The sequence below is a fragment of the Brucella rhizosphaerae genome (assembly GCF_002252475.1).
In the GTDB taxonomy this organism is placed as follows: Bacteria; Pseudomonadota; Alphaproteobacteria; order Rhizobiales; family Rhizobiaceae; genus Brucella; species Brucella rhizosphaerae.
Genome location: NZ_NNRK01000033.1, coordinates 1 through 55,975, shown reverse-complemented (window position 1 = coordinate 55,975; position 55,975 = coordinate 1). Strand labels below are relative to the sequence as shown.

Genomic DNA, 55,975 nt, shown 5'->3' with positions numbered 1-55,975 from the left:
CGGATAACGAAGACGCCTTAATCGACGGAATTTACAGCCAAAAATATACTTTATGGGTTTCCGATAATGCCGCTTGCGTAACGCAAGTATTGGAGATCGACGGCCAGAAAGTTTGCTTCCTCTATCTCGTGGGCGGCAAGCATGGTTCGGCAATGAAAGAGATACTTTGCGATGGTCAGAACTTAGTCGAGGAGTGGGCTAAGTCTATGGGCTGCAAAGGTTTTTATACAAGCGCACGTCCCGAATGGGAGCGAGTTTTGAAGCGCTTCGATTTTTCAGTGCAATCAGTAAATTACTATAAGGAATTTTGAGAATGGCAAGCACTCCAAAAGAAACTACTACAAAAACGGAGCCGTGGGACGGCGCGAAACCCTATCTGAATAAGTATTACGCACAGGCTGATCAGGCTATGTCCAACGGACAGCCGATGCCTTGGCAGGGCGACTTGATTGCCAAGCAGAGCGACGAGACTAAACGCGCGCAGGAAATGATCTCGCAAACAGCAATGCAGGGATCGCAAGGGATCAAGAACGCACAGAACGCCGTAAACAATATTACGAGCGGCGCAGCATTTCAGAATAATCCTGCCGCTAACACTCTCGCGCAATCGCAGAATTGGACAAATCCGGGCGTTCAGGCAACGCAGGATGCGATGAAGAACATCAATACCAACTACAGCAATCCGGCGCTCGGTCAGGCTGCTAACGCTGGCAACTTCAGTAATGCGGCCTTCGGATTGCAGCAGGAACAGGCGCGCAATCTAGCCGGTGCGAACAACCCCGCAAACTCCATGCTAGCGAAGACCGCGAATGGCGAGTTCCTTGGTGCTAACGAATATCTGATGAACGATATTGCAAACGCCAACAAGTCCATGATGGATCAGTTTAAAAACATTACATCACCGCAGTTGGACTCACAGGCAATGATGGCCGGTCGTTCAGGTTCTGGTGCTGCTGCATCGATCCGCAATGACGCAGAAAGCACAGTCGCAAATGCGATGGCAAAGAACGCGACCACTATGCTCGGCGATAATTATGCTCGTGAACGTCAGAACATGTTGGGCGCACAAAACAGCATGGGCAATTTCTACAATACAGATGTTGCGAACCAGTTGGGCGCTAATGCGAACCTCGCGAACACGTCGAATAGTCAGCAAGACATGCGCAATCAGGGAACTAACATGTATGGTAACCTTGCTAACGCGACGGAGCAAATTCGTCAGGGCGCTGTCGGCCAACAGTTGTCAGGTGCAGGTCAGTTAGGGCAGCAGGCACAGGCTCAGCAGGGAATGCGAAACGATGCTGCGACTAACTACTGGCAGCAGATGCTACAGCAGTCAGGTCAGCAACTTGCGGGTGCTGGTATGGCCGGTGACATGCGCGACCTCGATTATAAGGATGCAGACCGCCTTGCAGGTGTAGGTGCGCAGAAAGACGCTTATTCCGATGCATCCCTAGAAGCGCAAATCCGTAAGTGGGATCTAGAGCAGAACAAGGACATTATGAACGCGGCAAACATGATCAACATGGTCACGACCGGCGGTTACAACAACCAGACTAAGCCGGTTCAATCCAGCGGTCTCGGTGGCGGATTAGGCATCCTCACAGCATTGCTCGGATTGCTTTAAGAACAAAAGGTGAACTATGGCTAACAATCTTATTGAAGAACTTTTGAAAAAACTCGGTATCGGTGGGGCAGCGCAGGTTGACCCCACTGCTTTGCCAGCGGGAAGCCAACGTCCGATTGAACAGGTGATGAGTGGCGACCAGCAAGCGAAGCCTGCACATCGCAAAACTATTCTTAATGCGTTTTTGCCGGAGCAGACAGAAGACGAGACAAGCGCTCGTCGTCGCGGTCTTTTCCGCATGGGTGCACAGATGCTTGCAGACTCCGGTGCTTCGTATGAACCGAAGGACGTTATGGGAATTGCTGGTCGTGGCCTGATGGCAGGCTTAGACGGCTACGATAACGAAATGGACGGAGCGCAGAAGCGTTTGCTTACCGGCGCAAAGGTTGCCGCTAACGATGCGGCACTGAAGCAGCAGAAGGAAAATGCTGCTTTCGCCGGAACACTTGGCGGTTCTAGTGGCAGTGGGGCAGCAGTAGGCTCTACAGCAGGCGGAATGGGGTACAGCGAAGACCAACTCATGCAGATTTACAAGCATCTCATGGCGAACGGCGAATTCGCGGAGGCGAGCAAAGTCCTCGCTATGGTACAAGAATTACGCAAAACCGCTGCTGGTAAGGGAATGGTGGTCGGCGAAGACGGCACGCTAGTTTCTGCTCCCGGATATACAGATGGTCTTGAGCGAAATTCGCGCGCTGAGGACGAGGGCAAATACACGGCTGACCGTAAGAATTACGATTTGTATGTCGAGCAAACAACGGCAAAGGGCGAAACGCCTGTAGATTTCAACACTTGGCAGAAAGATCAGAAGGCAGCAGGTTCCACAAAGGTCAATGTGAACACCGGCGAGAACAGCAGTAAGTATGCCGAAAAGAGCGACGAAGAAGCAGCCAAGCGTCATAACCAAATCATTGAAGAAGCAAACAATGCTCCGCAGATGATCGGCGACATGGACATGTTGCTGGAGTTAGGTCGCAATATCGGCACTGGCAAGTTCGCAGAATTCACGCTGCTAGTTGGTCCATACGCAGAGGCAATGGGTATTGATATTGACGGACTTGCACCTGCGCAGGCTTTTGATGCGGTAGTTAATCGTCTTGTTCCGAACATGCGTCCGGCAGGTTCAGGTGCAATGTCGGACTTTGATGCGAAGATGTTCCTCAAATCGTTGCCTAACATCGGTAACACGCCAGAGGGTAACGAAGTTATCGCAATTACGATGCGAGCAGTTCAGGAAAACAAACTTGCTGCTGCGGCCATTGCTCGTCGCGCACAGAAGGGTGAAATTAAATGGACCGAGGCAGACGAAGAGATTTCCAAACTGCCAAATCCGTATCAGCGATTTAAGGCTTATCAGGAAGAGAAGCGTCAGGCGGGTATCGATATCACCACCCGCATTAAGCAAGCCCAAGCAGCCCCTAAAGCGGCAGATGATAACTCGCTACCGCGAATAAGTACGCCGGAGGAGGCTGATGCTCTCCCATCCGGTACGTGGTTTATCGCTCCAAACGGTTCGAAGATACTTAAGAAATAATACAAAAAAATAACAAGAAGCCCGATCAACGGGACGAGGTGAAAAAGTGGCAGTTAATTCTAATGCGCGATACGCGTATGACTATTTGCAGCGTCGTTACAATTTAACTCCGGTGCAAGCAGCAGGTGTTGTCGGCAACCTGATGCAAGAAAGCAGCATGAATACCGGCGCTCGCAATCGTGGTGACGGTAGCGACGGCTCTGACAGTGTCGGTATTGGTCAATGGAATGGCGGACGTGCAAAGGCTCTCCGCGCTTTCGCTGCTGATAGGGGTAAACCAGTTACGGACTTGGATACTCAGTTGGACTTCGTGCATCACGAACTCAACACGACCGAAGGCGCTGCTTTCAATCGTCTAAAGCAAGCAGACGATGTTCATTCAGCAACAGCAGCAATGATCGGATTTGAGCGCCCTCAAGGCTGGCGTGCAGATAATCCTACAGCGGGACACGGCTGGAACAACCGTCTGAAATACGCGGGCATGGTTCACGGAACGCCCGCTGATCAGTTGCAAAGTTTAGCACCGCGTAGTGCTGATCCGAGAACCTTCACTCAGAGTGAAGCAACAGCATCACAGCCAGCAACGAACCAGCCAATTCCTGCCGAAACGACCGAGGCAGAACCAGAGAAGAAAAAGCGTTTATTCGATCTGGATATTCTCCCTGACGAAATCGCAGGCGTGAAAACCGATGATGCGATAGGCGGCTTAGGTGATGTTGCAAAGATATTTTCGGAGCAGGATCAGGAGTTTAACCGTCAGGCTGCGCAAACAGGTGGACTCATAGGCGGCGGCGGTCAGGTGCAGTTGAATCTCTTAAATAGTCTGGGAGCACCCGACGAAAAGAAGAAGATGAAACCGTGGGAACTACAACTCGCAATGCTCGCGAGACAGGGTGGCTTAGGTGGTCTCGGTGGCATGAGAGGGCTTGGTTAATGGCTAGCGCAAAGAAGAAAGAAAATTGGTGGGAAGATACGGAGCGCTTCGAAGGCGAAGTTGTTGAGGCTGCTCCTGTCGCTTCGGACAATTGGTGGGATAACGACCAAGTTTACGAGAGTGGTCCTCAAATGCCTCGTCCAGATGAAAGTCGGCTAAATCCCAATCTAGAAGCACCGCACGGTATTCGTATGCAAGTGGGTGCGTTAAAGAAGCCGGAAGACCGCCTGACCGCCTTGCGCAAGACTTATCCGAATGCCGAACCATATGGTGAAGACAACTTCATCATGACGGACACGGAAACAGGCGACACCATTTATTACAATAAACCGGGTCTTACTATGCGCGACGTAACCAGCGTCACCCCGGAAATTGTCGAGGTTCTTGGTGCATTAGGAGGCGGGGCCATCGGTGCGCTGACCGGAAACCCGTTAGGCGTTATTGCCGGTGCTGGCTCAGGTGGTGCCGCTGCAAAAGACGGCACCGAACGTCTTATCAATTGGGCATATGAGAACGAAGACACACGAGACAACGCCGAATACGCAACTGATAAAGCAATCGATTTCGGACTTAATGCGGGTGGTGAGGCCGCTGGTATGGCTGCGGCAAAACTCGCCGGTGCTGGCTATCGTGGTGCGAAGAATAAGATTGCAAAATACCTGACACGCGATGGCGACGATGCGGCGAAGGTTTCACAGACCGCTAAAGACTTCACCGAAGCCGGTATTCCAACGACAGCAGGAACAGTAACAGGCAGCGCGAAACAGGCCGCTCGTGAAAAGAGGCTTGTCGATGCTTACAATCCAAAGGTTTCTAAGACGGTCAAGGAACTCGATGAAGGACTGAAAGGCGAATTCGGTCGTATTACGGATTTCATCAATCCTAATCCGGGATCTCGTCAGAGTGTCGGTGAAGCAATTCAGGACGCTGCAAAGGACTCTCAGGACTTCATCAATCGACGTGTTGGCGATCTTTATAAGCAGACCGATGATTTGGCCGGTGGTGCAGCGGCGACAGGCCCGAATACCAAGGCGCTCGCGGCTGATTTGAAAGTTGAGAAGAAAACGCTCAACGAAAGTGCGAAACTGAACAAAGGCCCGTATTTGGATCAGGCCATTAAACAGTCTGATGCACTGGCTAAAGACTTGCGCAGGGGCATGACGTTCCGTGAGATGCAGGATGCGCGTGAAGAATTAGGGCGACTTGCATTTGCTCCTGACGTCAATCCGACGCTCAAGAACTACTTGGTGCGCACGCACGATGCCGTGACGAAAGATATGGAAGAAGCGGCAAAAGGGGCTGGCGGTGCTGCGTTCGATACTTGGAAGCGGGCCGACGAAGCATACAAGGCTCGTTTTGGTCGCGAGGGTTCGGACCGTGTTTTGAACCCGCTTGCTAATTCTGAAAGCGGTGAACGGGCATATAGCATGTTGACCGCCAATCTCCAGCATGGCGGGACGCGCATTGGTAAGGTTCGTGAAGTTATCGAAAAGGCTAACGGCCCTGATATGTGGGGAAGCGTAGTCCGCCATCACATTACTGAAATAGGCACACACACTACCGCTGACGGCGCAGCCGAGTTTACTGGCAACAAGTTTCTCCAGAATTGGACGAAAATGTCGCCGGAAGCGAAGGAGGCAATGTTCAAGGGAACGCCTTATTCAACAGCACGCGCTGACCTTGATCGTCTTGCCCGACTTACTGATGCTCGCAAGAAAGCAGCAGCAGCGAGCGGTGGGAAGCCCGATGTCGGCACAAACATGCTTCTGGCATGGGGAACCCTTGGTGTTTATTCCGGTGTTAAGGGCATTAGCAATGACATGAAGGCTCGTTTGGCAACCGATCCACGCATCGTGAAGTGGTTTGCAGACATTCCGATTGCGCAGAAAAACGGCGCGCTCATGGATCATAGCGCGGTCTTGAGAAACATTGGCCGTGAACTAAGCAAGGAATATGGGAACGATTGGGTTGAGCAGGAAATCGACGCTTACTTAAATAATTTCAAACGCTGACGCGAACAGCGCGGAAAGCGCTTAAATACGAAGAACACCGCATAACAATAACAATAAGGTGGTTAAATGGCTGATATTAATAGTTCTAAATGGATGGAAGAAGACGTTCTTAATGTCGCCCCTCCACCAGATGGTTTACCTGCTGGTACGCCTCCAACAAGTCTTTATGACATTATTCGCGCAGATAAGGGCGCGATCAAGCGCAAAGATACTCGCGAGAACCCTCGCAAAATCTCATCTGGTACTGGAGCGGCATACGTTCTCACATTCGACGTAGGACCTACTGAGTTTGTTCGTGGCGACCGCTATTCATTCATCGCGCATATTGCGAACACTGGTCCTGCTTCACTCAAAGTGAACGGACAGGTGGCGCGTGCCATCGTCAACAATGACGGTAGCCCGATTTCTCCAAACCAGATTAATAAGGATCAGATCGTAGAACTTGCTTTCGACGGCACAAGTTTCCGTTTGCTATCCACTAGCACTGCAAACCCTGCTTTCACGGGACTGACTACGCTGGAGAACTTAAACGTAACCGGCGCAACAACAACGAAAACTATTACGACAACGGGTACGATAAGCATCAAGTCGGAAGCCAATCGCATTCTATGGTTCAGGGACGGTGACGGTAAAGAAACCGGCCTCATTTATAATAACAGCGGGAATAACAACACCCACCTACGCGCCTACACGCCGGGAGAGACGACTTATAAGGAAGCAATTCTCCAACCGGATGGCCAGTTGATTCTCAGTGCATCTCCGACAAGTGCAAATGCAGCAGCAACCAAAACCTATGTTGATAACGCGTTCAACAAAACGGTGACAGCAGGCAACGGTCTAACAGGCGGCGGTACTATCAGCGGCGGGGTAACGATCACGCTTGGCGCACCAACAACTGTTACGAATTCAACGACAAACTCAGTCACAGCAACCGGACATACTCACGCACTCTCGCTCGTAGCAGGAGATATTACGGGCGCTCTCGGATATACGCCACAAACACCTGCTCAGGTCAGCAGTGCTATTACTGCTGCTACCAACGGCAACATGAATGGATATGCATATCCTCGTCGTGTCGGTGGTGTGAATATGCAGTTCAACTGGTCGGGGCAGGGCGGACAGCCGACATGGGTTTGGGGCGGATCAGACGGCGTTAACATGTACGTATATAACCCTGCGAACTTCAACGTGAACTCCGTTGGCGGTTGGACACAGGCAACAATCTCGAATCAGATTGAAGGTCGTGCCAATGCGTGGGCGGTACAGGAAGCGCGTAATCGATCTGTTTTCAACGCCATCACTGGTCAGGCATCCCTCAACAGCCACGGCCAGGAATGGCAGAACACCACTGGTTACGACTTAATGGTTCAGGGTCAAGTCACGACAACGAATACCATCTCGTTGAGAGTTTGGAACACGACTACCGGCGTGACCTGCACTAGCAACCAATTCTGTCGTGTCCGTCAGGGTGAGTCCATTCGCATCGAGCGTAGCGGTAGCGGTTCGTATTCATGGACAGGGTATTATTTCGGAGTGACACGATAATGGATACTGAAAATCATTTTTATTGGAATACCGCCAAAGGCTCAATTGTAGTCATCACCGCCCTTACAGGCGAATTAGTAGCGTCAGAGTTCCTCACGGACCTCATTTCGGTTCCTGTTCCGCCAGCGGGCAATGACTGGGTGTGGGATGCGGACACTAAAACGTGGTCGCAGCACATCACTTGAAGGGCTAGCCGCCGTCACATTATTTTCAGTATTGTAGCGCGACGGGCGTCCAACTCGTCGCGATCCATTAAATGTTTGCATGAATCTACAAAATGTTCGACCGTCAACGGGGACACTCCTTCGCGCATCGGCGAAGTCTTCAAGTCGAATTTGTTGGTCAGTCGGCCTTGCTTGTCGAATTCGTAAGCCACAATGCCAGAGCCGATAATCACACGGAAACGGCGTGTATCCATATCGAAGGATATGAAGTCGATGATCTGCGTGAGTGCTTGCGCGATCTTTGAACGGCTCTCGTAGACTTTCTCGTCCGATCCGGTTTCCCACATCTTGCGTTCGCTGGCGATCCGTTCGGCAAGCGAGTTAGCGTTACGTTCTGCACTGTCCAGCGTCATTAAATCGGCGCGCAATATTTCGAGTTCGGCTTTCGTACTGTCCTCGCGAGCCCGACGTTCAGTCAGTGCCCGCATCACGTCCGCACGAGTTGCGTCATCGTCGGCCATCGCTGCAACGCTCATGAGGTTCTTGCGCTGCTTCTCCAACTCAGCGAGCGTGGTTTCGTGGCTCGCAATCTTCTCCTGCAACTGCTGCTTCCCAGCGCTGTTGTTTTCACGAGCAAACGCGGAGAAGGAATGAAACTCCTTCACATGGTCGAGAATGGCACTCTCAATCTTATCATATCGGAATTGTCCGCTTGGTCCGGTGCATGTACCGCCGCGATAGTTGTTGTCGCAACGAATGTACTTCTGAGGGTTTTTCGCAGCACCGCCCGTTTTAATGAGCATTCGGCCCTGACAATGTGCACAAGTGGCGAGTGGCCCGATTAGGTTCGTAAGCCTTTCGCCTTTTCGTCCTGCTGAATTGCGAACACGCTTGTTCTTTTGCACTCGCCAGAAAAGTTCCTCGCTAATCACAGCAGGCAGATAACCGCGCAGTGCTTCGCCGTATGGTTGTGACTTTCCGTTAACACGATGAACGGGCTGATACGTTCCAATCACCGCTTCGTTCCGTAAAATTAACCCTACCGTTGGCTGTTGCCATTCACCTTTGCCGGTCAGAGTAGGGGTCTTTGCCTCATTGAGACGGCGAGTAATTACGATCTGGCCTATGCCTGCATCAGCCCACTCGTATATCTGTCGCACAGTGTCGGCATGTTTGTTCAGCCGGTACTCGTATTTGTCTGGCGCAATCTCGATTTGATCGTACCAACGGAACATGTGATGCGAAAAGCGCGTCTCACCGGCAAGCGCCCGTTTGCGTCTGCCTTCTGCTGCTCGTTGTAGTCGGTCACTCTTCGTCTGGCTCTCTTCATGTGCGCGAGACATGATTGCCAGCGACATCATTAATTGCGTCCAGTTCTCGTCAACTGTCGCATCAGAGTAAACCTGCTTATCTGCAAGCGTTACAATGGTTATTCCGGCGTTGATTAGTTCGATGAACGGGCCGAGCGCATTGCGAACTTGCAGTCGTGAAAGACGATCCAAAGACTCAACGAGCAGGTAACTACCGCGTTTGATTTGTCCGTTCTGCACGAGTTGCAAAAACTGTCCAAGCGCACCGGATCGCACGTTTGCACCAGTGTAAGCGCTGATACCGATATCGTGCAGTGTCTCGTCCAAACGGAGATTGTTTTCGGCTGCATATTCGCGGCTACGTTCAAACTGACGACGAAGCGAATCACCCTTCAACTGCTGTTGGGTACTCATGCGCACATAAGAATATGCAGTGGGGCGAATGTCGGTTTCGGTCATCGGTACAGCCTTCTTTAACCATTAACGGCTATGGTTAAGAAACTCCCTTCCTTTAGCAGTTGCTAACCAAGTTCCTTAACGTAATAGCATAATACAAATCTTAACGTTAAGTTGTATTTAACTTTTTCTGAATACTCTGCCCTTGAATACTCGGTTCCGACGCGGTTGCGGCGTGACAAATCGATGGGGCAGATAAATGAATGGTCTTATTAGAAATTTGTGTGCTGGTTTAGCCGCATCGGCAGCTTTGATGGCTTCTGGTTCTCTCGGCATGGCAGCGGATTACATTGAACCCGTGCCGGAAGTGATTGTCGCTCCTCCAGCAGTCGGAGGCTGGTATCTGCGCGGCGACGTGGGCTATTCAGCTGCGAAGTTTCGTGGTGCAAGCTACACGCTGCCGGGTGGCGGTGGGTGCAACACCTGCGGTGAGGGTGATCCACAAATTCATGGCGGCAAGCTGAAGGGCTCGTTCCTGCTTGGCGGTGGTGTTGGTTATCAAGTGACCGATTACTTCCGTACCGATTTGACGCTCGACTATATGACAAGTGCGAAATTCACCAGTGACCGTGACGAAAGCAAAATGTCTGCCTTGTCACTTCTGGCCAACGCTTACGTTGATCTCGGCAATTTTGGTGGCGTGACACCTTATGTCGGCGCCGGTATCGGTGGCACCCGCGTGAAGTGGGATGATCTCGTTGATACGACGAATGGTGGTGCACTGCCTGGTGATGCAAACTGGCGTTTCACCTATGCTCTCATGGCTGGTGCGTCGGTTGATCTGACCCATAACCTCAAGCTCGACGCTGGTTATCGTTATCGTCATATCAATGGCGGCAAGATGTTCAACGGTGCCTATGGTGTTGGCGATGGTTATGACAAAGGCATGAATGTTCACGATGTCCGCGTAGGCCTTCGTTATATGTTCGGCGGTTGATAGCCACTCATTTGCTGAATCAAAGGCTCGGGCAACCGGGCCTTTTTCTTTTTGTTTCCAGGAATCCTGTCCAAACTGCACATAAGTTAGTTTTGCGATGATTTTTCGTTTTTAAAATTTCAAATTGCGCATACAAGGCCGCATGAAATTAGTGTTGCCTCAAAAATAAAAGTTAGACTGCGCGCAGTCTGAAGGGAGAGAAATGAAAGCCATTGTCGCTTTGTCTGATTTTGTCGGACGCTCTTTTGCCGTTTGGATTATCGTCTTCGCCGTACTTGGTTTCCTGCTGCCATCGACATTCAGTGTATTTGCGCCGTGGATCGTTGTGTTGCTCGGTATCATCATGTTTGGCATGGGACTGACGATTTCGACCAAGGATTTTGCCGAAGTTGCCCGACGTCCGTTTGAAGTGCTTATCGGTGTTGTCGCTCAATTCGTGATCATGCCGCTCCTCGCAGTTCTGCTGACCCGCATTATCCCGATGTCACCGGAAGTTGCTGCGGGTGTAATTCTCGTTGGCTGTTGTCCGGGTGGCACAGCAAGCAACGTGATGACCTATCTCAGCAAAGGGGACGTCGCGCTTAGTGTTGCTTGCACGAGTGTGACGACCTTGCTTGCACCGCTTGTTACGCCATTCCTCGTGTGGTTCTTTGCGAGCCAGTATCTTCCCGTCGATGCAATGAGCATGTTCATCAGCATTCTCAAGGTTATTCTTCTGCCTCTCGCACTCGGCTTTGTTCTGCAAAAGCTGATGCCGGGCCTTGTCCGGGCAGCAGTTCCAATGCTGCCACTGGTATCCGTCATTGGTATCGTTCTGATTGTCTCTGCTGTTGTTGCAGTCAATAAGGTCGCCATCGCTCAGTCCGGTGCGCTGATCTTCGCAGTCGTGGTGCTGCATAACGGCTTTGGATTGATGTTTGGCTATTTCGCGGCAAGAGCTGCGGGACTTTCCCTTGCCAAGCGCAAAGCAATCAGCATTGAGGTCGGCATGCAGAACAGTGGTCTGGGTGCAGCTCTTGCGAATGCGCATTTCTCGCCATTGGCAGCTGTGCCAAGCGCTGTTTTCAGCGTGTGGCACAATGTATCGGGCGCACTCATCGCAAGCTACTACGCGCGTATGCAAGATAAGCCATCAAAGAAGTAATTATTGAGACATTTGAACCCGCCGGGGTGCTCTGGCGGGTTCTGTAAAAATAACTCGCACGCCATATTGTGTAAATTTTGCTTTCCGGTATTTTCATCAGCGGGCCACGCCTCCCCAACGAGGCGCGTGCTATCTGTGAGGATAGGAAACAAAATGACGACGATTGCGAAGCCGGCAGTTCGCCCGGCTAACCCTAATTTTTCATCTGGTCCCTGTGCAAAACGCCCCGGTTGGTCGCTTCAAGCGCTTGCCGACGCGCCGCTTGGCCGTTCGCACCGCGCGAAAATCGGCAAGAACAAGCTGAAAGAAGCCATCGACCTTACCCGCGAAATTCTCGGCGTTCCGGCCGATTACCGTATCGGCATCGTGCCTGCATCTGACACGGGTGCAGTTGAAATGGCACTGTGGTCGCTGCTCGGTGAGCGCGGCGTGGATATGGTTGCCTGGGAAAGCTTCGGCTCGGGCTGGGTCACAGATGTGATCAAGCAGCTTAAGCTCGAAGACACCCGCACCTTCGTTGCACCTTACGGTGAGCTGGTCGATTTCGCTGAAGTCGACTTCGACCGCGACGTTGTCTTTACCTGGAACGGCACCACCTCAGGTGTGCGTGTACCAAACGCCGATTTCATCCCGGCAACGCGCAAGGGTCTGACGATTTGCGATGCAACGTCGGCCGCTTTTGCGCAGCGTCTTGATTTCGCTAAGCTCGATGTTGTTACCTTCTCCTGGCAGAAAGTGCTGGGCGGTGAGGGTGCGCATGGCATTCTCATTCTGTCCCCACGTGCTGTTGAGCGTCTGGAAAGCTACAAGCCAGCATGGCCTTTGCCGAAGATTTTCCGTCTCACTTCGGGCGGCAAGCTGATCGAAGGCATTTTCGTTGGCGAAACCATCAACACGCCGTCCATGCTTTGCGTTGAAGATTATCTCGACGCACTGAGCTGGGCGCGTTCGGTTGGCGGTCTCGATGGTCTGGTCGGACGTGCTGATGCGAATTTTGCAGTTCTCGATGCATTCGTTGAGAAGACGCCTTGGATTGCCAATCTGGCAGAGAAGCCTGAAACGCGCTCCAATACGTCTGTTTGTCTGACCATCGTTGACCCGGAAGTGACTGCACTTTCGGCGGATCAGCAGGCGGCTTTTGCCAAGGGTATTGTTTCGGCACTGGAAAAAGAAGGCGTAGCTTTCGATATCGGTGCGTATCGCGATGCACCATCGGGCTTGCGTATCTGGGCTGGTGCAACAGTTGAAGCTTCCGATTTGGAAGCGCTGACAGCATGGCTTGATTGGGCTTTTGCTGCGCAGAAAGCCGCGCTGAAAGCTGCTGCCTAATCCGGGGAAATGCATGAATTCGGGGTCGTGTTGGGGCGATCACGGTCAGCATTCCATTTGTCTCGATACATTGTCCAAGCTCAAAACCGGTTCATAGCTTTTGCTGCGTTTTTGTTGGTAATGCTCGATTAAAGATTACCTGAAGGAGGCCTTTCATGGCACCTCGTGTTCTCGTATCCGATAAATTGTCGCCTACCGCCGTCCAGATTTTCAAAGATCGCGGCGTTGAAGTTGATTATCTTCCCGATCTTGGCAAGGACAAGGAAAAGCTCCTTGAAGTCATTGGCCAATATGATGGCCTGGCGATTCGTTCTGCCACCAAAGTCACTGAAAAGCTGATTGCAGCCGCCACCAATCTCAAGGTTGTGGGGCGTGCTGGTATCGGCGTGGACAATGTTGATATTCCGGCCGCATCGCGCCGTGGTATCATTGTGATGAATACGCCTTTCGGCAATTCGATCACCACCGCAGAGCACGCAATTGCTCTCATGTTTGCGGTTGCACGTCAGCTTCCTGAGGCTGATGTTTCCACACGCGCTGGCAAGTGGGAAAAGAACCGCTTCATGGGCGTCGAAATCACTGGCAAGACGCTTGGCGTTGTCGGCTGTGGCAATATCGGTGCGGTTGTTGCCACGCGTGGCATTGGCCTCAAGATGCATGTAGTGGCGTTTGATCCGTTCCTTTCCGAAGGACGTGCGCAGGAGCTGGGCGTTGAAAAGGTGGAGCTGGATGAACTTCTGGCACGTGCCGATTTCATTACGCTGCATACGCCACTGACCGATAAGACACGCGGCATCATCAATGCAGACGCACTTGCAAAGACCAAGTCAGGTGTTCGCATCATCAATTGCGCGCGCGGTGGTCTGATCGTCGAAAAGGATTTGGTGGAAGCGCTGAAATCCGGTCACGTGGCTGGTGCTGGTATCGACGTGTTCGAGACGGAACCGGCAACTGAGAACGAGCTGTTCAATCTGCCTAATGTCGTTTGCACGCCGCATCTTGGTGCTTCGACTTCAGAAGCGCAGGAAAATGTGGCTTTGCAAGTGGCCGAGCAGATGTCGGATTATCTCGTCAAGGGCGCGGTATCCAATGCCATCAACATGCCCTCAATCACAGCAGAAGAAGCACCGCGTCTCAAGCCCTTCGTCAAGCTTGCAGAAGTTCTCGGTGCCTTCGTTGGTCAGGTAACGGACGAGCCTATTCAAGAAGTCGAAGTGCTTTTTGACGGCTCAACGGCTGGCATGAATACCCGTGCTCTGGTGAGTGCCGCTCTCGCTGGTCTGATCCGCCCACAGATGGCTGATGTGAACATGGTTTCGGCCCCGATTATGGTGAAGGAACGGGGAATCATCGTTTCTGAGATCAAACGTGACAAGTCGGGTATCTTTGACGGCTATATCAAGCTGACGGTGAAGACGACTGAGCGTGAACGCTCGATTGCCGGAACCTGCTTCTCAGATGGCAAAGCGCGGTTCATTCAGATCAAGGGAATCAACCTTGATGCAGAAGTCGGTCCGCACATGCTTTATGTGACGAATGTCGATATTCCCGGCATGATCGGTCTGCTTGGAACGATCTGCGGCAAGCACAATATCAACATCGCAAACTTCGCTCTCGGACGTAATCACCCGGGCGGCGATGCGATTGCGATGCTCTACGTCGATGACAGAATTCCACAGGCAGCACTTGACGAACTCATGGCCCAAGAGGCAATCAAGGCGGCAAGACCTTTGGAATTCAACATCGAGGAAGCTTGAGTAACATGACGGACGGGATTGAACAGGCAGAATGGCGACGCATGCAAGCGCCAGATATGGCGCGTGTGACGGCAGTAGCCAATGTCGTTCATCCCGACTTCTTCGAGGATGAGGCGGTCTTCCGGGACCGCTTCAGCATTTATCCGGCTGGTTGTTTTGTGCTGGCACGCGGCGTTGAAATTCTTGGCTATGGCATCAGCCACCCGTGGAAACTTGATTCGGTTCCCGCCCTTAATTCGGTGTTGGGTGAACTGTCCAATGACACCAGCACTTATTATATTCACGATATTGCGCTTCTGCCAGAAGTCCGTTCTGGCGGGCAGGCATCGCGTGTTGTCGAGCTGATGGCAGCACAAGCCGAACGTGACGGCTTTGTCACCATGGCGCTCGTTGCCGTCAATGGTTCTCAGGGCTTCTGGGAGAAGAAGGGCTTTGTCATCCGCGACGTGCCTGCACTCGAAGAAAAGCTCAAAGGTTATTCGGATGAGGCGCTCTATATGGTCCGCGCGGGCTAGTGGTGTGATTCCGACATTTGCATCCCTCGTTTACAGGCGTTGGAGAAATGCCTGAATCAGAAGAACCACTAGCAAGTTTGTGAACCGAGTGGATTTTTCGAAATTGACGTTTGAAACAGCATTTGTGTCGGTCGGGATTCAAACGTCAAATTCAATCCATGAAATCGCAGATATTCTGGCTTTTGTGGTTTGCAAATGACATTTTGCCGTGCTTCCGGCGCTCTTATCCACGTTCCCGATAAAATATTCGTATTTCGTGCATGAAAGAGTCGCGTAAGCGGGATTCAGTCTGTATAGAGACGAGGGATCAGCGCCTCGCGTTAAATGGTCGGGGCTGCTCGCGATCCTTGGGTTTTTTTAGAACGGCTAAAGCCGGACCGAGGAGTTTTCTCAATGGCTAATGTGGTTGTCGTCGGGTCGCAATGGGGCGACGAGGGCAAGGGAAAGATCGTGGACTGGTTGTCCGAGCGCGCCGATGTCATCGTGCGCTATCAGGGCGGTCATAACGCGGGTCATACGCTTGTCATCGATGGCGTCAGCTACAAGCTTTCGCTTCTGCCGTCTGGCCTTGTGCGTGGTAAGCTGAGCGTGATCGGCAATGGTGTTGTGGTTGATCCGCATCATTTCGTCATGGAAGTCGAGAAACTGCGCGGGCAGGGCATCGAAATTACCCCGGAAGTTTTGCGTATTGCAGAAAACGCTCCACTGATTCTTTCTGTTCATCGTGAACTTGACGCTATGCGCGAAGGCGCTACCGAAGGCCTTAAGATCGGCACGACCAAGCGCGGCATCGGCCCTGCTTACGAAGACAAGGTTGGCCGTCGTGCAATCCGTGTCATCGATTTGACTGAGCTGGAAACGCTTGAGCCTAAGGTTGAGCGTCTGCTTGCCCATCATAACCTGCTGCGTCGTGGCATGGGCCTTGAAGAAATCTCGGTTAAGACCATTCTTGAAGAGCTGACTTCGGTTGCCGACAAGATCCTGCCTTACATCGATCAGGTCTGGCGCGTTCTCGATGAACGCCGCAAGGCTGGCAACCGCATTCTGTTTGAAGGTGCTCAGGGCGCGCTGCTTGATAACGACCACGGCACCTATCCGTTCGTCACTTCGTCCAACACTGTTGCCGGTCAGGCTGCTGCTGGTTCGGGCCTTGGTCCAACAGCAATTGGTTACGTTCTCGGCATCACCAAAGCTTACACGACCCGTGTTGGCGAAGGTCCATTCCCAACCGAACTCAATGATGAAATCGGCGAGTTTCTTGGCACCAAGGGCCATGAATTTGGCGTTGTAACGGGTCGCAAGCGTCGTTGTGGCTGGTTCGATGCGGTTATCGTTCGTCAGACGGTTCGCACTTCGGGCATCACTGGTATTGCTCTGACCAAGCTGGACGTTCTCGATGGCCTTGACGAGATCAAGATTTGCGTCGCTTACGAACTTGATGGCAAGCGCATCGATTATCTGCCGTCGTCGATGGGCGCGCAGGCGCGCGTGAAGCCGATTTACGAAACGCTGCCAGGCTGGTCGGAAACGACTGCCGGTGCACGCTCGTGGAACGAACTTCCTGCCCAGGCAGTCAAATATGTTCGCCATATCGAAGAGCTGATTGGTGCTCCGGTTGCCATGCTCTCGACCAGCCCGGAACGTGAAGACACGATCCTCGTAACTGATCCATTTCTTGATTAATTGACCTGACGTACGGTTCTGCTACATAAAAATGCCCGGTTTGCTGTTATGGCTGACCGGGTATTTTTTTAAGGTTTTTTCGCGATCATTTTGAAAGGCTTCACTTAATCGTCGCCCTAGCCTTTGCTTTCCCTTGATTATTGTGATTATTGAGACATTTATTGCATCTCGTACTCGCGGAAATTGGGTAAGACGGCATGGCAGATTTTGTAGCGGTTCTGAAAAAGACAATCGATGCGCAGGCAGACAAATCGCCTGAACTGCGCCAGCGCGTCTATGCAAAGGCACGCGCGACGATTGAACAGAAGCTTGTGACGGCAAATGCCTCGCAGGTTGTGGCTGTTCGCCAGCGCAAAATTCTCGAAGACGCAATTGAAGAAGCTGAGGCTTTTTACGCCCCGCCAGCATCCACACCTGCGGTTGAAGAACCGCAAACTGATCCGCTGGAAGATTTTCTGCACGAATCAACGCGTTCGACAAGAATGTCATCTTATGACGATGAAGCACCGGTTTCGACCGAGCGTCGTCATTCTGACAGTGATGCCGAAAGTGGTGATGATAGTTCGCCGGTACATTCCCGTAGTCATGATGACTGGGCAGTCGAGCGTGATCGGGACGGCTCCGATGACAAAGCATATGCCCGCCGCGGAGAATATACAGATCGCGATGTACGGAAAGAGAAGCGATCATTTAAGGGCTTGATCATTGGCCTTATCGCCGTCTTCGCGCTTGGTGGTGCGGGCTATGGTGTCTGGGCCAACAAGGATAAGCTGCAGGAACTCGCATCAAGTCTTGGCCGCAGTGATGCACCAGCAAGCGGAGATACCGGGACTGCGCAGCAGCCTGCAGAACAAACCCCGCCGGCTGGACAGACCGCAGGCAACGAAACAGCACCAAGCGAACAGACGCCGCCAGCATCACCTGAAGAACAGAAGATGACGCAGCGCCTGATGCCAGATGGCAGTGAAACCGATGAAGGCCCATCGGGAGGTCAGTCCGGTGTTGGCGAAGGCAAATCGACTGCCGCTTCAACACCAACGCCTGAGCAGACGAACACGCAGAATCAACCTCAGGCCCAGCAGGCCGTAGCCGTTGGCCAGCAGGCGCTTCTCTATGAAGAGCGCGGCGGCACTGAAACCGGCTCAGTTGAACGCGGCAACGTTGTCTGGTCCGAGATCGAGGAAAGCCCGAGTGAGGGTGAACCAGTTGCACCCGCTATTCGCGCAAGCGTCACGATGCCTGACAGCAAGGTTGAGCTGAAGATGACGATCCGCAAGAATACGGATCAGTCGATTCCTGCCAGCCATCTGATTGAAATGGTTTTCACTGTGCCTGACAATTTCGTTGGTGGTGTCGTCGACAATGTTCAGCGTATTACATTTAAGGATACCGAACAGGCAGCGGGCAATCCGCTGATCGCAGTACCGTCCAAGATCGCAGATAATTTCTTCATTATCTGGCTCAATGATGCAAAGACTGCGCAAGATACCAATCTTTCGCTGATGCGCCGTCTGCAGTGGATCGATATTCCGGTTTCCTATCGCAATGGTCGCCGTGCTCTGATCAGTCTTGAAAAAGGTGTTCCGGGCGAGAAGGTCTTTAACGACGTCCTTGGTGCGAGCTAACAAATCGAAACAGAGAATCAAAAAAGGCCGCGTAAAGCGGCCTTTTTCTTTCAAAGAGCCTGATTATTTCTTGTCTGCAAAAGCTTTGATGGCCTTAGCCACTTCGTTTGCTGCGGTTTCAGCAGTGTCAAAGCCGCCCAGCTCAACAGATTTGCGGCCTTCCGGAAGCTGCTTGTAGACGCGGAAGAAGGCTTCAAGGCGCTGCTGCTCGATCTTTGGCAGATCCGAGAGTTCCTTGATATTGTCGTAGGTTGGATCGATTTTCGAGGTGGGAACAGCAACGATCTTGTCGTCGGTTTCGCCACCGTCGATCATCTTCAGAACGCCGATTGGACGAACCTTGATGATGGCGCCCGGAACAATTGGTTCACGCGTGTAGACCAGAGCATCAAGCGGATCGCCGTCGCCAGCCAGCGTGCTGGTGATTGAGCCGTAATTGGCTGGATAGATGACGGGCATCGACTGATAACGGTCGACAACAATGTGGCCGGTCTTGTCGTCAATTTCGTATTTGGTGAAGCTTCCCTGAGGAATTTCGATGGCAGTGAAGAACTCTTTCCCATCCTGTTCTTTCTGAGGATAGTCGAGATAAGAGACATATTCAGAGGCAGATACGGCGGTTGCGGCGGTAAGGGCAAGGGCTGCGGCGAGCAGGAGCTTTTTCATGGGATGACTGACCTTTGGCTTCGGTGAAATACACCTGTTGCCTAAAGCCATTGCATCACAGTTATTTGACGGATTTTTATCGGTTCTATGACAGTCGTCGGCGGCTGGCGATCAATTAGCACGGGTTTCGATTTCACCTGCAGCCCCAATCGCGATTTTGTCACGCATTCAAATGCAAACTGCCGCAAAATGGAGTGATCCATCTGCGGCAGGCTTTGTTTTCAAAGTGAGCAGAAATTTAGGCGTGAGCTTCCTCGACATGGATCAACGCCTTTTGCTGCTTGATGGCTGCAGCCTTGACTGCGGCCTGCACTTTTTCAAAAGCGCGCACTTCGATCTGACGAACGCGTTCGCGGCTGATACCAAACTCTCCGGAAAGGTCTTCCAGGGTCATTGGATCTTCCGACAGGCGGCGAGCCTCGAAAATGCGGCGTTCACGTTCGTTGAGCGTGTCCATGGCCTGTTCGAGCAGAGAACGGCGGCTTTCCAGTTCATCCTGTTCGATCAGAACCTGTTCCTGGCTGCTGCTGTCATCGACAAGCCAATCCTGCCACTCGCCCGATTCACCTTCACTTGCACGCAGAGGCGCATTAAGCGAAGCGTCACCGGAGAGGCGGCGGTTCATTGAAACCACTTCGGCTTCACTGACTTTCAGCTTGGTCGCAATCTGCTTGACCTGATCCGGCTTGAGATCGCCGTCATCGAGTGCTTGAATCTTGCTCTTCATCTTGCGCAGATTAAAGAACAGGCGCTTCTGATTGGCGGTGGTGCCCATCTTCACGAGGCTCCACGAGCGCAGGATATATTCCTGTATCGAAGCCTTGATCCACCACATTGCATAAGTTGCAAGGCGGAAGCCGCGTTCTGGTTCAAAGCGCTTGACTGCCTGCATCAGGCCGACATTGCCTTCAGAGATCACTTCGCCAATCGGCAGGCCATAGCCGCGATAGCCCATAGCAATCTTTGCTACGAGGCGAAGATGGCTCGTCACCAGCCTATGAGCGGCTTTCGGATCAGTATGTTCGTGATAACGCTTCGCCAGCATGTATTCTTCCTGCGGCTGAAGCATTGGAAAGCGGCGAATTTCTTCGAGATAACGGGTAAGGCCACCGTCACCGGATGTAACACTGGGGAGATTAACCTGGGCCATAGAGCACCCTCCTTTATAATTTCAGGCTCCCATGTGGCGAACCTGTCGCGGGGGCTGCCTCCTGCACTTCCCTCACGCGAGCCTCCATATATAGGCACGATTTTGGCGAAAACACGATCTTTAAACCAATGAAACAATCTGTCACCAGAATGTGAACAGCGAGGGTAAGCAGGCGTCTCTTTCGTTACGAAAGGTTCCCTCGCTATGCACGTTCATGAGCGGCCAAAAACAAGCCTATATATTTCCCAATTTTATATAGAGTGGCTGCGGAAATTTTCCAGAAGGTGTTCCATATCTTCCGGCATCGCTGCTTCAAATCGCATCAGTTCTTCTGTGGTCGGATGCGTAAAAGCAAGAAGCCACGCGTGAAGCGCTTGCCGATGGAAGCCATGTACGGCGTTCTTCAGCGGTTCTGGAAGCTTGTTGGCTTTGGTCTTGTAAGCACCGCCATAATCCATATCGCCGACAAGCGGGTGACCGATATGGGCCATGTGAACACGGATCTGATGCGTACGGCCTGTTTCGAGCCGGCATTCAACCAGTGAAGCAAGGGAAGTAGCATCTTCCTGCGGCGCGAATTTCTCAATCGTTGAATAATGGGTGATTGCGTGGCGTGCGTCTTCACGCTCTTCTTTGACCACAGCTTGTTTGGTGCGATCGCGATGGGAGCGGCCAAGATGTGCATCAATCACGCCATGCGGGCGCTCGGTCATGCCCCAGACGAGCGCGAGATAGGCGCGTTCGAGATCGCCTGTGCGGCCATGGTCGGCAAACTGTTCGCTCAAATGCCGATGGGAGCGGTCATTCTTGGCAACAACCATAACCCCGCTTGTGTCCTTATCCAGACGATGAACGATGCCCGGCCGGCGAATTCCACCGATGCCGGACAAGCTATCGCCACAATGATAGATGAGTGCATTAACGAGCGTTCCCGTCCAATTGCCGTTGCCCGGATGGACAACGAGGCCTGCGGGCTTGTTGATGACAATAAGATCATCATCCTCGTAGAGAATATCCAGCGGGATATCCTCTCCTTGCGGGTCGGCAGGTTCAGGCTCTGGCAGCACGATGGCAATCTTCATGCCTTCGCGCAGCTTTTGTTTTGCGCCGCTGGCGGGAATACCATCGAGGGTCACATGACCTTCAGCAATCAGGGACTGGACGCGACTGCGGGAGAGTTCCGGCCCCAATGCTGCGGCCAGCCACTGGTCTAATCTCTTGCCCGCAGCATCAGTGTCGGCAATTAGTTCTTTCAATTGTCTCTTCCCTTCGTTATCACGCGCCCACGCGGGTGCATGAACCGGAGTCATTTAATGCAGGATCCACACTATCCCAGATACCAGAATCAACAGGATTCAGGATATCAGGACTATCAGCAGGGCTATTATCCGGAAGAACAACAGCCGGAACCCCCGCTTGATCCAGCGATGGAGAAAGTCCGTCGCAAGATGATCCGTCTGCTTGCAGTTTCCATCGGTGTTATGTTGATTGGTCTTATGGCTGTGCTTGTCGCAGTTGTCTACAAGATCAATCGTGCACCGGATGTGAGCGAAGCAGAAGCTGCACGTTCAGATATTCCCGGACAGGCCGCAATCGCACCGCCTCAACCTGAGCCAGTCAAGCTGATCGAATCACAGATCGAGCTTGCACCGGGCACACGCCTCCTGTCGCAGAGCCTTTCTGGCCAGCAGCTTTCGCTGGAAACCTTGCTGCCAGATGGCGGTACTGAGATTATCGTATACGATTATCGTGAGTCCCGCATCGTTGGCCGCATCAAGCTCGGCAATGTCGAGTAATTCATGAGTGATGGGCGGCAGTTCTGTCGCCCATTTTCAATAATAGCCGGCATTGCGCTTTTAGTTTGTCAGGTCTATATCAGCAGCAGCTACATAGCTCCGCGCCCATCGTCTAGCGGTTAGGACGGCGCCCTCTCACGGCGCAAACAGGGGTTCGATTCCCCTTGGGCGTACCAATAAAATCAATTGCTTAGATCAGTCGTGAAGAAATTTATCTAAATAACCGTCAAATAAACGGTTTCTGAGATGGCTATTTTCGGGGCCACGAAGCCGCCTTCAATGCGCCAGGGTGTGGTAATCTGTCGGCTTCTTGCTGCCTCTCTCCAACAGCCAATAGCAGCGCCGGCGTTTGATAAACTTTGATATTAAATCAAATCACCTCGCGCGTATTGGTCTCCAAAGCCCACTTTCGGCTATTTCCGAAAGAGGGGTAAGCTCAATTTTGTGCAACCTCCTACTTAAAATTCAGAAGACCTCGTAAAACTAGAAGAAGCATCCGAAACAGGGCTTCTGTCTTCGGCCTATTTGTTAGCCTTTCATAACCACCAACTATGGTGCAACTTGAGTGCGGCAATGAAATAGATACGAGAGGATAGGGCAGCATGGGCGATAAACCGACGAACAATCCTTTTGATGGCCCTCAAATGCAGGGTACGCATTATCATCGCGCTGATATGTCGGGTACGAATTTCGACGGCGTAAATCTGTCAGAAGCAAGGTTTTACGCCGTTTTGAGCAAAGCAAAATTCAATGATGTGAATTTATGCGAGGCAGAGTTTGACGACGCCAATCTCACAGCAGCGCGCTTCAATGACGTCAACATGACCAGCGTCAGTATTACAAATGCGAACATGACTGGTTTGAACATCAGCGGTGTTACGCTGGCGGGCGCTAACATATCAGATGCTGACCTGACAGATATGCGCATCAATGGCATCCTTGTTTCCGCACTTTTTGAAGCTTACGAACAAGCTAAGCCTGGTCGGGATTAGTCTGCGCAGAGGTTCTCACCTGTGGTGGAAAGCTGATGGCACAAATCTGTACCATGCGTCCCATCGGCGTCCGTAGCGGTTAATACGGCTGCATCGGGTCAACGTAAATGTTGCCGTCATTGTATACTTGGATTGTCAAATCAGGGTTGCCTTTGATGATTTCATATTCAACCCCTTGCCGCATTTTCCATTGATAGCCCTTTTCAGGGCGACCCGAAGAAACAGGTTCCCATTTCATTTCCGAAACTGGCTTGCCTTCGCCCCACCTATTTTCTTTGCTAGCGAATATTTTGCTCGGAGTGTCGCCCTTATCTCGCAGGTTGAAATCGTAATAGTTCTTACGGTCTTGCAATAGGATTGCCTTTGCATCTGTCAGCTTAACACCCTTATTATCGACCTTATCTTTTTCGCTGATATGAGCGGTGTAGCTGTCAATAAGCTTGGGTGCTGGTGCCTGCTGCGGAACCGCAGCAATATGTGCCGAACTGCTTTCTTTGGAGGTGTCACTGGTCGTACATGCCGTGACCAATGCAACCGCGCAGATGCTGACAGTGATTGGAATAAATCGTTTCATAGTTGCCCCCATGTTTGCCGCAAACTGGCAGAGGCGTGACAGGCGGTCAAGAGGGATCGCAAATCCGAACACGCTTACATCGTCTGGTTTTCCGACAATGCTCAAGCGCTAAAATGCATTGCTGTTACAACAACGGAGGACGGTTTGAAGCTTTCCCGTAAAACCGCAAGTCTGTTTTCGATGTCAACATAAGACAACAGGAATCATCGCTACCCGCATCGCGTTCGCGCAGGCGTTCATGTTCGACATGCAGCTCAAATGGCCATCTTCCAGCATATCAAGAGTTTCTATAGCGGTTGCCACTGGCTTCATATCCGGGGTGGCAGGAGAACTCTGGCATTCAAAGCAGACATTGCTTAATGAGGTGGATAAACAGCATAAAGTCAGTACAAGCTTACTACTGATCACAATGATGCCAACGATAGACGAAGAGCTGAAACACTGAGGGTGAGAAATGCGTCATACGAAATATTCCGTTGTCTTGTGCGCTGCTTTAGGAATTTACGCATTTCCCCAGGTTCCAGCATCAGCCCAAGCAGGGTTTGATTGCGGTAAGGCCTCCACTGCAACTGAAAAGGCAATTTGTTCTAAGGAAGAAATTTCCGAGGCAGATAGGGCTATGTCGATTGCTTATTCTGCACTTATTGAAAGAGCCGATCCTGCATTGAAAAACGCACTTCGCGTGGATCAGGGTGACTTCATTCGGTTGCGCGCCGAGGCGTTTGAAAGTCGTTTATCTAATCCAGAAAGCAAACTGACAGATTTGCTGGACCGGACAGAAATGCGTGCAGAGTTCCTCAATTGGATATCCGTCACCAGCACCCCATCCCTTGAAGGCAACTGGCGCAATGAATGGGGCCTGGTTGAGGTGGAAAGGAATAAGTCGGGACAATTGGCTGTGAAGTTGAATGTTGCGGATCAGGCCAATGGGAGCTGGGTGTGCAGCTTTGAAGGTGTGCTTGAGCAGAAAACTGCTGGTGAAGCTGAATTTAAAGGCGAGAACGGCCCTCTGGTGTTGCGTCTTGAAGGGGCGACCTTGAAAATTCCAACACCGTTTTGCGATGGGTCTACGTCTGGGGGCTTTGGTACTGCAGCCGGCACCTATTTTCGTGTTGGTGCACCGTAAGCGATACACGCCGCCGTTGGCGATCGGACCTATATCCTTGGTACAATCAAAACTTTTGGCGTGATACTTTATTTCACACAAACGAAATGGCTAGCATAAGGCTGGCCGTTGAATTCACGAACGATCGAGAAATTGACTGCGTATGGATCAAGCAAAATCTGTCAGGATGCAGAATTGGTGCTTCTCGGCGATTATATCCCTGATATTTGGCGCAGTAACCGCACTCATTTTCTACTATCTCGTTTTCTTCGGCGTCGGCAATGATGGATATTTCGTGATATTCTGCGTTTACACCGCCCCGGTGGGGATAGTTTTCGGTCTTTGGGGTCTGTTTTACTGGCACAGTTCTGTGGCCTTCATCGGAATTGTTCTGAGCCTCTCACCACTTGCCTATCTATAAGTTTTCAATTGCTCGAGACCTGCTTCCCGTCAACAGGAAGCTTGTTTTCCAGGGTACGGGATAAATGGTCTGGGGAGATGTCCCCCATTCCAGTTGCAAAAATTTGCAACTGGAGCGTTGCCGGTGCATAATCCTGGCATGAGTGAATCGTATAAGAAACCTGATTATGAGCAGGAGTTGAGGCAGGCTGGTGTCCGCATTACGCGGCCGCGCCGCATCATCCTGAACATATTGACAGAGACGGAAGATCACCCGGATGCGCTGGAGATTTTCCGACGCGCGGTCGAGATTGATAACAGCATTTCGCTGTCCACTGTTTACAGGACGATGAAGCTGCTGGAAGAGCTGGGCGCTATTCACCGCCATGCGTTTGCTGGTGGGCCGTCCCGGTTTGAGCAGGCGAGCGGTGCACATCATGACCATATCATCGATATGGATAGTGGCGATGTGGTCGAATTCCGCTCCGACAAGATCGAAAAACTGCAGGAAGAGATCGCCCGTTCGCTGGGATATGAGATCGTTCACCACCGTCTCGAACTTTATTGCAAAAAAATAAAATCCTGAGGGAACCAAATCTCTCAATTGGCGTTTTCTGGGTGTGAAGACTGCAACCCGCCCCGCAAGCAGTCTTCATCGTTCACTTCAATCTCCCCGTATGAAGTGGACAGCGAGAATGCCGCGCAGACGCCCCCGTTTATGCAGCTGGCGTTCCGCATATTCAGAGTAAAGCCGTTGTGGTGAGGACCATAACGGCTTTTCTTTTGTCATTTCGAATGGGGTGACAGGTCAGATTGGCCTGAAGGTATTCGTTCTCTTCAGGAATCGAATTGTTCAGCCGGAATTGTAAGAGAATAGACGGCGCCTGTGCCATCCACGCGATATTCAGCGTGACCACCCACGGCTGCGGGCACGATGCGCTGCAGAACGGCGCTGCCAAAGCGAGGGTCATGTTGAAAGACTTCCGGCATTGACGGGTTGGTCTCTTCCCAATGAAAGACCAGTTGTTCGTCGCCTTTTTCCGTTCGGTGGATTTTTGCCGAGATGACGACGCGCCCATAAGGGATGGAAAGCCCACCAAAAGATGTCGCGTTGATGATCAGCTCATGCAGCGCAAGCCCGACATGCAATGCCGCTCCCGGAAACAGATAGGGATTATCACTTTCGATGATCAGACGTTCATCATTGATATCGATATATTTCTCAATCTGCGAGCGAACGAGATCCAGAAACAATGCGCCGTGCCAATTGGAATCAGTCACCAGATCCTGAGAATAGGATAGAGACTGGATACGACCGCGGAATTTTAAAAGAAAGTCATCGACAGAATCGGTAAAGCGGGCGGTTTGACTGGCAATGCTCTGCACGATGGCAAGCAGGTTCTTGGATCGATGGCTGACTTCGCGCAACAAGGTTTTCAGCACTTGTTCGCGGCGTTTCAATTCGCTTATTTCAAGGGCGGTGGTAACGAGCCCCAGCACTTTACCATCAGCATCGCGATCACAATCAATGTGAAACTCTATCCAGCGAAGCTTGTCGCCATCATTAATGGCCAGCTCGACATTTTGTGCAGTTCCGGTCTCAAGTGCTGTGCGTTTGGCGTGATCAAGCCGTGACATGGAAGTAGAGAAGATAAAATCGCAGTCCTGCCCCCCGGCCTTCCATTTCTCTTGCCAGTAGGACGGGATATTTTCACCCCAGGCGTAGCGCAGATCAGATGTTTGATAGAGTACGCAGACATTGCTGTTTCGCACCGCTCGCAGCAATGCGCGCAATCGTGAAGCATCCGGCTCAGTTTCTTTGAGAGTTGGGTTTGATGCCGTCATGAATGCCTCAACTGCCGTCTGCTATAGAATGAAAATGGCACGGTGATCGATAAAATAGTGTTTTGAAATTGAGAGTTTAATAACGTCTGATTGTCTTGAAGACGAATGATCGCGCCGTTGGCTTTAGCCACAAAACGGCGCGATCTCTTTAGTGACTGGGTGAGGGATAAAATCTTCCCTCCACCAGCAATATTCTCTCTATCCTTTATGCCTTGCGGATAGCCGACGCAACGAGCGATACGACGAGAAGTGCAAGGAATACGAAGAACAGAATCTGTGCGATACCGGCTGATGCACCAGCGATGCCACCGAAGCCCAAGGCACCTGCGACCAGAGCTACTACGAGAAAAACGAGAGTGTAATAAAGCATTATGGGTCTCCTCTTCATTGATTGAAAGGGAAACGCCCGGTATGTGCTTTTGGTTCCTCGAAATAGACAATTTGCAGGTCCAGACCCAAAAAAATCACGCGTTTTCAAGCGGATGATTATCTGCTGTAAGCCAATGCCCCTGAAAAGAGTACTTCTTTGCAGGGGGCACGGACTTATGAGCTATAATCTTGTGGCTTTAAGCTGCGACTTGAGCGGCTTCCTCAAAAAACAGGGCCTGGCTGATGAGCGCCTTGACCATATCGGGATTGAACGGCTTGGTCACAAGGAAGGTTGGCTCGGGCCGCTCGCCTGTAAGAAGGCGCTCAGGGAACGCGGTAATGAAGATCACAGGAACCGTATCGTCCTGCAGGATCTCGTTTACCGCATCTATACCCGAGCTACCATCGGCGAGCTGAATGTCTGCAAGCACCATGCGGGGTTTCTCTTGCTTATAAAGCGCGAGCGCCTCATCCTTAGTGCGCGCGATCCCAACCACTTCGTGGCCCAGACTTTCGACCATCTGTTCGATGTCCATGGCAATCAGCGGTTCATCTTCGATGATCATGATGCGGGTAGCGACCTGCTTCGAGATTTCAGTAGAAGCGTCTGCAAGAATCCGGCCAAACTCGCCTTCATCCAATTCCAGAATTTCGGCTGCCTCACGATCGTTGAAACCTTCGACGGCGACGAGCAAGAATGCCTGTCGTGGCAACGGAGCGATGTGGGACAAATTTCGTGCAGCCTGTTTTTCCCATGCAAATTCGGAAGCAGGTTCCGGTATCTGTACGGCGGCTGTTTTATAAAGATTGCAGAACAACCGATAAAGAGCGATCCGGTCGGCGGATGAAGGCGGGAAGATGCTGATATCAGCAATCAAGGCTTCCAGTGTGGCTGCTACATAGGCATCACCTGATGCCTGCGAACCTGTCAGGGCACGCGAAAAACGGCGAAGATAGGGAAGGTGCGGCGCAATACGCGTCGATAACGTCATGGTTCTTGGACTCCTCAGTGCCGCAATTCTTGTTTTTTTACATAAACAATAAGGCTCGAATGCCTCGGAGAATGTTATAGAGCGCGGCATTATGATACGAAAACGTCACCGATTGAAAAAAGTTCCATGATGAAGTGATAATTCAGGGAACTTTTTCAGAGTAGGCGCATTTAGCCTGTGAAGCTGGGGCTTGGTAATACTGAAACAGGGCTTATTGCCTGGAATGAACAAGAGATGACGAACAAAAAAAACCTTCAAGCGAACGGGGCCCAGATACGGCTCAATGGGCGCGTCCGGAAGGACATTTTGGGGCCGAACTGTGAAGTCGGATTGAAACTCAAGGCGCTTTATACTTCAATACAGGATGAGACAATTCCGGATCGTTTTCTCGATCTGTTGGAAAAACTCGATCAGGCTGAACAGGAGAGTACGCGTGAGCAGAGCACTGGTTCCGTCGGCTGAGGAGATGGCGCAATTCAAGCGTGAACTCCTGGCATCGTTGCCGAGTCTGCGTGCGTTTGCGGTATCGTTGATCGGGCAGCCTGACCGTGCTGACGATCTCGTTCAGGATACAATAATGAAAGCCTGGGCCAAGCAGGAATCCTTTGAGTTGGGAACCAACATGAAGGCTTGGCTGTTTACGATCCTTCGTAACGAGTTCTACACCCAGATGCGCAAACGCGGTCGGGAGGTGCAGGACACGGATGGTGTGTTCAGCGAACAACTCGCCGTGCATCCCGCACAATACGGAATGCTTGATTTGCAAGATTTTAAGGCGGCTCTTGAGCAGTTGCCTGATGATCAACGCGAAGCCATCATTCTGATCGGTGCATCGGGTTTTGCCTACGAGGAAGCAGCCGAAATCTGCGGATGCGCTGTTGGCACGATCAAAAGCCGTGTCAGCCGGGCTCGCACACGTCTGCAGGAAATATTGCAGATCGAGGGCGATGGAGACTACGGACCTGATGCCAATTCTTCCCGCGCAACTTTGAGAAGCTTTGCCTAGGGCTATTCCGGTAAAAGTGAATCACCGACGCGTTGTCCAGCGCAAAATCGGTTCACACTTCTGCCGGGAATGCTCTGAGTCCTTTTTTGCAATGGCTGCTTGAATATTTTGCTCTGCTAATATTTGCGTGCTAAACCAGCGCCGGTGATCCGTAATGGTCGTCGGCGCTGGTGGTTGGATTCGGCATTTGCATCCGTCAATTACAAGCATTGAGCAAATGTCGGAATCTCAATGACCATTAGCAATTTTATGAATCTGGTGGATTGAATTTGACGTTTGAAACCGCATCTCAGATGCTTCGGGGCTCAAACATCAAACTCAATCCATGGTTTGCGGCTTCAAACCGTTGCAGCGCTACTGTTTTCGGCGCCTTTGCGCGCGAAGCCTGAGCGTAATAGTTCTATCGTGGATTGACCTTTGCCATCAGCCTTTTCAAATCGCCTTTTTAAACCTTCCGTACGACCGATAGCATTTATCGTGTCGCTTAGTCTGGTCTTGCTATCGGCCTTGATAACGCTATTCCTCTCCTATGGTGTTAATAACCAAGTCGTTGATATATCGAAGAATTTTGAACTGCGTGAGCAAGTGGGCCGGGTTACCCGTATTGCCTCAAATATCGAGATGAGCCGTCGTGGCTATCTTCTGACATTGGATGACGCTTATCTTGATCTTTATCAGCGCTCTATCGTCAATATCGATCAGACACTCTCTGATCTTGCTTTATTGACGGAAGGCAATCCACAACAGGATGCGCGCGTCAGAAAGATCAAGGCGCTGGTCGAGCGCGCCCATGATGATGTGCGTGCCACTGTCAACCTTGCCAAGGCAGGCAAAGTTCAGGAAGCGATTGAAAAAGTGCGTAGTGATGAGGGCAGAGTCCTCATGGACCAGCTTTCCGATACTGTGTCGCAGTTCATCGCCACTGAAGAACAGGAACTTGCCGAGCGCAATGCTTATATCGACCAGATGCGTTACTGGCTGACTGCGACTTCGATTGTCGCGCTTGCCTCCGCTGTCGTGCTGGGCTTTTTGCTTTTTTCACGCGTTCAGCGCGCAGCACGTGCTCTGTTTGAAGGCCAGTCGGCGCTGCTTTCGGAAAAAGAACTTCTTGAACAGCGGGTGAGTGAGCGAACAGCTGAGTTGGAGAAAGAACGCGCCGTTGCTGAAAGGGAGCGGAAGCGCGTCGAAATTCTGTTGCATGATTCCAATCACCGTATCGGCAATTCGCTTGCGACTGTTTCGTCTCTGCTTGGCTTGCAATTGCGGCAGACCCGCAGCGAAGAAGCGCGTGCCGCCTTATCCGCTGCCCGCGATCGCGTGCAAACCGTTTCCACCGCTCACCGCAGGCTTCGTCTTGGGGAGGATATGGAATCGACACGTATCGACGAATTCCTGGAAACCGTTATTGAGGATATTCGCAACGCTATCGGTGAAGATCGCAAGATCAGCTTTCAGACCGATTTTGCGCCGCTCGATCTCAAGGCACGAGACGTCACGACTGTTGGCATCATTCTTGGAGAGCTCATCACCAATGCCGTCAAGCACGCCTTTAAGGGGCGGCAAGAAGGACAGATTGCAGTAAGCTTCAAATATGATGATGAAACCGGAATACCTGCGCTGATCGTTGAAGACAACGGAATTGGCTGGCAGAAGGATGAAGCTGAGAGTGCCAAGGAGCAGACCGGGTTGGGTACGCTGGTCGTTGAGCAGCTTTGCATGCAGTTTGGTGAAAAGCCGGTTTATGCTACCGCACAAGGTGGCTCTGGAACGCGTGTGATTGTTCAGCTTTCCTCACTTGCGATCTCAAAAGAAGAGCGGGAAACTGAAGCCGCCGTATAAAAAAGCTGACAATAACGAACAGCTCCCGATGACAAGTCACGGGAGCTGTTTCTATTTTTGATGAAAGCACATCGCGTTCGATTGAACCTGGCCGATACGCTTCAGCGCTTTTTCTTATCAGAAAGCAGGCTGACGAGTGCGATACCTACGAGAGGCAATGCAACAGCCAGTATCGGACGTTTCAGAATAGACGGTACCGTAGCAATTGCTGCGGTTGCCATCAGGGCCGATTTGTCTGCCTCAATACGCTGCTTACGTCTCTTCTCTTCTGCTGCGGCCTGAATTTTCAGAACGGCAAGAATAAGCAGAGCAAGGATCAGAGACAGGCCCGCAAGAATGAGTGCTGCAATCGGTCCACCATAATTTTCTGCAAGCGCCAGAAAAGCAGCGACGCAAAGAAATACGACGGCGATGAGGCCGAACACAGCAATTGCCGCTCCAAAAATGGCGGCACGCTTGGCTCGCCCGGTGAGGAGCTTGAACTCTTCACCGGCAAGGGATGCCACGACTGGCGCCAAAAGTTTCAGCATGGCGCGGATCAGCGACGTGAGAGAAGGGCAAGCAGATAGCCAACGCCCAATGCCGTCGCCAGCGATGCAATCGGCCGGGCGCGGATCGTCTCGGTCAATTGTGCTTCAACATCCTGAGCTTTGTTTTTCAGGTCGCCAACCACGTCTTCGCTTTGAATATAGGCGCTTTTGTAAGTTTCCTTGGCGGTTCGCTTCGCATCACGGACGGTCTGCGAGCCCAGATTGGCCAAGGTGGCAGCAATGGCTGCAATATCTTCCTTGAGTTGTTCGACCTGCGACTGAAGGTCGTCGGTTGTCGAATCCGCCAGTGCTTCTTCGAGTTTTTCCTCGATCTTACGCGTATTTGTTGTTCCGCGCGCCATATCAGGCCTCCTGTTCGATCTCTGGTCTGCAACATATGTTGTTCAACCGGGATAACGTTATTCAGGCCCAATGGTTGCATGCAAAGCCGCAGGTCAGCAACTCAATGCACGACCTACTGCAAGTCATGGTAAATATCAGCGGACGCCAGAGAAGGCAGGGTGATCTTCTCGCCTCATGCAAAAAGCAGGTAGGCAGCCCCCAGCAAGGTTATGAAAGCCAGGCCATAATGGGATGGTTTCAACAGTCGCTGCTGCACAGGCAATGGATCGTCATTTCCAGCCATGGCCATGCGTGCAGCATTTTCGAGGGTCTGAATGTCTTTGAACATCATTGGCATGTCCTCCACAGGCCTCTGGCAGACCTGAACCATTTACGAGAAATGTCGGCCTGTCCGTATTCTCTATATCACGTCTGATTTGACGTTTTTATGCAACAGGTATTTCTGCCCCAATCCAGCTGGTTTTTGGGACCTCAAGGATGGGAAAATTCGATTAAATTCAAAACATGACTTGCATCATCAGGTTAATGGGAGTTAAGAAAAGGCCAGACAAGCGGCGCGACGGTCTGCATGAACGATCTGTCATGAGCGCTCGGACCTGAACAATCAAAAGGCGATCAAGATGACTGGTTTCTGGCGAAAAGGCTTCACGGCTGCGGCGATGGGCGTGGGGCTACTGGCATTTGCGGGTTCTGCACTTGCGCAAGGGACGTCCGAGCCTGCCACTAACAATCCGGCTGCAACGAGCCCAGCACCAACTACGCCAGCACCAACTACACCGGCGCCAGGCGCTCCTGGTGCAAGTGAGCCAGCAACACAGGCACCTGCTAGTCCCGCAACAAGCCCGGCGGCAGGTAATGCTGCTCCCACGGCTCAGGCACCTGCAACGCAGCCAGCAGAACAGCCAGCGGCGGCACCTTCTACAGCTCAATCAAACGAGCCTGCTGCAACCCAACAGGCCGCACCTGAAGTAGCTCAACCTGTGACGTCTGCGGAAGCAGCGCCTGCTTTCGTATTGCCACATGATCTTTCGCCTTGGGGCATGTTCATGGCTGCCGATTGGGTCGTTAAGTCGGTCATGATCGGTCTTGCACTTGCATCGCTGGCAACCTGGACGATTTGGGTTGCCAAATCGCTTGAACTTGCTGGTGCACGCAGCCGCGCCAAGCGCGCAATGAAGGTGATTGGCCATTCCGCGACGCTCTCTGAAGCGGTCCGTTCTCTCGACGGTGCAAAAGGTCCTTCAGCAATTCTTGTGCGTGCAGCCGAAGATGAAGTTCGTCTCTCCAGCCCGGCATTGGCGCGTGCAGGCGGCGAAGGTCTTAAAGAGCGCGTTTCTTCGCGTCTGTCGCGCATCGAAGCAAAGGCCGGCCGTCGCCTCTCTAAAGGCACAGGTATTCTGGCAACCATCGGTTCGGTGGCCCCCTTCGTTGGCTTGTTCGGCACAGTCTGGGGGATCATGAATTCGTTCATTGGCATCAGTCAGGCGCAGACGACCAACCTTGCGGTTGTTGCTCCGGGTATTGCTGAAGCACTGCTCGCAACGGCTATCGGCCTTGTGGCCGCTATTCCGGCTGTTGTGATCTACAACGTATTTGCTCGCGCTATCACAGGTTATCGTCAGCTTCTGGCAGATGCGTCTGCCGGTGTTGAGCGCCTTGTGAGCCGCGATCTCGACTTCAAGACTGCAGGTGTGCCGGACGGCAAGCTGCACGCTGCGGAGTAAGGCTTATGGCTGGCAAAATTCGCGAAGGCGACGGCGACGATCTGGAGCTGAACCACGAAATCAACGTGACGCCGTTCATCGACGTCATGCTGGTTCTGTTGATCATCTTCATGGTTGCAGCACCTTTGGCAACGGTTGATATCAATGTGGATCTGCCGGCATCGAGCGCAACACCTGCGCCGCGCCCGGACAAGCCGATCTATGTGACGCTCAAGGAAGACCTGACGGTCAGCGTTGGCAATGACACAGTGGTTCGTGAGGGGCTTGGATCCAAGCTTGACACAGTGTCTGAGAAGAACAAGGAAGCTCGCGTCTTCCTGCGCGCTGACAAGAACGTCGGATATGGCGAGCTGATGCGCGTGATGAACCTGCTCCGTGAAGCAGGTTATCTCAAGATCGCGCTTGTCGGACTTGAAACCATTGGCGCTGCTACGCCCGATGGCTCAACACCAGCCCCAGCTCAAGTTCCTACTACGCAGGGAGCGCAGTAATGAACAGACTTCCGCCCGAACACCCCCCTATAAAAAATGTGGCGTCGACCGACAGCCATCATCATTCCTTCTGGCATGATGCAGGGCGTTGGATTGGTGCGGGGATCATCGTTCTCAGTGTACATGCTGCTGGTGCTTATGCTGTGCATATGGCGAAAGAAGAAGATCAACCAGATGGCGCGCAGGTCGCGGCCATGATGATCGAGCTTGCGCCTGAACCTGAAGCGCCCATGGAAGAGGTGGCCTCTGAGGCACCACAGCAGGAAACAGCTGCTGAGCCTGAAGAACAGGTTGAGCCAGAACCGGTGCCGGAAGAAATCAAAGAGCCAGAACCTGAGCCTGAGCCGGAACCTGTCAAGGAGCCGGAAGAAGTGATTCCGGATGTGGTGGAAGCGCCAACGCCGGAAGTGGCTGTGCCGCTGCCGATCGAGAAGCCTGAGCCGAAGCCAGAAAAGAAGGTCGAAAAGCCAAAGCCTGAGAAGCCGAAGCCGGTTCAGAAGGTTGAAAAGCCAAAGCCCAAGAAGGCGGAACCAGCCAAGGAAACGCGTAAGGCAAGCGCGCCACGCATGGATGTTGATGCAGGCGCAAAGGCAGCAGCCAATCGTAGTGGCGAAAATAATGCCTCGGCTGGTGTCAGTTCCAATAAGTGGCAGTCCAAATTGCAAGCCCATATGCAGCGCAAGACGCGTTCGCTTCAGCGTAAAATTGGGCGTGGTGCAAAAGGTTTGGTACAGGTTTCAATCATCGTCGATCCGGCTGGGAATATACTCTCTACTAAGCTTGTTGCTTCGTCGGGCAATTCAGCTTTGGATCAGATGGCGCTCGAGGCCACGCGCAACGCCTCGCCCGTACCGGCTCCCCCGACGGCTATTGCTAAGTCGCGCAATGCTGTTGCGCTGCCATTGCTCTTCAAGTAAACGGCGAAATCTTTCAATAGAAAAGCCGGTCTGTTTCCAGACCGGCTTTTTTGTTTTGTAAGCTTGTTGACGCGTAGCGTCTATTCCGACGAGAGGGCTACCGCTGGAAGAAGCCTGGAGGCTTTGCGTGCCGGTAGAAAACCAAACACAAGCCCCGTTGCAAAGGCACAGGCGAAGGCGAGAAGCACAGGACCTGCACTGAAGCCGACAGGCATACCAGCCCACGATATAATTGCTGCCGTGCCGACGCCAAGAACAACACCGACAGCGCCGCCAATGGCCGAGACGGTGAGCGCTTCTGTGATGAACTGGAGCAGAATATCGCGGCGACGTGCACCGGTTGCCATGCGGACGCCGATCTCCCGGGTGCGTTCGGTGACGCTGACCAGCATGATATTCATGACGCCGATGCCACCCACCAGAAGCGAAATAGCTGCAACAGACCCCAGAAACAGTGTCATGGTCGATCCCATGGCCGCAGCGTCATCACGAATCGAGGACATGTTGGTGATCATGGTGTCACGCTGCTTGTGACGTTGATCCAGCAATTCCTGAATCTGATCCTGCGTCGTATCGATCAAATCAGCATCTTTCACCTGAACAGTGATTGTGCGGACATATTTCTGGCCAAACAGCCGGAGATTTCCGGTCGAAAGCGGCACGATCACCACATCGTCCTGATCGGAACCACCAAAGCCTGCTCCCTTGGTTTCCAAAGTTCCGATCACCTGAAAGGGTATTTTCTGGATCAGGATATATTGGCCAATAGGGTTTGAGCCATCCGGGAAGAGTGTCTTGACGACTGTAGTGCCGAGCACTGCAACGGGGGCATATGCTTCCATATCATGGGCAGTAATGAAGTCGCCGGTTGCGACCTTCCAGGATTTTGCTTCGGTGAACGCTGCAACGGTGCCGTTGGCTTGTGATTGATAATCGACATTGCCGCGTCGGAGTGTAACGCTTCCGGTCACTTCTGGAACCGCGGTTTTCACATTGGGCAATTGCAGGATCGCATCAGCATCTTCCGGCACGAGAGTGGCGACAGAGCCAGACCCTCGAAAACCCGGCATGGAGGGGCGGATGAGTACCAGATCGGTACCCATTGCGTTGATACGATCAAGGATAGAGTTTTGCGCGCCGGTACCGATTGCAAGCATGGTAACGACTGAACTCACGCCAATGATAATGCCGAGCAAAGTCAGGATCGTTCGGAAAATATTGGCACGCAGGGCGCGCATCGCCATTCTGATCGCTTCCGAAATATCGGCGATATGTGCGGCACCGCTTTCAGTCATTTTTTGCAGGGTTTTGGGCGCGTCGCCAGCTGGCATGTCTCGCATGGTGGTGTCGGACAGGATTTGTCCGTCGCGGATTTCGATCAGCCGGTCTGCACGTTCCGCAACCTCGCGCGCGTGGGTGATGACGATGATCGTATGGCCCTGCTCATGCATGGAGCGAAGCAGCGCCATGACATCTTCGCCACTCTGACTGTCGAGCGCACCTGTCGGCTCGTCTGCAAGAATGATGCGGCCGCCATTCATCAGTGCACGTGCAATTGAAACGCGCTGTTGCTGGCCACCAGATAACTGATTGGGGCGATGGTCCAAACGGTCGCCAAGTTTTAACGAGCCGAGAAGTTCGGCTGCACGCTCATGGCGTTCAGCAGCAGGCATGCCCGCATAGATCGCCGGTACTTCAACATTTTCCTGCGCGGTCGATGTTGCAATGAGATTGTAGCTCTGGAATACGAAGCCGAAAGTACGACGGCGCAAAGCGGCGAGCTCGTCTGCGTCAAGGGTCGACACGTCCTCGCCGTCCAGCAAATATTCACCGCCACTGGGACTGTCGAGACAGCCCAGAATATTCATGAGCGTCGACTTGCCCGATCCCGATGCGCCTTTGATGGCCACGAATTCACCGGCGCGGATATCAAGTGTAATGCCGTGCAGCACTTCCACCGCAAGATCGCCATTATGATACGTCTTGCGGATATCCTGTAGTCTGATGAGGGGCGCGTCGTTCATGGCTGATCCCATCAGAAGAACATGCCGCCGGGCCTGCGACCGCGCTGGGTTGAGCCTGCGGTAGCCGAAGCAGAGGTGACGACGACCCTGTCGCCTTCTTCAAGGCCACTTTTAATCTCAGCCTGTACGCGGTTGCGAACGCCGACTTCTACGGTGCGCTCGGCGGTCGACCCACTTCTATCGACAACCTGAACAGTTGTTTGTGGTTTGCCTGAGCCTTCACGCTTTGAGTTCAGCGCTGCGGTCGGAACAATCAGCACATTGTCGGCATGATCGAGAACGAAATAGACCTGCGCGCTCATATTGATCATGAGTTCGCCGGTTGGATTGGGAACATCGAACAGCGCATAATAGAGAACGACATTGTTGTCAGTCTGCGGTGTGGGTTTGATCTGGCGCAACGTACCTGTAAAGCGTTTTTCTGGTTGCCCCAGCAACGTGAAATAAACAGGCATGTTCGGCTTCAATTTGCTGATATCGGCTTCCGACACCTGCGCCTCTACCGTCATGACCTTAAGGTCAGCAACGGTGACGACGGTCGGCGCAGTTTGCACCGCGTTCAGCGTTTCGCCTTCCTTGGCGCTCTGGTCGACGACTGTGCCGGCCATCGGGCTGTAGATCTTGGTGTAACCGAGATCGACTGTGTCGCTGGCAAGCTGAGCCTCTTGTTGGCGGATTTGCGCGCTTAATGCTTTCACATCAGCGTCGGCCATGGCGAGATCAGCATCGGCCTGATCGATCGTTGATTGGGAAGCATTGCGGCTTGCAAGCAATGACCGCTGGCGGGCAGCATTGGATTTTTTCAGCGTCAGCTGTGCTTGTTTGCTCAAAAGCTGTGCTTTGAGATTGTCGAGCTGTGCGCTGGCGATTTCTACTTTTTTCTCAAATGGTGAGGGATCGATTTCAGCAATCAGATCTCCTTGCTTGACCTCATCGCCAACTTCGACTTTGACGCTTTTAAGCTGACCAGAGACCTGAGCACCAACATTGATACTGCGCAAGGCGCTGAGCGTGCCGACAGCTGTGATCGAATTTTCGATGTTTCCGCGTTCGACGGTCTCGGCCAGATAAGTGCTTTTCTGACTGCTGCTTTCGCGCGCGCTCAGGAAGTACCAGCCTGCACCAAAAGCAATGGCTGCGATTGGCAACCAAATCCACAAACGGCGACGATTGCGCGATGTGCGCTTGGTTGATGCGGTCTTTTTTTGACCTGCCGGAAGTGAATCGGTGGATCTAAGCACCCTGTATCCTCTGAGAACTCGATGTCAAATAACTGTCTTAAGCGGTTCTGGCAGCGATTGAATCGTTGAAACCGCTCCAACTTATTTTCTTTACGCATTATCCTTGCGCAAAATCGCTTCGCACTTTTGCGGGAAATGCTCCAAGCGGATATCTATGCTCACCCACTCAGGAATTCATCTTAATTATTTGTCATGCGCGGAATGGTCCTGGAGCTTAGATTTGCTGAAACTCCGCTGAGAATAGTGATTTCGAGAGTACAAATAAAAAAGCCGGAACATGGTTCCGGCTTTCATCAAGCTCGTCGCATTGTTTAATCAGGCGGTGCCTGTCGAGCCAAAGCCACCTGCGCCACGCTTTGTTTCGCTGGCTTGCGAACGCTCTTCGATCTTTGGCTGAACGACGGGTGCGAAGATGGCTTGTGCGATGCGCATGCCACGTTCGATGCGGAAATCGTCGTCCCCGAGATTAACCAGAAGTACCTTTATTTCACCGCGGTAATCCGAATCGATCGTGCCCGGTGTGTTGAGGCAGGTAATGCCGTTTTTGAATGCGAGGCCCGAACGCGGGCGGATCTGCACTTCATAACCTTCCGGGATTTCAAAGATGAGGCCAGTTGGCACCAAAGTCCGGCGGCCGGGAAGAAGTACAATCTGACGGTCTTCTGCAACAGCGGCGCGGAGATCCATGCCAGCAGAACCAGAAGTTTCATAAGCGGGGAGCTCAAGGCCTTCCGCATGTTCGAGGCGGATGATGCCGAGCGTTGGGGCTGGAGCGGATGCTGCGGTCATGAGGGAGCCTTTCTTACGAGAATTCAGTTTGGCCTGCGAGAATTCAAATTGGCGACGCTCATACGTGAAATTGCAACAAAGGTGTACAGCCAATTTGATGTTTTGCAATGATACTGCAGCACAGGATCATGCTTTTACACCATGAGCTGTGACATGTGAGGAGATTCAATTCCGTTCGAGCGGTACCGCGGTGGTCTCCTTGATCTCTTCCATCACGAAAGAAGCTGACACATCTGACAGTGGAACACTGGCAATGAGGCGCTGATAGAGACGGTCATAGGCTTTCACATCAGCAACGCGCGCTTTAAGCACATAATCCAGATCGCCGGTCATCCGATAAACACCAACGATTTCGGGAAAGCGCGCCGTGGCGTTGCGAAAGCGACCGAGCCATTCTGGGTCGTGGCTCGATGTGCGAACCAGAATGAAAACCGAAAGACCGCATCCCGCAATTTCAGCATCAACCAGAGCGACACGGGCCTTGATGATACCTTCATCTTCCATGCGCTTCACGCGCCGCCAGCAGGCGTTGCGGGAAAGGTTTACCCGTTCGGAAAGAGAATCAACCGACAAAGTGCCGTCAATTTGCAGCTCACCAAGGATTCTTCGGTCAATTTCATCCAATGATAGTTTCATATTGGGATATTTGTCTCACTTAATCCTGATTATCAAGGACAAATTGAGATTTCATCTCATGTGCTTTTGCTAAAATGATTTTCCAGAAAGGCGCGATTTGCGCTGCGTAACGGGAACAAATTGCTCATTGACGGGAGTATTTCCAATGACAACACGTATTACACGCCTCTTTACCGAGCATCCGGAATCTGTCGACGAAACCTATTTCCAGCATATGGCTTTTGCCGGACGTTTTTCATTTAAGCTGTTCGGTGCCGCTTTTGCTGCGCTTATCCATGCAATTTTGCCATTTTTGTTCGAGAAGACGGCAAGCACGATTGTCCGTCAGCTTTATGAGCGGACACATAACCGGAGCCGGTAATTTCCGGATTAAACATGTGCCGTTGGGCCGCCTATCTCGGACCTGAGACTTATCTGGAAGACATTATATCGTCTCCCTGCCATTCGCTCGTTGCACAAAGTCACGATGCGCATGAAGCGAAAACACGTACCAATGGCGACGGCTTTGGTGTTGCCTGGTACGGCAAACGCGATGAACCAGGGCTTTATCGGGATATTCTGCCCGCCTGGTCGGATCAGAATCTACGTAGTCTGGCGCGACAAATTCAGTCGCGCCTTTTTCTTGCACATGTGCGCGCATCGACCGGTGGACTAACCAGCAGGTCTAATTGCCATCCGTTTGTGTCGGGCCGCTGGAGCTTTATGCATAATGGGCAGATTGGTAATTTTGAACGCCTGCGGCGCAGGCTTGAAAGCCATCTGAGCGATGACGTCTATTGTCAGAAGCACGGTGCGACCGATTCGGAACTGATATTCCTTCTGATGCTTGAGTTTGGTCTTGATGGAGACCCCGCACTGGCCATGAAGCGGATGGTCGCAACGATCGTTGAAGAAGCCGTATGCGCAGGCGTGCCGCCATTTCTGCGTTTGACGGCCGCTTTTTCAGACGGCAATCAGCTTTACGCCATCCGCTATGCCACAGATGCTTTTGCGCCGACGCTCTATACGGCGACACTGGGCAGTGCATCGGGGATTTGCGTGGTTTCGGAGCCGCTTGATGGCGAAGCTGGAAACTGGATGGCTGTTCCGGCAAATAGCTTTGTTACGGTTTCCCGACAGGGTCGTATCGCCATCGATGTATTTGAGGGGCCAGTTTCTCTGCCCCGAGACGTAGCTAAGGTTTAGGCGCTACCGATCAATATACCTGCAGCCAGAACCAGCGCGCCGCCGAACACGACTTGTAAGGCTGCGCGGAAGAATGGCGTTTCCATATAGCGGTTCTGGATGAAGGCGATGGCCCAAAGTTCAAAGAAAACCAGAATTGCAGCAATGGTCGTTGCGGTCCAGAAATCCCTGATCAGGTAAGGCAGGGTATGACCGAGGCCGCCGAGTGTCGTCATCACGCCGCACGAAATGCCGCGCTTGATCGGCGAGCCACGGCCTGAGAGCTTGCCATCATCATGCACGGCTTCGGTGAAGCCCATGGAAATACCTGCGCCGACCGATGCCGAAAGGCCAATCAGAAATGTCTGCCATGTATCCTGTGTAGCAAAGGCTGCGGCGAAAATCGGGGCGAGGGTGGAAACAGAGCCATCCATGAGGCCCGCCAGCCCTGGCTGCACATAGGTCAGAATGAATTGTTTGCGTTCAAGCGCCCGTTCTTCGTCCTGAACATTATGCGGTGTCAGTTCGTCCTCAAGCGATTCGGCTTTCGCCTCGTGCTTCTTTTCCTGCTGGGCCAGATCACCAAGTAACTTGCGTGTGCCAGCATCAGTTACCCGTTTGGCTGCCTCCACATAAAAGCGGTACGCTTGTTCCTCCATCTGTGTTGCAGCATCGCGCACCTTGTCGATACCGAGCGGGCGTACCAGCCAGTCGGGTTTGCGTTCATAATAGCCACTCACATGCTCGCGACGGATCAGCGGGATGCGCTCACCAAAGCGCGCGCGATGACGTTCGATCAACGCGTCGCGATGCTCATGTTCTTCAGCTGCCATCTGTTCGAATATTTTTGCTGACTGCGGAAATTCATCGCGCAGACCATCCGCATAGGCGAGATAGATGCGCGCATCATCTTCTTCTGAAGATATGGCAAGCGCCAATATTTCCTGTTCAGAGAGCGAATCAAACGGGCGGCGACCATTGCGAAAGAACCGGCTAAGCATGTGGAAATTCCAAAGTTTAGAATAGTTCTAAAATAAGTCGAATGGCCTGAAAGTCAAGTCTTGCAGCATGTGAGCAACTGGAGCATTAGAGCGCCGATCTGTTTTTATCAGATTGGCGCATCTCAAAGTTTGCTTTCGCGCGCATCTTGTCCGAAAACCGTTTCACATTTTTGGGGACGCGCTCTAAAAAGCATCCCAAAATACAACGACCAGAAAAGAATTGGATCGATGGCACCGACAAACTCCCGCGCAGGCACCAATCCACGACCGCTTAACCGGCAGGATTTCCGCACTCTTGGCCTCTCGGCACTAGGCGGTGCGTTGGAGTTTTATGATTTCATCATCTTCGTGTTTTTTGCGAGCGTGATTGGGCACCTGTTTTTCCCACCTGACATGCCTGATTGGCTGGTGCTGATCCAGACCTTCGGCATCTTCGCAGCGGGCTATCTGGTACGCCCGATCGGCGGCATTGTTCTGGCGCATTTTGGCGACAAGTTCGGACGTAAACGCGTCTTCGCGTTCTCGGTTTTCCTGATGTCGATTTCGACACTGGCCATGGCCTGCCTGCCTACCTATGCAACGCTTGGTGTTGGCGCGCCAATTCTGCTGATCATTTTTCGCATGTTGCAGGGCGCTGCCATTGGCGGTGAAGTTCCGGGTGCCTGGACCTTCGTGGCGGAGCACGTGCCTGCCAATCGTGTCGGCATGGCTTGTGGTTTCCTCTGCTCGGGTCTGACGCTTGGCATCATGATCGGGTCGCTGATTGCAACGGCCATCAACTGGATTTTCACTCCGGAAGAACTGGCATCCTATGCCTGGCGCATACCATTCTTCATCGGCGGAATTTTTGGCCTTTTTGCTGTTTATCTGCGCCGCTGGTTGGCCGAAACGCCGATCTTCACCGAGATGAAGAACAGCCATTTGCTCAAAGACAAGTTGCCGCTGGGCACCGTCCTGCGCAACCATATGCACGGCGTTATCATTTCCGTGTTGCTGACATGGATTTTGTCGGCTGGTATCGTCGTTACCACGCTGATGACCGCGACGTTCCTGCAAAAGCTCTATGGCTATACACCGCTGCAATCGCTCGCTGCGACGAGCTTTGGAACCTTGTTCCTGATGTTCGGCACCGTCAGTGCCGGTGCGATCGTTGATCGTATTGGCAGTGGACGTTTCTTCGCGGTCGCTGGGGTCTTCTTCGGTGTTGCGACCTTTGTGTTCTACACCTATGCGGCTGTTTCGCTTCCGGTCCTGTTTGCGCTCTACGCGGTTATGGGACTTTCAGTGGGCATGGTTGGCGCCGTTCCTTATGTAATGGTACGTGCATTCCCGGCGCCGGTTCGTTTCTCGGGCCTGTCGTTCTCCTACAATATTTCCTATGCGATTTTCGGCGGTCTGACCCCGGTGGTCGTCACCTCGCTGCTTGCGGTTAATCCGATGGCTCATGCGTGGTACCTGGTGTTCATTGCCGTATTGACCTCCGCACTTGGCTTTTATCTGATGGCACGCAGCGATCAGGTGGAGGGTGAGATCGGGCTCGATGATCTGCAGACCGGTGATACCGTTCCGCAGGCAAGCTAATCAAAAAGGGCCGCATAAGCGGCCCTTTTTGGCTCAGAGCATCATTTTCAAGTGTTAGAGCGACCTTTGTGCGCCCAATCGGGCGCGCAGCGGCTAATGTACTGCGAGCTTCGCGGCGCCAGGTTCCTTGTCGTGGACTCCAAAGCGATCGATCATGTCAGCACTGGCTTCATTAAAACCGATTACCGAAACGTCTGTACCCGTGGCGCGATACTTAAGCACGATCTTATCGAGGGCACTGACCGATGTGATATCCCATAGATGTGCGTGGCTGACGTCAATCGTGACCTTGTTCACTTGCGTCGAAAAATCGAATGCAGCGATAAAGCTCTGCGCCGAAGCAAAGAAAATCTGGCCTTGCACCATATAGATGCGTTCGCCGTCATGATCTGTTGCGGTGATGCGGAACATCCTGGCGACTTTTCCAGCGAAGAAAACGCCGGAAAGCAGCACGCCGACCAGAACACCTTTGGCAAGATCATGTGTAGAAACCACCGTTACCACGGTTGCCAGCATAACAATGGAAGACGACGGTGGGTTGCGGCGCAGATCGAGAATTGAGCGCCATGAGAATGTGCCGATCGATACCATAATCATCACAGCGACCAGAGCTGCCATCGGGATGATCCGCACCAGATCATCAAGCACCAGAATCAGAAACAACAGGAAGGCACCCGCGACGAAGGTTGAAAGTCGTCCGCGACCGCCTGAAGAAACATTGATGACTGACTGGCCAATCATCGCACAGCCGCCCATGCCTCCAATCATTGCGGAAGCAATATTGCTCGTACCCTGACCGATGCATTCCTGATTCTTATTGCTGTTGGTGTCCGTCATGTCGTCGACAATCTGAGCAGTCATGAGCGATTCGAGCAGGCCGACAGCCGCAAGTGTGATCGAGTAGGGCAAGATGATCTGCAGGGTTTCGAGCGTCAGCGGAACCTGTGGCAGAGCGAAGAAGGGCAGCGAAGATGGTAGTTCACCGAGATCGCCCACCGTGCGCAAATCCATGCCGGTTGACCATGCAAGCGTGGTCAGAACTGCAATCGCCACGAGCGGGGACGGGATCACTTTGGTGATGTGCGGGAACAGATAGATGATGGCAAGACCGCCGGCGATCATCCAGTAGGTCTCAACCGGAACATGGATGAGTTCTGGCAGCTGTGCCATGAAGATGAGGATGGCCAGTGCATTGACAAAACCGGTGATGACCGAGCGCGAGACAAAGCGCATCAGACGTCCGAGTTTCAAGAAGCCCGCAGCTATCTGCAAAAAGCCCATCAGGATCGTGGCTGCAAAGAGATATTGCAGGCCGTGTTCTTTGACGAGCGAGACCATAACTACAGCAGTTGCGGCGGTTGCGGCAGAGATCATGCCGGGGCGTCCGCCGGTGAAGGCAGAAACGCAGGCAATGGCGAACGAGGCGAACAGGCCGACCTTGGGGTCGACACCAGCGATGACCGAAAAGCCGATGGCTTCTGGGATGAGGGCAAGTGCTACGACAATGCCCGAGAGAATATCGCCGCGAATATTGGAGAACCACTCGCGGCGGTAGGCAGCAAGACGTGTCATTGAAATTTCCGCAAATAAAAACAGGCGTTTAGAGTCGCCCGATTCAACATGGCCGATTGTAAAAAATGGGGGATGTTGTTGCGTTGTCTGGCGGATAGGCGGCCAGAAGAGCCACCCGGGCTTTCACCGGGTCCTTGCGAATATCGTTGTATAACCAAAAATGGCGCCGCGAGGCAATAACATCGCGGCTTTTTCTATTGCGCTATATTTCGCTGATCAGAGAATCTTTTGCATGAATGTGAGATCAAGCCAGCGGCCAAACTTCTGCCCGACTTGCTTTAACGTGCCACAATCCGAGAAACCTTGTGATTTATGCAGGGCGATGGATGCGGCATTGCCAGCCTCGATGGCTGCGACGAGCACATGCACCTTGCGGTCGCGCGCTTCTTCAACAAGTTCGGCCAGAAGTGCGCGCCCAATGCCGCCGCCGCGCGCATCACTTGCCACGTAGACTGAAAGTTCCGACGAGTGTCGGAAACCTTCAAAGGGTCGGAACGGACCATAGCTGGCATAACCGACGACCTGAGCCTCACGTTCGGCAACCAGCACCGGGAAGCCATCGCGATTGCGGGTTTCAAGCCATTGGCGACGGTTTTCCAGATCGACGAGTGTTTCGTTCCAGATGGCGAGCGTATTTTCAACGGCATCATTATAAATGGCAAGCAAGGTGGGCAGGTCAGCTTCGGTTGCGTGGCGGATGGTGAGGATCATTTCAGAGACCTTTATAGAAGAGGGTGGTCGCGCAAGGAGTCCCGTCGGGATAGAGCGCATAATTCGGGATGACACCGACGCGTTCCCAGCCAAGATGTGTGTAGATTGCTTCCGCCGGACTGCCGGTAGCCGTGTCGAGGCATATGAGTGTCTTACGATGACTGCGTGCTTCTTGTTCCGCCGTTTCCATAAGGTTGCGGGCGAGACCAAGACCGCGGGCCTTGCGATGAATCAGAAGTTTTTTGAGATCGGTACGGTGGGGCTGGTTTGGCATTTGCGATAGACCAAGCTGCACTGTGCCGATGATTTCGCCTTGGTGTTCGGCAACCAGAAGCACGGTATCGCCAGCATCCACTTCATTGGCGATACGGTTCCAGTACGGAATGAAACCTTCTGATTCACATGGGGCCATAAAGCCGACCGATGCGCCGCCATTGATGCAATCGGAGAGGATTTCCGCAAGCGCTGGGATTGTGGCTTTTGCTTCATCGAAATTCAGAACACGAATCATGCATGTTGCTTTCAAACGCTGCCGCGCCGTTCGAGCACTATGACATAGCGCGCGGGAACTGGTCCGGGATTATGGAAAGTGATGCCCTCTATGAGAGGCATGTAAAGACAGTCACCTTGTTGCAGGCCATGTTGGGTGCTGCCTACGGTGATCTCCATTTTTCCTGCAAAGAGCCACATATGCTGCGTGATGCCCGCATTAGCCGCTTGCGGCGCAAAGGCCACTTTTGCACCTGCAGGAAACTCGACCTCAATCATATCGACGTTCGATCCAGTAGCGGGCGGCGAAACGGAACGGCGGATATAGCCCGTATCAGGATCGCGCCAGACCGGTTGGCGATCAAGCGTCAGCAAGGGGGAAGCGGGAGCTTCTGCGTCAGCAAAAAAAGCTGAAAGCGATGTACCAAGCGCTGCACAGATGCGCGCCAGCAACTGTGCCGTCGGGCTGGTTTCCCCACGTTCGATGCGTGAAATCATGGCGCGACTAACGCCTGAAGCATCACCCAAAGCATCGAGCGTCATGCCTTGCGCGAGGCGAAGCCGACGCAGGTTTTCGCCAATGGCATTGTCGAGTTGTTCGAGTGCATTTTCCATTATGATAGAAATAATATCTATTATAATGGAGTCAAGCATGTTTGCATTGGTGCAATAGAAAACGGCGGGATTTCTCCCGCCGCAATCAATCTCCTCGCACGATGAACGCTCGAAGCTCAGGAAGTGACATCTACCCCTCATCCAGAGCCGGTGCGAAGCACCGTGTCGAAGGACGAGGGAAGAGGAAGTCTGCGCTCCAGACAGATCACGTTTTAAGAAGCTATGCTCTAACCTTGCGCTTTCAATTCGAGGCGGCGACGATGCAGAACTGGTTCGGTGTAACCATTCGGCTGTTCACGACCCTTGAAGACCAGATCGCAGGCAGCCTGAAAAGCAATCGACTTGTCAAAGTCGGCAGCCATCGGGCGATAAAGCGGATCGCCTTCATTCTGCTTGTCCACGACAGCGGCCATACGCTTTAAGGTTTCCATGATCTGAGCTTCTGAGACAACGCCATGATGGAGCCAGTTAGCGATATGCTGTGCGGAGATGCGCAGCGTCGCGCGGTCTTCCATCAGGCCTACATTGTTGATGTCCGGTACCTTCGAGCAGCCGACGCCCTGATCCACCCAGCGCACGACATAACCGAGAATGCCCTGTGCGTTGTTGTCGATTTCGTGCTGGATGTCTTCTGGCGTCCAGTTTGGACGACTTGCAACCGGGACAGACAGGATGTCATCGAGCTTGGCGCGTGGGCGGCTCTTGAGCTTTTCCTGAACGGCGGCCACATCGACCTGATGATAGTGGGTGGCGTGCAGGGTTGCAGCCGTTGGCGATGGCACCCATGCGGTGTTCGCGCCAGCCTTCGGATGCGCGATCTTCTGTTCCAGCATCGCAGCCATCAGGTCCGGCATGGCCCACATGCCCTTGCCGATCTGCGCGTGACCGGAAAGACCACATTCAAGACCAATATCGACATTCCACTGCTCATAAGCACCGATCCATGCGGCCTGCTTCATGTCGCCCTTGCGGATCATCGGGCCAGCTTCCATCGAGGTATGGATTTCGTCGCCGGTGCGGTCGAGGAAGCCGGTGTTGATGAAGACCACGCGTTCTTTTGCTGCACGGATTGCTTCCTTGAGGTTGACCGTGGTGCGGCGTTCCTCATCCATGATGCCAATTTTCAGCGTATTCGGCTTCATGCCGAGTAGTTCTTCGACGCGGGTGAAGATTTCATTGGCAAAAGCCACTTCTTCCGGTCCGTGCATCTTTGGCTTGACGATATAGACCGAGCCTTCGCGCGAGTTCAGATGGCGACCATTCGGGCCGATATCGTGTAGCGCAATGAGGCTGGTGAAGGCCGCATCCATAATGCCTTCCGGCACTTCATGGCCTTCTGCATCAATGATCGCTGGATTGGTCATGAGGTGACCAACGTTACGAATCAGCATCAATGAGCGACCCTTGAGCGTGAGGTCCGAGCCGTCGGCAGCATGGTAGCTGCGATCGCCATTGAGACGGCGGGTCATCTGTTTGCCGTTCTTCTCGAACGTGTCTTCGAGCTTGCCGCTCATCAGGCCGAGCCAATTGCGATAGACGGCGACCTTGTCTTCTGCATCCACAGCCGCGATCGAATCTTCACAATCCTGAATCGTGCTGACAGCCGATTCCAGAACCATGTCTGCGATATGTGCCAGATCGGTCTTGCCGATTGGGCTATCCGCATTGATGACGATATCGACATGCATGTTATTCTTGGCAAGCAGTACATTGGTTGGGCTGGCAGCGTCACCATTATAGCCCTTGAACTGGCTGGCATCTTCGAGAGCTGTAACAGAACCGTCAGACAGTGTGATGGCAAGCTCACCGTCTTTCACAGCAAGACCAGCAACATCAGCCCATTTGCCAGAGGTGAGCGGTGCGCTCTCGTCGAGGAAGTTCTTAGCCCAGGCGATAACCTTTTCGCCGCGCTTCGGATTGTAGCCTTTGCCCTTTTCGGCGCCATCATCTTCAGAAATCGCATCGGTGCCATAAAGCGCATCGTAAAGCGAACCCCAGCGCGCATTGGCAGCGTTCAGCGCATAGCGCGCATTCATGACGGGGACGACGAGCTGTGGACCGGCAATATGCATGATTTCCGGATCGACATTGGCTGTCGAAACCTTGAACTCTTCGCCTTCCGGCAGAAGATAGCCGATGTCCTTCAGGAATTGCTGGTAGTCAGCCTGCGAATAGTTTTTGTCGCGGTTCTGTTTGTACCAGGCATCAATCTTTGCCTGGAGGTCATCGCGTTTTTTAAGGAGCGCACGGTTTTTCGGTGCGAGATCGCGGATGATGGCGGCAAAGCCCTTCCAGAATTTTTCAGGTTCCACACCCGTGCCGGGTGCGGCTTCGTTGGCCAGAAATTCCACCAGTTCAGGGGCAACGCGCAAGCCTTCTATCTCAACGTAATTGCTCATGGCTCCGCCTCCTTCAAAATAAACAAAATCACCGCCAGCGCTTTTCAACGCCAACTCTAGCTTCCTTGAACCGCTTTGGCGCGCTTTCGTCAATCGGCCCGTAGGCACATCATCTGTGACGCTGTGGCGAAAATACTTTTTATAGCGAGAGTTTGGCGCGGATACCGGCTGGCGTAAAGCCCTGTTCACGTAAAGATGAGAGCGCTGTGTCCTTGCGACTTTTGGCAAGTTTCAGCCCGTCATCGCCCAGCACCAGATCATGGTGATGATATAGCGGTTCAGGCAAATCAAGAAGCTTTTGCAGCAGCCGGTGTACGGAAGTCGCATGGAACAGATCGCGTCCGCGCACGATATGGGTGATGCCTTGCAATGCATCGTCCACGACGACGGAAAGGTGATAGCTGGTTGGCGTGTCTTTGCGCGCGATCACCACGTCACCCCATTGAGCAGGATTGACCGGGAGACGACCAGTTTCGCCATTGGGACCAATGCCGCTTTCATTCCAGAACAGTGGTTCACTTGCTGCTGCAATTGCTTTGTCCATGTCGAGCCGCCAGGCATAGGGTGCACCGGAAACGATGCGCTCCGTCTGTTCCTTTTCGCTCAGTTTTCGCTCGCTCTGCGGATAAAGTGGCGTTCCGTCCGGATCGGAAGGCCAATCTTCGCCTTTGGCGTGAGCCTCGCCGATTTGTTCGCGCACTTCTGTGCGGCTGAGAAAAGCTGGATAGACCAATCCTTTGTCGGCGAGTTTTGTCAGTGCGTTGCGATACTCACTAAAATGCTCGGACTGGCGGCGCACCGGTTGTTCCCATTTAAGCCCGAGCCAGCTGAGATCATCGTAAATGCCCTGTTCGAGTTGAGGCGTACAGCGTGCCGTGTCGATGTCTTCCATGCGAAGCAGAAAACGCCCTTCGCTTTCATTCGCCATTCGTGCATTGAGAAGTGCTGAATAGGCATGGCCGAGGTGTAGCTGGCCATTGGGACTTGGTGCAAAACGGAAAACAGGTTGTGTCATGGTCAGGTCAATCGATTATCATTTGATTGCATTGGTACTTTGCGCGGAACCGAAATGAAAGGCCATCTGATGCGGCGGATCGATACATTGAGCGATATTGAAGCCGGCCTTGAAGCGCTGGTGCTTGCGGATGTTCGACTGGCCGAGATACGCAGCCGTTCACATGCTGTGCCGCTTCGCCGCTCGGAGCCGGGATTTGAAAGTCTTGCTTCAATTATCGTTGCGCAACAGGTTTCAACTGCAAGTGCGGCTGCCATCTGGGCACGGTTCAAGCAGGTGATCGATCCGATGACGCCGGAGGCATACATTGCGGGTGGTGAGGAAGCATGGCGTTTTGCCGGGCTTTCGCGTCCGAAGCAAAGAACGCTCTTTGCCTTGAGTGAAGCTTTGGCAGAAGGGGCAATCGACCTGCATGGGCTGTGCGATTTGCCTGCAGAGGAAGCCATCAGGATGCTGACTGCAATCAAGGGTATCGGCCCTTGGACAGCTGAGGTTTACCTGCTTTTTGCCGCTGGTCATCCGGATGTATTTCCAGCAGGCGATGTCGCCTTGCAAACTGCGGTCGGTCACGCTTTTGCGCATGAAACACGGCCGGATGCTGCAGCCCTTCGTCTGCTTGCGGAAGACTGGGCGCCATGGCGCGGCGTTGCTGCGCGTTTGTTCTGGGCATATTACGCCGCGATCAAGGGTCGCGAGGCTGCACCGCTTCTGTAAATCTTGCGTGTTTCCGGGGACATAAATGCGTTTCCGCTTCACAATCCTGTCACGTCGGGATTACATTATTCGCATCAGGTGATGACGGCATTTCGATTCGCAGAAGCTTGATATCCTGCCAATCGCACTTGCCGCCTTCATGAGGTTGGAGCGTTGTAGGTTGCGCCCAGAATGGACGCGCGGCGCTTCGATGAAGAGCGCAATTCCGCATGGAAAGCCAATCGCACTTTTCCTTTCGGAGTTGCTCTGAAGGAGGTGCGCCCTTGAATGTAGCCGTCTCTCCCCGGACTGTGTCAAGCAGTGGATTACCCGCGCTGGTCCTCAATGCGGATTATCGTCCGCTCAGCTATTACCCTTTATCGCTCTGGTCCTGGCAGGACGCGATCAAGGCAGTGTTTCTTGAACGCGTGCATATTGTGGCGGAATACGACCAGATCGTATCGTCTCCGTCATTCTCAATGCGCGTTCCGAGCGTGATTTGCTTGAAGGATTATGTGAAGCCGCCGCGATATCCCGCTTTTACGCGCTTCAATCTATTCCTGCGTGATCGTTTCGAATGCCAGTATTGTGGCTCGCCACATGATCTGACTTTCGATCACGTTACCCCGCGTTGCCATGGCGGCGAGACGACGTGGGAAAATGTGGTCGCCGCTTGTTCCCCTTGCAATTTGCGCAAAGGCGGCTTGATGCCGGCGAACGCGCATATGTGGCCGCGCCAGAAGCCGGTCACGCCCACTGTGCAGGACCTGCACAATAATGGGCGCCTTTTCCCACCCAACCATCTCCACGACAGCTGGCTCGACTTCCTTTACTGGGATGTCGAATTGGAGCCTTAACCCCTCAGAACGTTCTCCTGCGCTCTTACTTCACACCTTTTGCAAAAGCGCCGTAGTAGCCGATCGCTGCAAACAGCAGGCTTGCGACAACATTCCATCCAGCGAATGACAGGCCGAGGAAAAAGCCTGGTGCACTGTCACATGCGGGTGGGCGGGTCGCATTGAGATCGCCGAGCAGATTGCCTGCATCGAGCGTCACCTTCATTGTGGCAGCGCTGCAATCGGCTGGTCCCGGCCAATATTTCAGCTCGACGCCGGTGTGATAGATGGCAAGTGCTAAGCCGAAGGTCATCAGCAGCGCGCCGATCAGGATCAGGCCGCGCGTGAGGATCGGCGGCCATTTCAATCCGTAGGAAACCCAGGCCGCAGCAAGAACAGGAACGCCAATATAATATGGCGTACGCTCTTCAAGGCAGAGCTTGCAGGGCATGAAGCCAGCCAGATGCTCGAAGCCGAGCGCGGTTCCAACGGTTGCGGCCAATCCGACCGTCATGATGCCAGCGGACCAAGCCTGAATTTTGCCGACCGGTTTATTGAGTGCCAATGCCATATGAAGCTTCCTGAAGCGGCTCTTTTTTGCAGTTAAGCCAAAATACTGCTTTGTCTCCAATCAGTTTATTTTGACCGACTTGAGGCAAAATCAGGCGTGAAGATATTTAACTGCCAGGAACATCGCGATCAGCACAACGGCAACGAGGCCAGCCAGCAGTCCGAGGCGCTTTTCAATAAAACCACGGATAGGTTCGCCATAGCGCTTCAACAGCCATGCAAGGAAGAAGAAGCGTGCACCACGAGCGACGATTGCCGATGCAATAAACAGCCAGATGTTGATGCCAGCTGCACCCGACAGGATCGTCACCACCTTGATGGGCGGCAGGTGGGCAAGTCCTGATGTGATGAGCATCAGAAGTATCATGTCCGCGCTGGTCGTGCCGCGCATTTGCTCAAATGTGTCGAGTTTGCCATACATTTCAAGCACAGGTTTTGCGACCTGCTCATAGGCATGGTAGCCGAGATACCAGCCCGCGATGCCGCCGAGAACGGAAAAGATGGTCGCAACCAGAGCATAACGATAGGCGCGTTCCGGACGAGCGAGCGCCATCGGCAGAAAAAGCACATCGGCTGGCACGAGAAAAACCGAGCTTTCCACAAAAGCGATGAAAGCGAGCCAATATTCAGCAGACTTTCGGGCAGCAAGCGAGATCGTCCAGTCGTACAGTCGGCGCAGCATGAATTTTTCCGGATTATTGCGGGCAAGCACCCAAGGGTAATTGCATCGTCTATAATAAAAAAAGGCGGTGCGAACAATGCGCACCGCCTTTTAAAGTCGTCTAAGTTAGTTTCAACGCTTGTAAGCGCTGCAGATGTATTTGGTTTCGAGATATTCCTCGATGCCGTATTTCGAGCCCTCGCGCCCAAGGCCCGACTGCTTCACACCGCCGAATGGCGCGACTTCATTTGAGATCAGGCCGGTGTTGTGGCCGACCATGCCATATTCCAGGCCTTCGCTGACGCGGATCGCGCGGCTGAAGTTCTCTGTATAGAAGTAAGCGGCCAGCCCAAAGATCGTATCATTGGCCATGGCTATGACTTCTTCTTCTGTGTCGAAGGCGAAGAGGGGTGCAAGTGGCCCGAAGGTTTCTTCCTTGGCGACAATCATGTCCGAGGTGACGCCGGTCAGAATGCCGGGTTCAAAGAACAGACCACCCAGTTCCTTGCCGCCCGCGATGAGTTTTGCACCCTTGGAAACAGCATCTTCAATATGTGCCTTCACCTTGGTGATGGCTTTTTCTTCGATCATCGGTCCGATGACGACGCCCGGTTCGGTGCCATTGCCGACCTTCAGCTCTTTGACTTTGGTTGCCAGCTTTTCAGCAAACTTGTCGTAGACGCCGCGCTGAACATAGATGCGGTTGGCGCAAACGCAGGTCTGGCCCGCGTTGCGGTATTTCGAAATCATTGCACCATCAACAGCAGCATCGATATCCGCGTCATCGAACACGATGAATGGTGCGTTGCCGCCAAGTTCCAGCGAAATGCGCTTGATGGTCGGGGCACACTGCGCCATCAAAAGACGTCCGACTTCGGTCGAGCCGGTGAAGGACAGTTTGCGCACGATTTCGTTGCTGGTGAGTTCAGCGCCGATTTCGCGGGCCTTGCCGGTCACGATCTGGAGAACACCTGCCGGAATTCCTGCCTTCTCAGCCAGTACGCCGAGAGCGAGAGCCGTCAGAGGAGTGAGATCGGCGGGACGCACAATCATCGTGCAGCCAGCGGCCAGTGCAGGTGCCGCCTTGCGGGTAATCATCGCCGCCGGAAAATTCCAGGGGGTGATCGCAGCGGTAACACCGACAGGCTGGCGAATAACGGTGAGACGTTGCCCGTTCTGTGGTGCAGGGATCGTGTCGCCATAGACACGCTTTGCTTCTTCGGCGAACCATTCAATAAAGGAAGCGGCGTAAATGACTTCGCCGCGCGCTTCGGCGAGTGGCTTGCCTTGTTCCGATGTCATTATAAGCGCGATATCATCAGCATTGGCGACGATCAGATCGAACCATTTGCGCAATATGCCAGCGCGTTCTTTGGCGGTCTTTCCAGCCCATGCCGGAAGCGCCTTGTTGGAAGCGTCGATTGCTTCTTTAATAGTATCGACAGACAGGGAAGGGACGGTGCCGACTAGTGAACCATCCGCAGGGTTGGTCACATCAATGGTTTTGCCATCGGCGGCATCAATCCAGCGGCCGTCCACGAGGCATTGCGATTTGAGCAGCGATTTATCTTTCAAGGCAATCATATCTGATATTCCATCCCGGTGTTGCGTCAGAGATTAGTTCAATATATTGAACGATATACGATATACTGAATAAATCAGCCGACAGAACCAAAGTCAATTCATCTGTCAGTTGGGTCAAGAGGGCTTATGAACAAAACCGTACCCGATGAAGAAAGTTCCTTGAAGCTGGTCCCGGCAGTGGTGAGGGCGACACAGATTCTCGATTGTGTTGCCGGGAGCCGCGACGGGCTCAAACTTTCGGATCTGGTGCGTCAGACTAAATTACCCAAAAGCAGTGTCCATGGCCTTTGCCAAACGCTGACCCACCTGAAACTGTTGAAGCTCAACAGCGACGGCAGCTTTACAATGGGGCCGCAGTCAGTCCGCTGGGCCAATGTCTTTCTCGCTGACAGTGATATTGTAGATGCGTTTCATGATGTGGTCGCGGAAGCCGAAGGCCTTGGGGCTTATACATTGACGCTCTCACATCTTGAGGGCCCGGAAGTCATCTACTTGTCCTGCCGCAACTCGACCGCACCGCTAGGGATCACATTCCGCATCGGCATGCGTGTGCCCGCTGTCTTTACAGCGACGGGCAAGGCAATGCTGGCTGCAATGTCTCCGCAAGAACTTGCGCGGCATCTTCCATCTGAATGGCCGCAGCCAATAACGCCTTCAAGTGTTCAATCGGTGAAAAAGCTTGAAGCGGAAATGGCCGAAGTGAAAGCGAAGGGTTACTCGCTCGATGACGGACAGCTGCGTGAAGGCATGTTCTGCATTGGCGCTGCGATCTGTGATCGGCCTTTTCATCCAGCCGCAGGTATTGCTCTTTCTATGATGGCAGCAGAGGCGCGCCCAGACATCATCGATGTGATGGGGTTGCGGGTACGCTCGCTGGCTGATCGCCTTGGCGAGAAAATGGGCTGGTTTTGATCTGTTTGGTTCTGACTGCCGTCGGGTATATATATGAGTGTTTGGCGGTGGGTTGGTTTTGGGTTGTTTTGATTGATTGGATAGAATCGCGCTGGTCTGGATGCTTAATGTTTGGTAAAATTGTTTGGTTTTCCCTGTGGAAAGAAACTTTG

General features: G+C 52.8%; 56 protein-coding genes, 1 tRNA gene and 1 other annotated feature (1 of these 58 cut by a window edge). Of the genes, 32 read left to right on the top strand and 25 right to left on the bottom strand.

The features are described from left to right. The 7 genes from CEV32_RS16070 to CEV32_RS16040 all read left to right on the top strand — a co-directional run. Positions 1-311 carry the 3' portion of a hypothetical protein gene (locus CEV32_RS16070; protein ID WP_094578133.1) on the top strand. 97 nt of this gene lie to the left of the window's left edge, so 311 of the gene's 408 nt are visible here — the last part of the coding sequence; its start codon lies beyond the left edge, outside the window; the stop codon is at positions 309-311. 2 nt (positions 312-313) lie between these two features. Continuing rightward, positions 314-1,627: a hypothetical protein gene (locus CEV32_RS16065; RefSeq protein ID WP_094578132.1), complete on the top strand. Its 1,314-nt coding sequence runs from the start codon at positions 314-316 to the stop codon at positions 1,625-1,627. 16 nt (positions 1,628-1,643) lie between these two features. Then, positions 1,644-3,161, top strand: a complete 1,518-nt coding sequence (locus CEV32_RS16060) for a hypothetical protein (protein WP_094578131.1) — start codon at positions 1,644-1,646, stop codon at positions 3,159-3,161. A gap of 46 nt (positions 3,162-3,207) precedes the next feature. After that, a complete protein-coding gene (locus CEV32_RS23735) occupies positions 3,208-4,095 on the top strand; it encodes a phage tail tip lysozyme (protein ID WP_167382818.1) in 888 nt (295 codons plus the stop codon). Further along, complete coding sequence (locus tag CEV32_RS16050; protein WP_094578130.1) at positions 4,095-6,107, top strand: hypothetical protein; 2,013 nt, start codon at positions 4,095-4,097, stop codon at positions 6,105-6,107. Before CEV32_RS23735 ends, CEV32_RS16050 begins: the two co-directional genes overlap by 1 nt. Positions 6,108-6,173: 66 nt before the next feature. Beyond that, complete coding sequence (locus CEV32_RS23840; RefSeq protein ID WP_208620861.1) at positions 6,174-7,652, top strand: hypothetical protein; 1,479 nt, start codon at positions 6,174-6,176, stop codon at positions 7,650-7,652. Next, positions 7,652-7,837, top strand: coding sequence for a hypothetical protein (locus tag CEV32_RS16040; protein WP_094578129.1), 186 nt, complete (start codon positions 7,652-7,654; stop codon positions 7,835-7,837). The genes CEV32_RS23840 and CEV32_RS16040 overlap by 1 nt, the downstream gene beginning before the upstream one ends. A gap of 14 nt (positions 7,838-7,851) precedes the next feature. Here CEV32_RS16040 and CEV32_RS16035 read toward each other — a convergent pair whose 3' ends face one another. Beyond that, positions 7,852-9,585, bottom strand: coding sequence for a recombinase family protein (locus CEV32_RS16035; protein WP_094578128.1), 1,734 nt, complete (start codon positions 9,583-9,585; stop codon positions 7,852-7,854). A gap of 196 nt (positions 9,586-9,781) precedes the next feature. Here CEV32_RS16035 and CEV32_RS16030 point away from each other — a divergent pair, with 196 nt between their 5' ends. From CEV32_RS16030 to CEV32_RS16000, 7 genes are all read left to right on the top strand, one after another. Further along, positions 9,782-10,519 carry an outer membrane protein gene (locus CEV32_RS16030; protein WP_094578127.1) on the top strand — a complete coding sequence of 246 codons (738 nt, stop codon included), beginning with the start codon at positions 9,782-9,784 and terminating at the stop codon, positions 10,517-10,519. 202 nt (positions 10,520-10,721) lie between these two features. Beyond that, complete coding sequence (locus CEV32_RS16025) at positions 10,722-11,663, top strand: bile acid:sodium symporter family protein (protein ID WP_094578126.1); 942 nt, start codon at positions 10,722-10,724, stop codon at positions 11,661-11,663. A gap of 153 nt (positions 11,664-11,816) precedes the next feature. Further along, positions 11,817-12,992: a phosphoserine transaminase gene (locus tag CEV32_RS16020; RefSeq protein WP_094578125.1), complete on the top strand. Its 1,176-nt coding sequence runs from the start codon at positions 11,817-11,819 to the stop codon at positions 12,990-12,992. A gap of 155 nt (positions 12,993-13,147) precedes the next feature. Beyond that, positions 13,148-14,749, top strand: coding sequence for a phosphoglycerate dehydrogenase (gene serA, locus CEV32_RS16015; RefSeq protein ID WP_094578124.1), 1,602 nt, complete (start codon positions 13,148-13,150; stop codon positions 14,747-14,749). Between the two features lie 5 nt (positions 14,750-14,754). Further along, positions 14,755-15,264 (top strand): GNAT family N-acetyltransferase, encoded by a 510-nt coding sequence (locus tag CEV32_RS16010; protein ID WP_094578123.1) that lies wholly within the window; start codon positions 14,755-14,757, stop codon positions 15,262-15,264. A 393-nt stretch (positions 15,265-15,657) separates the two neighbouring features. Next, positions 15,658-16,947, top strand: a complete 1,290-nt coding sequence (locus CEV32_RS16005) for an adenylosuccinate synthase (RefSeq protein WP_094578122.1) — start codon at positions 15,658-15,660, stop codon at positions 16,945-16,947. A 197-nt stretch (positions 16,948-17,144) separates the two neighbouring features. Next, complete coding sequence (locus CEV32_RS16000) at positions 17,145-18,572, top strand: transcriptional regulator (RefSeq protein WP_094578121.1); 1,428 nt, start codon at positions 17,145-17,147, stop codon at positions 18,570-18,572. Between the two features lie 63 nt (positions 18,573-18,635). Here CEV32_RS16000 and CEV32_RS15995 read toward each other — a convergent pair whose 3' ends face one another. The 3 genes from CEV32_RS15995 to CEV32_RS15985 form a co-directional block, all read right to left on the bottom strand. After that, a complete protein-coding gene (locus CEV32_RS15995; RefSeq protein ID WP_094578120.1) occupies positions 18,636-19,238 on the bottom strand; it encodes an inorganic diphosphatase in 603 nt (200 codons plus the stop codon). A 238-nt stretch (positions 19,239-19,476) separates the two neighbouring features. Further along, complete coding sequence (gene rpoH, locus CEV32_RS15990; RefSeq protein ID WP_094578119.1) at positions 19,477-20,388, bottom strand: RNA polymerase sigma factor RpoH; 912 nt, start codon at positions 20,386-20,388, stop codon at positions 19,477-19,479. A gap of 251 nt (positions 20,389-20,639) precedes the next feature. Next, complete coding sequence (locus CEV32_RS15985; RefSeq protein WP_208620860.1) at positions 20,640-21,698, bottom strand: RluA family pseudouridine synthase; 1,059 nt, start codon at positions 21,696-21,698, stop codon at positions 20,640-20,642. 3 nt (positions 21,699-21,701) lie between these two features. Here CEV32_RS15985 and CEV32_RS15980 point away from each other — a divergent pair, with 3 nt between their 5' ends. The 3 genes from CEV32_RS15980 to CEV32_RS15970 all read left to right on the top strand — a co-directional run bounded on the left by CEV32_RS15980 (position 21,702) and on the right by CEV32_RS15970 (position 23,176). Continuing rightward, positions 21,702-22,184, top strand: a complete 483-nt coding sequence (locus tag CEV32_RS15980; RefSeq protein ID WP_094578117.1) for a hypothetical protein — start codon at positions 21,702-21,704, stop codon at positions 22,182-22,184. Between the two features lie 101 nt (positions 22,185-22,285). Next, positions 22,286-22,360, top strand: a tRNA-Glu gene (locus CEV32_RS15975). Positions 22,361-22,786: 426 nt separating this feature from the next. Continuing rightward, a complete protein-coding gene (locus CEV32_RS15970; protein WP_094578116.1) occupies positions 22,787-23,176 on the top strand; it encodes a pentapeptide repeat-containing protein in 390 nt (129 codons plus the stop codon). Positions 23,177-23,255: 79 nt separating this feature from the next. On the opposite strand, the gene CEV32_RS15965 is transcribed toward CEV32_RS15970, so the two are convergent. Then, positions 23,256-23,822: a hypothetical protein gene (locus tag CEV32_RS15965; RefSeq protein ID WP_094578115.1), complete on the bottom strand. Its 567-nt coding sequence runs from the start codon at positions 23,820-23,822 to the stop codon at positions 23,256-23,258. A 382-nt stretch (positions 23,823-24,204) separates the two neighbouring features. Here CEV32_RS15965 and CEV32_RS15955 point away from each other — a divergent pair, with 382 nt between their 5' ends. From CEV32_RS15955 to CEV32_RS15945, 3 genes are all read left to right on the top strand, one after another. Then, the gene (locus CEV32_RS15955) at positions 24,205-24,876 is read left to right on the top strand and encodes a lysozyme inhibitor LprI family protein (RefSeq protein ID WP_094578113.1); all 672 of its coding nucleotides are present in this window, start codon (positions 24,205-24,207) and stop codon (positions 24,874-24,876) included. A 142-nt stretch (positions 24,877-25,018) separates the two neighbouring features. Beyond that, positions 25,019-25,276 carry a hypothetical protein gene (locus tag CEV32_RS15950; protein WP_235818839.1) on the top strand — a complete coding sequence of 86 codons (258 nt, stop codon included), beginning with the start codon at positions 25,019-25,021 and terminating at the stop codon, positions 25,274-25,276. A 138-nt stretch (positions 25,277-25,414) separates the two neighbouring features. After that, positions 25,415-25,840 (top strand): Fur family transcriptional regulator, encoded by a 426-nt coding sequence (locus CEV32_RS15945; RefSeq protein WP_024895691.1) that lies wholly within the window; start codon positions 25,415-25,417, stop codon positions 25,838-25,840. Positions 25,841-26,091: 251 nt separating this feature from the next. Here the strand turns inward: CEV32_RS15945 and CEV32_RS15940 are convergent, their stop codons facing one another. The 3 genes from CEV32_RS15940 to CEV32_RS15930 form a co-directional block, all read right to left on the bottom strand. Continuing rightward, positions 26,092-27,099 (bottom strand): sensor histidine kinase, encoded by a 1,008-nt coding sequence (locus CEV32_RS15940; RefSeq protein WP_094578111.1) that lies wholly within the window; start codon positions 27,097-27,099, stop codon positions 26,092-26,094. 205 nt (positions 27,100-27,304) lie between these two features. Further along, on the bottom strand, positions 27,305-27,469 hold the full coding sequence (locus tag CEV32_RS15935) for a DUF1328 domain-containing protein (protein WP_094578110.1): 165 nt from the start codon (positions 27,467-27,469) through the stop codon (positions 27,305-27,307). A 196-nt stretch (positions 27,470-27,665) separates the two neighbouring features. Beyond that, positions 27,666-28,460, bottom strand: coding sequence for a response regulator (locus CEV32_RS15930; protein ID WP_094578109.1), 795 nt, complete (start codon positions 28,458-28,460; stop codon positions 27,666-27,668). 234 nt (positions 28,461-28,694) lie between these two features. Here CEV32_RS15930 and CEV32_RS15925 point away from each other — a divergent pair, with 234 nt between their 5' ends. The 3 genes from CEV32_RS15925 to CEV32_RS15915 all read left to right on the top strand — a co-directional run bounded on the left by CEV32_RS15925 (position 28,695) and on the right by CEV32_RS15915 (position 31,305). After that, complete coding sequence (locus CEV32_RS15925; RefSeq protein ID WP_024895687.1) at positions 28,695-28,922, top strand: NepR family anti-sigma factor; 228 nt, start codon at positions 28,695-28,697, stop codon at positions 28,920-28,922. A 4-nt stretch (positions 28,923-28,926) separates the two neighbouring features. Further along, the gene (locus tag CEV32_RS15920) at positions 28,927-29,466 is read left to right on the top strand and encodes an RNA polymerase sigma factor (protein WP_094578108.1); all 540 of its coding nucleotides are present in this window, start codon (positions 28,927-28,929) and stop codon (positions 29,464-29,466) included. A 417-nt stretch (positions 29,467-29,883) separates the two neighbouring features. Continuing rightward, the gene (locus CEV32_RS15915; protein WP_094578107.1) at positions 29,884-31,305 is read left to right on the top strand and encodes a sensor histidine kinase; all 1,422 of its coding nucleotides are present in this window, start codon (positions 29,884-29,886) and stop codon (positions 31,303-31,305) included. A 101-nt stretch (positions 31,306-31,406) separates the two neighbouring features. Here the strand turns inward: CEV32_RS15915 and CEV32_RS15910 are convergent, their stop codons facing one another. The 3 genes from CEV32_RS15910 to CEV32_RS23730 form a co-directional block, all read right to left on the bottom strand. Then, the gene (locus CEV32_RS15910; RefSeq protein ID WP_094578106.1) at positions 31,407-31,835 is read right to left on the bottom strand and encodes a hypothetical protein; all 429 of its coding nucleotides are present in this window, start codon (positions 31,833-31,835) and stop codon (positions 31,407-31,409) included. A gap of 8 nt (positions 31,836-31,843) precedes the next feature. Then, entirely contained in the window at positions 31,844-32,197 is a 354-nt protein-coding gene (locus CEV32_RS15905) for a DUF883 family protein (protein ID WP_094578105.1), read from the bottom strand. 173 nt (positions 32,198-32,370) lie between these two features. Then, positions 32,371-32,529 (bottom strand): hypothetical protein, encoded by a 159-nt coding sequence (locus CEV32_RS23730; RefSeq protein ID WP_167382817.1) that lies wholly within the window; start codon positions 32,527-32,529, stop codon positions 32,371-32,373. A 289-nt stretch (positions 32,530-32,818) separates the two neighbouring features. Here CEV32_RS23730 and exbB point away from each other — a divergent pair, with 289 nt between their 5' ends. The 3 genes from exbB to CEV32_RS15890 are packed head-to-tail and all read left to right on the top strand — an operon-like array spanning position 32,819 to position 35,330. Then, positions 32,819-33,922: a tonB-system energizer ExbB gene (exbB, locus tag CEV32_RS15900; RefSeq protein ID WP_094578104.1), complete on the top strand. Its 1,104-nt coding sequence runs from the start codon at positions 32,819-32,821 to the stop codon at positions 33,920-33,922. A 5-nt stretch (positions 33,923-33,927) separates the two neighbouring features. Further along, the gene (gene exbD, locus CEV32_RS15895; RefSeq protein WP_094578103.1) at positions 33,928-34,413 is read left to right on the top strand and encodes a TonB system transport protein ExbD; all 486 of its coding nucleotides are present in this window, start codon (positions 33,928-33,930) and stop codon (positions 34,411-34,413) included. Beyond that, positions 34,413-35,330, top strand: coding sequence for an energy transducer TonB family protein (locus tag CEV32_RS15890; RefSeq protein WP_094578102.1), 918 nt, complete (start codon positions 34,413-34,415; stop codon positions 35,328-35,330). The genes exbD and CEV32_RS15890 overlap by 1 nt, the downstream gene beginning before the upstream one ends. Before the next feature lie 80 nt (positions 35,331-35,410). Here CEV32_RS15890 and CEV32_RS15885 read toward each other — a convergent pair whose 3' ends face one another. From CEV32_RS15885 to CEV32_RS15870, 4 genes are all read right to left on the bottom strand, one after another. Further along, a complete protein-coding gene (locus tag CEV32_RS15885; protein WP_094578101.1) occupies positions 35,411-37,366 on the bottom strand; it encodes a MacB family efflux pump subunit in 1,956 nt (651 codons plus the stop codon). Beyond that, on the bottom strand, positions 37,366-38,595 hold the full coding sequence (locus CEV32_RS15880) for an efflux RND transporter periplasmic adaptor subunit (protein WP_094578100.1): 1,230 nt from the start codon (positions 38,593-38,595) through the stop codon (positions 37,366-37,368). The genes CEV32_RS15885 and CEV32_RS15880 overlap by 1 nt, the downstream gene beginning before the upstream one ends. A gap of 315 nt (positions 38,596-38,910) precedes the next feature. Beyond that, a complete protein-coding gene (gene dut, locus CEV32_RS15875; RefSeq protein ID WP_094578314.1) occupies positions 38,911-39,384 on the bottom strand; it encodes a dUTP diphosphatase in 474 nt (157 codons plus the stop codon). A gap of 165 nt (positions 39,385-39,549) precedes the next feature. Then, complete coding sequence (locus CEV32_RS15870) at positions 39,550-40,020, bottom strand: Lrp/AsnC family transcriptional regulator (protein WP_094578099.1); 471 nt, start codon at positions 40,018-40,020, stop codon at positions 39,550-39,552. 145 nt (positions 40,021-40,165) lie between these two features. Between CEV32_RS15870 and CEV32_RS15865 the strand changes: the two genes are divergently transcribed. Continuing rightward, complete coding sequence (locus tag CEV32_RS15865) at positions 40,166-40,381, top strand: DUF6356 family protein (RefSeq protein WP_094578098.1); 216 nt, start codon at positions 40,166-40,168, stop codon at positions 40,379-40,381. A 14-nt stretch (positions 40,382-40,395) separates the two neighbouring features. Further along, positions 40,396-41,205 (top strand): class II glutamine amidotransferase, encoded by an 810-nt coding sequence (locus CEV32_RS15860; RefSeq protein ID WP_094578097.1) that lies wholly within the window; start codon positions 40,396-40,398, stop codon positions 41,203-41,205. On the opposite strand, the gene mbfA is transcribed toward CEV32_RS15860, so the two are convergent. Further along, the gene (gene mbfA / locus CEV32_RS15855; RefSeq protein WP_094578096.1) at positions 41,202-42,185 is read right to left on the bottom strand and encodes an iron exporter MbfA; all 984 of its coding nucleotides are present in this window, start codon (positions 42,183-42,185) and stop codon (positions 41,202-41,204) included. The two genes, CEV32_RS15860 and mbfA, sit on opposite strands and share 4 nt — an antisense overlap. Positions 42,186-42,413: 228 nt before the next feature. Here mbfA and CEV32_RS15850 point away from each other — a divergent pair, with 228 nt between their 5' ends. Next, positions 42,414-43,766 (top strand): MFS transporter, encoded by a 1,353-nt coding sequence (locus CEV32_RS15850; protein ID WP_094578095.1) that lies wholly within the window; start codon positions 42,414-42,416, stop codon positions 43,764-43,766. 93 nt (positions 43,767-43,859) lie between these two features. Here the strand turns inward: CEV32_RS15850 and CEV32_RS15845 are convergent, their stop codons facing one another. From CEV32_RS15845 to gluQRS, 6 genes are all read right to left on the bottom strand, one after another. Then, on the bottom strand, positions 43,860-45,338 hold the full coding sequence (locus CEV32_RS15845; RefSeq protein ID WP_094578094.1) for a SulP family inorganic anion transporter: 1,479 nt from the start codon (positions 45,336-45,338) through the stop codon (positions 43,860-43,862). Positions 45,339-45,419: 81 nt separating this feature from the next. Then, positions 45,420-45,475 (bottom strand) — a sequence feature (sul1 is cis-regulatory element that is thought to sense ions involved in sulfur or methionine metabolism; They are found in Alphaproteobacteria). A gap of 79 nt (positions 45,476-45,554) precedes the next feature. Beyond that, a complete protein-coding gene (locus tag CEV32_RS15840) occupies positions 45,555-46,049 on the bottom strand; it encodes a GNAT family N-acetyltransferase (RefSeq protein WP_094578093.1) in 495 nt (164 codons plus the stop codon). 1 nt (position 46,050) lies between these two features. Further along, on the bottom strand, positions 46,051-46,560 hold the full coding sequence (locus tag CEV32_RS15835) for a GNAT family N-acetyltransferase (RefSeq protein WP_094578092.1): 510 nt from the start codon (positions 46,558-46,560) through the stop codon (positions 46,051-46,053). 11 nt (positions 46,561-46,571) lie between these two features. Next, positions 46,572-47,153: a helix-turn-helix domain-containing protein gene (locus tag CEV32_RS15830; protein ID WP_094578313.1), complete on the bottom strand. Its 582-nt coding sequence runs from the start codon at positions 47,151-47,153 to the stop codon at positions 46,572-46,574. Between the two features lie 227 nt (positions 47,154-47,380). Then, positions 47,381-49,552 carry a malate synthase G gene (locus tag CEV32_RS15825; RefSeq protein WP_094578312.1) on the bottom strand — a complete coding sequence of 724 codons (2,172 nt, stop codon included), beginning with the start codon at positions 49,550-49,552 and terminating at the stop codon, positions 47,381-47,383. Between the two features lie 139 nt (positions 49,553-49,691). Further along, positions 49,692-50,567, bottom strand: coding sequence for a tRNA glutamyl-Q(34) synthetase GluQRS (gene gluQRS / locus CEV32_RS15820; RefSeq protein ID WP_094578091.1), 876 nt, complete (start codon positions 50,565-50,567; stop codon positions 49,692-49,694). A 69-nt stretch (positions 50,568-50,636) separates the two neighbouring features. On the opposite strand from gluQRS, the gene CEV32_RS15815 reads away from it, so the two are divergent. Both CEV32_RS15815 and CEV32_RS15810 read left to right on the top strand, forming a co-directional pair. Beyond that, positions 50,637-51,281, top strand: coding sequence for a DNA-3-methyladenine glycosylase family protein (locus tag CEV32_RS15815; protein ID WP_094578311.1), 645 nt, complete (start codon positions 50,637-50,639; stop codon positions 51,279-51,281). A 263-nt stretch (positions 51,282-51,544) separates the two neighbouring features. Further along, on the top strand, positions 51,545-52,117 hold the full coding sequence (locus tag CEV32_RS15810) for an HNH endonuclease (protein WP_094578090.1): 573 nt from the start codon (positions 51,545-51,547) through the stop codon (positions 52,115-52,117). Positions 52,118-52,142: 25 nt separating this feature from the next. On the opposite strand, the gene CEV32_RS15805 is transcribed toward CEV32_RS15810, so the two are convergent. The 3 genes from CEV32_RS15805 to CEV32_RS15795 all read right to left on the bottom strand — a co-directional run bounded on the left by CEV32_RS15805 (position 52,143) and on the right by CEV32_RS15795 (position 54,911). Beyond that, positions 52,143-52,667 (bottom strand): disulfide bond formation protein B, encoded by a 525-nt coding sequence (locus tag CEV32_RS15805; RefSeq protein ID WP_094578089.1) that lies wholly within the window; start codon positions 52,665-52,667, stop codon positions 52,143-52,145. Positions 52,668-52,757: 90 nt separating this feature from the next. Next, positions 52,758-53,348 (bottom strand): YqaA family protein, encoded by a 591-nt coding sequence (locus tag CEV32_RS15800; RefSeq protein ID WP_094578088.1) that lies wholly within the window; start codon positions 53,346-53,348, stop codon positions 52,758-52,760. Positions 53,349-53,459: 111 nt separating this feature from the next. After that, a complete protein-coding gene (locus tag CEV32_RS15795) occupies positions 53,460-54,911 on the bottom strand; it encodes an NAD-dependent succinate-semialdehyde dehydrogenase (protein WP_094578087.1) in 1,452 nt (483 codons plus the stop codon). Positions 54,912-55,037: 126 nt separating this feature from the next. Here CEV32_RS15795 and CEV32_RS15790 point away from each other — a divergent pair, with 126 nt between their 5' ends. Continuing rightward, entirely contained in the window at positions 55,038-55,823 is a 786-nt protein-coding gene (locus tag CEV32_RS15790; protein ID WP_094578086.1) for an IclR family transcriptional regulator, read from the top strand. Positions 55,824-55,975 lie beyond the last annotated feature (152 nt).

What these genes read in the sequence shown, in the direction of transcription:
- CEV32_RS15980 (WP_094578117.1), top strand. Translation starts at nt 21,702, where the DNA reads ATGCAGGATCCACACTATCCCAGATACCAGAATCAACAGGATTCAGGA.
- CEV32_RS16060 (WP_094578131.1), top strand. Translation starts at nt 1,644, where the DNA reads ATGGCTAACAATCTTATTGAAGAACTTTTGAAAAAACTCGGTATCGGT.
- CEV32_RS23730 (WP_167382817.1), bottom strand. Translation starts at nt 32,529, where the DNA reads ATGATGTTCAAAGACATTCAGACCCTCGAAAATGCTGCACGCATGGCC.
- CEV32_RS15910 (WP_094578106.1), bottom strand. Translation starts at nt 31,835, where the DNA reads ATGCTGAAACTTTTGGCGCCAGTCGTGGCATCCCTTGCCGGTGAAGAG.
- CEV32_RS15815 (WP_094578311.1), top strand. Translation starts at nt 50,637, where the DNA reads ATGCGGCGGATCGATACATTGAGCGATATTGAAGCCGGCCTTGAAGCG.
- CEV32_RS16030 (WP_094578127.1), top strand. Translation starts at nt 9,782, where the DNA reads ATGAATGGTCTTATTAGAAATTTGTGTGCTGGTTTAGCCGCATCGGCA.
- CEV32_RS16020 (WP_094578125.1), top strand. Translation starts at nt 11,817, where the DNA reads ATGACGACGATTGCGAAGCCGGCAGTTCGCCCGGCTAACCCTAATTTT.
- CEV32_RS15955 (WP_094578113.1), top strand. Translation starts at nt 24,205, where the DNA reads ATGCGTCATACGAAATATTCCGTTGTCTTGTGCGCTGCTTTAGGAATT.
- CEV32_RS16050 (WP_094578130.1), top strand. Translation starts at nt 4,095, where the DNA reads ATGGCTAGCGCAAAGAAGAAAGAAAATTGGTGGGAAGATACGGAGCGC.
- CEV32_RS15925 (WP_024895687.1), top strand. Translation starts at nt 28,695, where the DNA reads ATGACGAACAAAAAAAACCTTCAAGCGAACGGGGCCCAGATACGGCTC.
- CEV32_RS15795 (WP_094578087.1), bottom strand. Translation starts at nt 54,911, where the DNA reads ATGATTGCCTTGAAAGATAAATCGCTGCTCAAATCGCAATGCCTCGTG.
- CEV32_RS15840 (WP_094578093.1), bottom strand. Translation starts at nt 46,049, where the DNA reads ATGATCCTCACCATCCGCCACGCAACCGAAGCTGACCTGCCCACCTTG.
- CEV32_RS15850 (WP_094578095.1), top strand. Translation starts at nt 42,414, where the DNA reads ATGGCACCGACAAACTCCCGCGCAGGCACCAATCCACGACCGCTTAAC.
- CEV32_RS16005 (WP_094578122.1), top strand. Translation starts at nt 15,658, where the DNA reads ATGGCTAATGTGGTTGTCGTCGGGTCGCAATGGGGCGACGAGGGCAAG.
- serA (WP_094578124.1), top strand. Translation starts at nt 13,148, where the DNA reads ATGGCACCTCGTGTTCTCGTATCCGATAAATTGTCGCCTACCGCCGTC.
- CEV32_RS16000 (WP_094578121.1), top strand. Translation starts at nt 17,145, where the DNA reads ATGGCAGATTTTGTAGCGGTTCTGAAAAAGACAATCGATGCGCAGGCA.
- CEV32_RS16040 (WP_094578129.1), top strand. Translation starts at nt 7,652, where the DNA reads ATGGATACTGAAAATCATTTTTATTGGAATACCGCCAAAGGCTCAATT.
- dut (WP_094578314.1), bottom strand. Translation starts at nt 39,384, where the DNA reads ATGACCGCAGCATCCGCTCCAGCCCCAACGCTCGGCATCATCCGCCTC.
- CEV32_RS15950 (WP_235818839.1), top strand. Translation starts at nt 25,019, where the DNA reads ATGGATCAAGCAAAATCTGTCAGGATGCAGAATTGGTGCTTCTCGGCG.
- CEV32_RS16035 (WP_094578128.1), bottom strand. Translation starts at nt 9,585, where the DNA reads ATGACCGAAACCGACATTCGCCCCACTGCATATTCTTATGTGCGCATG.
- CEV32_RS15830 (WP_094578313.1), bottom strand. Translation starts at nt 47,153, where the DNA reads ATGGAAAATGCACTCGAACAACTCGACAATGCCATTGGCGAAAACCTG.
- CEV32_RS15985 (WP_208620860.1), bottom strand. Translation starts at nt 21,698, where the DNA reads ATGACTCCGGTTCATGCACCCGCGTGGGCGCGTGATAACGAAGGGAAG.
- mbfA (WP_094578096.1), bottom strand. Translation starts at nt 42,185, where the DNA reads ATGCTTAGCCGGTTCTTTCGCAATGGTCGCCGCCCGTTTGATTCGCTC.
- CEV32_RS15970 (WP_094578116.1), top strand. Translation starts at nt 22,787, where the DNA reads ATGGGCGATAAACCGACGAACAATCCTTTTGATGGCCCTCAAATGCAG.
- rpoH (WP_094578119.1), bottom strand. Translation starts at nt 20,388, where the DNA reads ATGGCCCAGGTTAATCTCCCCAGTGTTACATCCGGTGACGGTGGCCTT.
- CEV32_RS15835 (WP_094578092.1), bottom strand. Translation starts at nt 46,560, where the DNA reads ATGATTCGTGTTCTGAATTTCGATGAAGCAAAAGCCACAATCCCAGCG.
- exbB (WP_094578104.1), top strand. Translation starts at nt 32,819, where the DNA reads ATGACTGGTTTCTGGCGAAAAGGCTTCACGGCTGCGGCGATGGGCGTG.
- CEV32_RS15920 (WP_094578108.1), top strand. Translation starts at nt 28,927, where the DNA reads ATGGCGCAATTCAAGCGTGAACTCCTGGCATCGTTGCCGAGTCTGCGT.
- CEV32_RS15940 (WP_094578111.1), bottom strand. Translation starts at nt 27,099, where the DNA reads ATGACGGCATCAAACCCAACTCTCAAAGAAACTGAGCCGGATGCTTCA.
- gluQRS (WP_094578091.1), bottom strand. Translation starts at nt 50,567, where the DNA reads ATGACACAACCTGTTTTCCGTTTTGCACCAAGTCCCAATGGCCAGCTA.
- CEV32_RS15945 (WP_024895691.1), top strand. Translation starts at nt 25,415, where the DNA reads ATGAGTGAATCGTATAAGAAACCTGATTATGAGCAGGAGTTGAGGCAG.
- CEV32_RS15805 (WP_094578089.1), bottom strand. Translation starts at nt 52,667, where the DNA reads ATGGCATTGGCACTCAATAAACCGGTCGGCAAAATTCAGGCTTGGTCC.
- CEV32_RS16010 (WP_094578123.1), top strand. Translation starts at nt 14,755, where the DNA reads ATGACGGACGGGATTGAACAGGCAGAATGGCGACGCATGCAAGCGCCA.
- CEV32_RS15860 (WP_094578097.1), top strand. Translation starts at nt 40,396, where the DNA reads ATGTGCCGTTGGGCCGCCTATCTCGGACCTGAGACTTATCTGGAAGAC.
- CEV32_RS15935 (WP_094578110.1), bottom strand. Translation starts at nt 27,469, where the DNA reads ATGCTTTATTACACTCTCGTTTTTCTCGTAGTAGCTCTGGTCGCAGGT.
- CEV32_RS15790 (WP_094578086.1), top strand. Translation starts at nt 55,038, where the DNA reads ATGAACAAAACCGTACCCGATGAAGAAAGTTCCTTGAAGCTGGTCCCG.
- CEV32_RS15825 (WP_094578312.1), bottom strand. Translation starts at nt 49,552, where the DNA reads ATGAGCAATTACGTTGAGATAGAAGGCTTGCGCGTTGCCCCTGAACTG.
- CEV32_RS23840 (WP_208620861.1), top strand. Translation starts at nt 6,174, where the DNA reads ATGGCTGATATTAATAGTTCTAAATGGATGGAAGAAGACGTTCTTAAT.
- CEV32_RS16025 (WP_094578126.1), top strand. Translation starts at nt 10,722, where the DNA reads ATGAAAGCCATTGTCGCTTTGTCTGATTTTGTCGGACGCTCTTTTGCC.
- CEV32_RS15800 (WP_094578088.1), bottom strand. Translation starts at nt 53,348, where the DNA reads ATGCTGCGCCGACTGTACGACTGGACGATCTCGCTTGCTGCCCGAAAG.
- CEV32_RS15890 (WP_094578102.1), top strand. Translation starts at nt 34,413, where the DNA reads ATGAACAGACTTCCGCCCGAACACCCCCCTATAAAAAATGTGGCGTCG.
- CEV32_RS15870 (WP_094578099.1), bottom strand. Translation starts at nt 40,020, where the DNA reads ATGAAACTATCATTGGATGAAATTGACCGAAGAATCCTTGGTGAGCTG.
- CEV32_RS15865 (WP_094578098.1), top strand. Translation starts at nt 40,166, where the DNA reads ATGACAACACGTATTACACGCCTCTTTACCGAGCATCCGGAATCTGTC.
- CEV32_RS15995 (WP_094578120.1), bottom strand. Translation starts at nt 19,238, where the DNA reads ATGAAAAAGCTCCTGCTCGCCGCAGCCCTTGCCCTTACCGCCGCAACC.
- CEV32_RS15885 (WP_094578101.1), bottom strand. Translation starts at nt 37,366, where the DNA reads ATGGGATCAGCCATGAACGACGCGCCCCTCATCAGACTACAGGATATC.
- exbD (WP_094578103.1), top strand. Translation starts at nt 33,928, where the DNA reads ATGGCTGGCAAAATTCGCGAAGGCGACGGCGACGATCTGGAGCTGAAC.
- CEV32_RS16065 (WP_094578132.1), top strand. Translation starts at nt 314, where the DNA reads ATGGCAAGCACTCCAAAAGAAACTACTACAAAAACGGAGCCGTGGGAC.
- CEV32_RS15905 (WP_094578105.1), bottom strand. Translation starts at nt 32,197, where the DNA reads ATGGCGCGCGGAACAACAAATACGCGTAAGATCGAGGAAAAACTCGAA.
- CEV32_RS15845 (WP_094578094.1), bottom strand. Translation starts at nt 45,338, where the DNA reads ATGACACGTCTTGCTGCCTACCGCCGCGAGTGGTTCTCCAATATTCGC.
- CEV32_RS15930 (WP_094578109.1), bottom strand. Translation starts at nt 28,460, where the DNA reads ATGACGTTATCGACGCGTATTGCGCCGCACCTTCCCTATCTTCGCCGT.